This window comes from Streptomyces sp. NPDC045026 (genome assembly GCF_056432625.1).
On sequence record NZ_JBWKIS010000021.1, the window covers coordinates 54,977 to 111,586 of the forward strand.

Here is a 56,610-nt window from a genome sequence, read left to right on the forward strand (position 1 = left end):
GACAAGGAGGGCTACCCCTTCTACACGCTCACCTACGCGCAGCCGGTCGACCACCGCAACCCGAAGGCGGGCACGTTCACACAGCGCCTCACGCTCTGGCACAAGGCGGCCGCCAAGCCCACCGTCTTCTACACCGGCGGCTACACCCTCTCCTCCAGCACCCGCGAGATCACCAAGCTGCTCGACGCCAACCAGGTCTCGATCGAGCACCGCTACTTCGCCGAGTCCCGCCCCGGGGGCGCGGCGGGCGACGACTGGTCGAAGCTCACCGTCTGGCAGGAAGCCGGCGACGAGCACCGCGTCACGCAGGCCCTGCGCACCATCGAGAAGGGCAAGTGGCTCGGCACGGGAGGCAGCAAGGGCGGCATGACCGCCACGTTCCACGAGCGCTTCTACCCGAAGGACCTCGACGCCGTCGTCGCGTTCGTCGCCCCGAACGACGCGAACAACAAGGACGACAGCGGCTACGAGAACTTCTTCAGGACCGTCGGCACACCCGAGTGCCGCGCCGCCCTGAACGCCGTGCAGCGCGAGATGCTGGTGCGCCGCGACGCCCTCATCCCCAAGTTCGAGGCCGACGCGGCGGCGGCCGGTGACACCTTCGAGGAGACCCTCGGAACCACCGACAGGGCCTACGAGTTCGCCGTACTCGACCAGGTCTGGAACTTCTGGCAGAGCGGCACGATCGACGACTGCCCGACCGTGCCCGATGCCAGGAAGGCCACCGACGACGAGCTCTACACCTGGTCGAAGGGGCACGGCTTCAGCGTCTACCAGGACGAAACCCTCGGCACGAACGGCACCGGGCCCTACTACCGGCAGGCCGCCACCCAACTCGGCTGGGCCGACCTCAAGTTCAAGCACCTCAAGGACGTCCGCCACTACCCGGACATCTACCAGCCCAACTCCGTCCTGCCCGCCGCGATGCGCGGCACCTACGACGGCTCGGCGATCTCCGGCGTCGACAAGTGGGTGAAGACGCGCGGCGAGCGGATGATGTTCGTCTACGGGCAGAACGACCCGTGGAGCGCCGAGAAGTTCACCCCGAGCAAGCACGACTCGTACCGCTATGTCGTGCCCGGTTCCAACCACGGCGCGTCCATCGCCAAGCTGCCCGCGGACGAACAGGCCGAGGCCGTCGCCACGATCAAGCGCTGGGCCGGCGTGCAGTAGCGCACGCGAGCACGAGTCCGGCCGCGCCGAGCAGCGGCAGCAGGACGCGGTGGTCCACGACCGCGACGAGGCCCGCGCCCATCGCCAGGGCCACCGCGTTCGGCGCGAACATCAGCGTGTTCGCGGTCGCCACGGTGCGGCCGACGAGCGCGTCCGGGGTCTCGCGCTGGACCGCGGTGAGCGCCGCGATCAGGACGCACGGCAGGCCCATGCCGATCGCGGCGCTGCACCCGAGCGCCACCGCGTCGCAGGGGAGCGCGCGCAGGCCCGCGCCCGCCGCGAACAGGGCGATGCCCGCCGCCGCGAACCCGCGCTCGCCGAGCCGCCGCAGGAGCCCTCCCGCGGCGAGCCCGGCCACGACCGACCCGGCGCCCTGCACCGCGTACAGGACGCCCGCGTACGAGGGGGAGCGGCCGAGGCCGCCGTCGACGACCGCGTAGAGCGCGGCGCCGTTCAGGCCCGCCAGCAGCATGGTGACCGCGGCGGCCAGGACGAGGGGGCGCAGCTGCTCCTGCCGCCACAGCGCGCGTACGCCCGCCGAGGTGCGGGCCCACACGCTCGCGGCGGGGCGGGCCGGCGCGGGCTCCCGGACCCGGAGCCGCGCGTACACCCCGGCCGCGGCGGCGAAGGTCGCGGCGTCGAGGAGGGCCACGCCCGCACCCCCGTACACCGCGAAGAGGCCCGCGCCCGCGAGCGGGGCGACGAGTTTCATGCCCTCGTTGGCCGTCATCCGCAGCCCGTTGAAGCCGCCGAGCGACTCCCTGCCGACGACGGCCGGTACGAGGGCGGCCTCGGCCGCGTCGGTGACGACCCCGCACGCCCCGTACACCACGAGGACCGCGAACAGGATCCACAGCCGGCCCGCCGAGTCGACGGCGAGCAGCGACAGGAGCAGCAGTCCGAGGCCCAGGTTCGCGGCGACGAGGAGCGGCCGTCGGCGGGTGCGGTCGGCGACCGTGCCGAGCAGGGGACCGGCGAGCGTGGGCGCCCACAGTGCGAAGGCGCACAGCGCGGCGAGGCTGTCCGAGCCGGTCAGATCCTTCACCCAGATCCCGGCGGCCAGCCACATGGCGGACGTCCCGAATCCGGAGACGACGATGCCGGCGAGGAGCAGCCGAGAGGCGCCCCGTGTAGTGGTAGGAGAGGACGTCATGCCAGGTCATCGTGGTGCTAAGGCCCCCGGCGGTGGATCGGGAGGATGCCTTATGCGGGTGCGGCGATGAGTTTCGGGCGGCGCCGGGGTCTACAGGTAAGTACGCAATGCAAGTCCTGTGAGTACGCAATGCGAGTCCTGACATTGCGAGTCCTGAATCAAGGAGCCGGCATGACCGACGCGACCGACCGGACGGCGCAGCAGATGGTGGACTTCGGCCCGCAGACACGGATCGTGGCGCGCCTCGCGGACGGAGTGGGCGAGGACCAGCTGGGCCTGGCCACCCCGTGTCCGGAGTACCAGGTGCACAACCTGCTCGGGCACATCCTCGGACTGACCGTCGCCTTCAGCGACGCCGGACGCAAGAACCTGGGACCGACGACGGACACGAGCCCCACGGCGTACCTGCCCGACATCACGGACGGCTGGCGCGACGCCCTGGCCAAGGCGCTCGACGAACTCGCGGAGACCTGGCGCGACCCGGAGGCCTGGCAGGGGATGACCCGGGCCGGCGGGGTCGACCTGCCCGGCGCGGTGGCGGCGCTCGTAGCCCTGGACGAACTCGTCGTGCACTCCTGGGACCTGGCGAAGGCCACGGGGCAAGAGTACGCACCTGACGAGGCGGCGCTGCAGGCGGCTCACGCGTTCCTCGTCCAGTCCGCCGAAGGTCCCCGCCCCGCCATCTTCGGCCCGGTGGTCCAGGTGGACGACGCCGCGACTCCGCTCGACCGGGTGGTGGGCCTGAGCGGCCGCGATCCGGGGTGGAAGCCTGCCGCCTGACGTCAGGGGAGTTGTGTCCGGCCCAGTTGGCCGGGGCTTGGCCGGATCAGATATCGATCGGGCAAAGTGTCTCGCGTTCGTGCGTGTGACGCGCGTAGAAACCTGTCATGCATAAGACCACACGCATCTCCGCCGCCGTCGCGGCCTCCGTGGCTCTCGCGGGTATTGCCCTCTACGGGACAGGGGTCGCCACCGCCGGGTCGGCCTCGCAGCACGCCACCGCCGAGCCCAAGAACATCGGGCAGCTCGTGAAGGAGATCGACTCCTACTACGGCACCTCCCTCGACGGGGACGGCGTCTACCAGGCCTCTCCGTCCAGCCAGTACGCCCAGGACCTCGGTCGCATCGAGGCCGGGGCCAAGAAGCAGATCGCCAAGGCCGCCGCTCGGCACCACCACAAGGGCGACAGGGCCGCCGTCGTCTTCGACATCGACGACACCCTTCTCCTCAGTCTCGACTACGAGAAGAAGACCAACTACGTCTACAACGACGCCACTTGGAAGGAGTACGTCGCCAAGGCGGACCGGCCCGCCGTGTTCGGGACGCCCGGACTCATCGCGTACGCGCAGTCCAAGGGCGTCGAGGTCTTCTACAACTCCGGGCTGAGCGAGGACCAGCGCGCCGCCGCCGTGGAGAACCTCAAGAAGGTCGGCATCGACGTCAACCTCGACGCCGCCCACATGTTCCTGAAGGACAAGGCCAACCCGCCCGCGTACCTGAACGGTTGCGCCACCGCGGGCGCCTGGAACTGCACGACCGTGCAGTACAAGTCCGGCACCCGCAAGCACATCGAGTCGCTCGGCTACGACGTCGTCGCCAACTTCGGCGACCAGTACTCCGACCTCGAGGGCGGCTACGCCGACAAGACGTACAAGTTCCCGAACCCGACGTACTACGTCAGCTAGTCGCACAGCAGCGAGCGTCGGCGGTGCACCGTGTCGGCTACCGGTACGCGCCGCCGGCGCTCCTGTGGGTCGCGGCAGCTACGCGGTCGGGACCCTGTGCCAGAAGTGGTCCACGATGTCGTCGAGATAGCGCTGGCCCGCCTCGCCCGAGGCGACCGAGCCGCCTGCCCGGCTCAGCGTCGCCGTCATCAGGGTCTGGTACTCCTGGTGCATCTCGCGCAACGCGCCGTCGAGGTCACGGCGCTCCATCGAGAGCAGCTTGGCGATCGCGCGGACGTGTGCCTGCCAGCGGGTGCTGACGGCGTCCCGCAGCAGCCGCGCCAGGTCGTCCTCGCGGCCCGTGACGGTGATCAGGTCCCTTGGGGCCAGGGAGAGTACAGAGGCCAGCGCCGCGGACTGGCGGTTGTTGCCACCCCACTGACCGGTCGCCTCCATCTGCTGGTACGCGCCGACGTCGAGGCCGACGCCGCGGGCCACGTCCTCGACGGCCAGACCGCGGGCAAGACGATGCTCCCGCAAGGTCCGCGGGGCGCCGATGAGCTGGTTGGGCGCGCACCACAACGCACCCGCCAGCGCGGTGAGTTCGGTCGAGGTGGGCAGCGCGGTGCCGCGCTCCCAGGCGGTGATGTGGTCCGCGGTGACGTGACTCATTCCGTACGACGCGCGCATGCCGTACGCCACGTGACCTGGAGCCATCCCAAGGCTCTCCCGCATGGTGCGTGCGGCTCGGGCGTTGAAGGGGGGTGTCGGATCCGCTGTCGGGTGACGATGCACCAGCACAGAGTAAGGAGTGTTCTCTTGGCCGGTTTTCGACTGTTCCACTGCAATCACGACTTAGGCGGACAGCGGAAACAGGATTTCGTAGGAACCGACAGGAGATGGGGGCGGCTCGGGGGATCCCAGGGAGTTCTTTTGGCGGAATGTGATGCTCCGTTGTCGGTAAATACCCTGAACAAGTGCCCCTTCGGCGGGAATTCGGTCCCCGTAAGCGCGCGTATGATCCGGTCTCGCCCGTGTGGGTGTTCACCCATGGCTCACACGGTGCGGTGATGGGTGAATCCCACGAGCGAGTTGTCCCTGGCGTGCGGTACGGCACGCCGGATCCCTGGATCTCTGGATCCTCAGATCGCTGTAGAGCCTGGAGAAGTCATGCAGACCAGCGCGACCGGCCCGGTGAATTCCGCCACCGCGCCCCCCGCGGGATCGGGCAGTGCCGTCAACCGCTACTTCCGTATATCGGAGCGCGGTTCGACGTTCGGCAGGGAGATACGCGGCGGATTCGCCACGTTCTTCACGATGGCGTACATCCTCGTCCTCAACCCGATCATCCTCGGCAGCACCAAGGACAAGTTCGGCGACCAGCTCGATCCGGTCCAACTCGTCACCGCCACGGCCCTCGTGGCCGCGGTGATGACCGTGATCATGGGCGTCGGCGGCAATCTGCCGCTGGCCCTCGCGGCAGGCCTCGGGCTCAACGCCGTCGTCGCCTTCCAGCTCGCGCCCCAGATGTCCTGGGACGACGCGATGGGGCTCATCGTGCTCGAGGGCCTGCTGATCTGTGTCCTGGTCCTGACGGGCCTGCGCGAGGCGGTCATGCACGCCATTCCGCAGCCGCTCAAGCAGGCCATCAGTGTCGGCATCGGCCTGTTCATCGCCTTCATCGGTTTCGTCGACTCCGGTTTCGTCACCCGCATTCCGGACGTCGCGAACACCACCGTGCCGGTACAGCTCGGCACCGGCACCCTGACCGGCTGGCCCATGCTGGTGTTCTGCGCCGGGGTGCTCCTGACGATCGTGCTGCTCGCCCGCAAGGTGAAGGGCGCCATCCTCATCAGCATCGTGGCGATGACACTGGTCGCCATCGCGGTCAACGAGCTCGCCGACGTCAAGTCCTGGGGGCTCACCGTGCCCCAGGTGCCGGACAAGCTCGTCGCCACTCCGGACTTCGGCCTCCTCGGTCACTTCGATCTGTTCGGTGCCTTCGACCAGGTGGGCGCGCTCACGGTCGTGCTGTTCGTCTTCACCCTGATCCTGTCCGACTTCTTCGACACCATGGGCACCGTCGTCGGCATCACGGCCGAGGCCGGACTGCTCGACGAGCGCGGCCAGGTGCCGAACGTCGGCCGGGTGCTGTTCATCGACAGCGTGGCCGCCGTCGCGGGCGGCGCCGCCTCCGCCTCCTCGGCGACCACGTACGTCGAGTCGGCCGCGGGTGTCGGAGAGGGCGCGCGCACCGGCTTCGCGAACCTGGTCACCGGCGGCCTGTTCGCCCTCGCCCTGTTCCTCACCCCGGTCCTGACGATCGTGCCGATGCAGGCCGCGGCGCCCGCCCTGATCGCGGTCGGCTTCCTGATGATGACGCAGGTCAAGCACATCGACTGGGAGCGGTTCGAGATCGCCATCCCGGCGTTCCTGACCATCGCCGTCATGCCGTTCACGTACTCCATCACCAACGGCATCGGCGCGGGCTTCGTCTCGTACGTCGTCATCAAGGCGTCCCTCGGCAAGGCGCGCGAGGTGCACTGGCTGCTGTGGGGCGCGGCCGCGCTCTTCCTCGTGTACTTCGCGATCGACCCCGTGGAGCAGCTGCTCGGCGTCAAGTGAAGCCAAGTGCAGCCAAGTGCAGCCAAGTGAAGGTGTAGGGCCGTGATCTAGGCTCGTGTGTCGTGACCGGCTATCTCGACCGCCTCGCGGAGCTGCTGCGCGAGGCGCACGGGCTTGCACCGGACCATGTCGCGGCTGTCGTCGCCGATCTCGCGGCGTATCTGGCGCGGTCCGGGGGAGCGGACCCGGAGATGGCGTTCGGCCCGGTCGACGCGTTCGCCCGGCGCCTCGCCCCGTCCGGGTCCGCCGTCCTCGCCGACGAGCACCTGGAGACCTGGCGCTGGCTCGCCGACACCTACGCCGACGAGGACCTGCTCAACCGCTTCGGCGAGGAGGGCTGGGAGGTCGAGCGGGTCGACCCGCTCGGCCGTTTCGTCAGTCATCGCGACCCGGAGCGGCCGCGGCGCTGGGAGTACCGGCGCGAGCTGGTCACCCGCGAGCTGGTCACCGGGGTCGGCGAGCGGCTCGCGCCCGACGGCTGGGAGCCGTGCGGCAGCTGGGTCGTGTACGCGTGGTTCAAGCGTGAGAAGGCGGTCGGCGCCGGCCCGGAGCCCGCGCCGACCGAACCGCCACCGGCCCCGCGGCGCCCCACGTTCCCGGGGCGCCGGCGCGGCTACGTACTCCTGGGCGGCGCCCTGGCCCTCGTCGCCGCTGCCGTGGTGGCGGCGAGCACCGGCACAGGCTTCGGCGTCGGTCTCGCGGTGGGTCTGCTGGTGGGAGCGCTGGTGCCGCCGGTGACGGCCTGGGCGGTACGGGGCCGGCGCCGTTAGCCGACACGGCGGTGGGCCGGAACACGTGTTCCGGCCCACCGCCAAGCCCCCGTCTACCCCTTGAGCGCCGCCGACATCATCGCCTTCGCGATCGGCGCCGCCAGGCCGTTGCCGCTCACCTCCGAGCGGGCCGCGTTCGACTGCTCCACCACGACCGCCACCGCGACCTCCTTGCCGGTGGAGTCGTCTTTCGCGTACGACGTGAACCAGGCGTACGGCGTCTTGCTGTTGTTCTCGCCGTGCTGGGCCGTACCCGTCTTGCCGCCCACCGTGGCGCCCGCGATCTGCGCGTTCGTACCGGTGCCCTGCGTGACGACCGTCTCCATCGCGGACTGGAGCTGCGAGGCCGTGGACGTGCTGACCACGCGCGTGTTGTCACCGTCGGCGAAGCTCTTGATCGCGTTGCCGTCGGCGTCCGTGACCTGCGAGACCATGTGCGGCGAGGCCTGCTCGCCGCCGTTGGCGATCGTCGCCGAGACCATCGCCATCTGGAGCGGAGTCGCCGTCACGTCGAACTGGCCGATGCCCGACAGGCCTGTCTGCGCCTTGTCCATGTCCTTCGGGTACACGCTCTGCGAGGCCCTGACCGGCATGTCTTGCTCGGCGTCGTTGAAGCCGAACTTCTCCGCCATCGCCCTGACCTTGTCCTGGCCCAGGTCGACGGCGATCTTCCCGAAGACGTTGTTGCAGGAGTACTTCAGCGCCGTGCGGATCGAGGCGTCCTCGCAGGGCGCGGACGCGCTCTCGTTCCTCAGGTCGGTGGTCGTGCCCGGCAGCCGGAACGGATTCGGGCTGTCGGTCTTCGCGTCCACCGACGAGTAGAGCCCGTCCTCCAGCGCGGCCGCCGCGACGACCAGCTTGAACGTGGACCCGGGCGGCAGCGCCTGCTTGATCGCGCGGTTCAGCGTCGGCTGGTCCTTGTCCTTCGACAGCGCCGTCCACGCCTTGCCGTCCGTGGACGAGTCCGAGCCGCTGATCTTCGACGGGTCGAACGACGGCGTCGAGACGAGACCGAGCACCTTCCCGGACTTCGGGTCGATCGCGACGGCCGCGCCCTTCTTGTCGCCGAGCGCGCGGTACGCGGCCTTCTGCACCGCCGGGTCGATGGTCGTGACCACGTCACCCGGCTCGGTGTGCTTGCCGGTGACCGCGTCGACGGGGTTCTTCAGCCGGGTGTCCGTCCCGTCGAGGATGTCCTTGTAGATGCCCTCGAGCTGCGTCTGCCCGTACACCTGCGAACTGAAGCCGGTCACACCCGCATAGAGATCGCCGTCCTTGTACGTGCGCTTGTACGCGAGGTCGCTGCCGCCGCCCGTTCTCTTCGAACCGGTGACCGCCTCGCCGCCCACGATGATGTCGCCCAGGGGATACGCGTACTGCTCCATCACGTTCCGCCGGTTGTCCTTGTTGTCCGCGAGGGCCCGGCCGTCGTAGAACTGCACCCACGTCGCCCTCACCAGCAGAGCGAGCACGAGGAGCAGACAGAAGACCGAGGCGCGTCTGATCGTCTTGTTCATCCCGCACAGAAGACGAGCGAGCGAGAGCGAATCGTTCCGTTCCGGACCGGTTTCTCAGTGAATCCTCATCAAGAGATCCGTGTCACGCCGGCCCGGACGCGGCCGCCGCCGCGAGGCTCACGCCTTCATGAAGCCGCCCTCGTAGGCCGCGATCACCGCCTGCGTACGGTCCCGGGCTCCGGTCTTCGCCAGGACCGCCGCCACATGCGTCTTCACCGTGGCGGGGCCCACCTCCATCCGCCGCGCGATCTCCGCGTTCGTCAGCCCCGCCGCCATGTGCCGCAGCACCTGGCTCTCGCGGCCCGTGAGTCGCGCCACCCACGCCGGTGCCGCGGGCTCGGCGCGCCCGTACTCCGCGGCGAGGGCACGCACCGCCGCGGGGAACAGCAGCGAGTCGGTCCGCGCGACGAGGCGCACCGCCTGCACGAGCGCGTCCGCCTCGGCCCGCTTGAGGAGGAACCCGGAGGCCCCGGCGCGCAGCGCCTCGTACACGTACGCGTCGTTCTCGAAGGTCGTGACCACGACGATCCGCGGGGGCTCGGCCATCGACCTGAGGATTTGTTCCGTGGCGCGGATGCCGTCGACCCCCGGCATCCGTACGTCCATGAGGACCACGTCCGGCGCCAGCTCGCGCACCACGGACACCGCCTCGGCGCCGGTCGCGGCCTCGCCCACGACCTCGATGCCGTCCTCGGCGGACAGGATGGCGCGCAGGGCGCTGCGCACCATGCGCTCGTCGTCGGCGAGGACGACACGGATCGCGGTGATCCCGGTGGTCGCGGTCATGGGGTGGTTCCTCTCCCTCTCATGCGTTCGCCTTCAGGGGCAGCCGTACGGACACGCGCCACGCACCGTCCGCAGGGCCGGCCTCGGTGATGCCGCCCAGCAGCCGGGACCGGTCCGCGATGCCGCGCAGCCCGTGGCCGCCGCCGGGGCGGGCGTGCGGCGGGTGCGGCGGCAGCGGGTTCTCGGCGGTGATCAGCAGGTCGTCGCCGTCGCGCGCGAGGCGCAGCGTGAGCGGCGTGCCCGCGTGCCGCAGCGCGTTGCTCAGCACCTCCTGCACGATCCGGTACGCCTCGCGGGACACCAGGGGCGGCAGCGCGGCCGGGTCGAGGGCCGCGACATCCGTCTGTACGCGCAGGCCGCCGGCCCTCGTGCGGCTCAGCAGCCCGTCCAGGTCGGCGGCGAGGGTCGGCGCGGGCTCCGTGGACGCGGGGTCGCCCGCCTCCCTCAACACGCCCAGTACGGCGTCGAGTTCGCCCACGGTGCGCCGTGCGGTGTCCTCGATCGCCGCGAGGGCCTCGCGCACGAACTCCACGTCGTGGCCGAGGACGCGGCGGGCCGCGCTCGCCTGGAGGGTGACCGCGCTCAGGGCGTGGCCCACCGAGTCGTGCAGCTCGCGGGCGAGCCGGTTGCGTACGGCGAGGTCGGCGGCGCGGCGCTCGGCCGCGGCGAGCCGGTCGGCCGGGGTCGGCCCGAGGAGCGCGGGCGCCCACCGCGCCAGCAGGCCGCCGGCCACCGCGGCGCAGCCCGCGAGCGCCACCAGCATCGCCACGCCCGCGACGGGAGCGAGCGCCAACGCCCAGGGGCGGTGCAGGACTTCGGGCAGTTCGAGGGCGGAGTCACGCAGCCCGGCGAACAGGGGAAGGGCGATCAGCGTCACCGCGAACGGGGGCACCGAGAGCGTCATCCCGCTGAGCACCCCGCCGACCCCGAGGTGCAGCGTGAACCAGGCGGCGGTCCGCCCCCGCGCGGCGCGACTGCGGGGCGGCCCGTCGGCGAGCGCGTCGGCCGGCACCCCGCACAGCGCGCGCACCGCCGCCACCGAGATCGGCCGGGTCAGCGGGAACAGCGCCGTGACCGCGGCGAGCGGTAACCCCACGGCGAATGAGCCGAGTTGGAGCGTCAGTGAGGTGAAGACGTCGCTCACGCCGGTGAGCGGCCCGATGATGACGGAACCCACCAGAACGTAGGGCATGGCCAGCGCGCCGCCGAGGATCAGATGGATCCACCGCCGGCGCGCCCGCCGCCCCGACAGGGCGTTCCAGAAGGCCCTCATGGCGCCGTACGTCGCTCCGCGCGGCCCGCGAGGAAGCGGATGCCGACGGCGACGACGAGGATCCCCGCGATCATCTGCACAGCGTAGGTGAGGTTCATGACCGGCGTCGGCCGCCGGGTGAGGTCGTCGACGCCGGTGAGGGAGGCGAGCGCGAGCCAGCCGCCCCAGCAGGTCACGGCCCCGGAGCCGAGCCACGCGAGGGCCAGCGGCAGCTTCACCGGCAGGCCGCCGCCGCGCCGGAAGGTGAGGGACAGCGCGCCGAGCACAGCGGCGGCGAGGAAGGCCACGTCCGTGGCCTCGAGGACGTAGAAGTCACTTGAACGGTCCGCGATCCGGGCGGAGTTGAGGCCGGTGGTCGCGCCGCACGCCCACAGCAGGTGCAGGGTCACGGGGAACAGGGCGAGCACGGCCGCGGCGACCGCGAGAATCCGCCGGGCGGCGTCGGCCGGGGGGCGCGGCAGCTCCCGGACGGGGCCGCGCCATGTGTGGCCCCAGCGGTCACGCGCGTACAGGGCGAACAGGGTGCCGAGGGCGAGCCCCTGGAGGATGAAGCCGGTGTAGACGACCCCGAACACCCACTCGTCGAGGAAGGGCGCGCCCGTGGACCCGCCGTGGTTCACGGAGCCGCCGAACGCCCTGACGAGCAGCTGGAGCGGGTACCCGGTCATGATCGGGGTGAGCAGCCCGGTCGCCACCCACATCGGGACGACGAGGAGCCAGGCCGGGACGCGCCGCCCCCACGGCCGGGTCAGCAGCAGCGCGAGGACGATCACGAAGCTGTCGAGCAGCACGCTGAGGCTGTTGGCCACGATCATCGACGCGCGGTGGTCGAGGAGGGAGCTGCCGTCGGGGATCCCGAGGTGACTGCCCGCGATCCAGGCGGCCTTGAGGCCGAGATAGGGCAGACAGGACACGACGGCGACCGCCCGAAGTACGCGTCGGAGCCGGTCGATGCGGGGTGCGGAGGCGGGAGCGGGACGGGGCGCGGAAGCGATCGTGTGCGTCATACGTCCACGCTCCCGCCCCGGCCCCCGCCGCACGTCGTGCCCACAGCCGATCCGCCTCCGCCGCACGGGGGAGACCACGGCCGCCGCAGGCGCACGGGGCACCCGCCGTGTACCGCTTACGCGTCGAGCACCAGCACGTACTCGGGAATTTCCTTGCCGCGCGCGTGGGCGAAGCCCGAATCCTGGCCGGTGACACGGAAACCGCACTTCTCCAGGACGCGCAGCGAGCCGATGTTGTCGGTCGCGGCGCGAGCGTGCAGCGGGCGCTCCGGGACCTCGGCGAGCAGCGCGCGGAGCGCCGCCGTGGCGAGCCCGCGCCCCCAGTGCGGGCGGTCGATCCAGTACGTGACCTGGAGATCGCCCGGCTCCCCGTACACGGCCGCGCTCCCCACGAGTTCGCCGTCGGCGACGACGGCGCGTACCACGTCGGACGACGAACAGATCCGCTTCCAGTGCGCCTCGAAGTGGCCCCAGTCGGACCCCCTGGGGGAGACGAACGCGGCGACGCGGGCCGCCTCCGGGTCGTTCATGTGCCGGAAGAAGGCGCGGACGTCACTGTCCTCGACGGCCCGCAGCGCGACCTCCATCAGAGCCTCCGCGTCGCCAGGGTCAGCCGGTCGCGGGCGTCGAACAATGCGTCCTTCACCATCTGCTCGTGCGCGGGAGTCAGGCGCGCCACCGGCACCGAGCAGCTGATCGCGTCGCGCGCAGGAGTGCGGTACGGGATCGCGACGCCGAAGCAGCGAAGGCCCAGCGTGTTCTCCTCGCGGTCCACCGCGATGCCCTGCTCGCGCACCGCGTGCAGCTCCTCGATGAGCTTCTCGCGGTCGGTGATGGTGTGCTCGGTGAGCGCCGGGAGCGTCTCGGGGAGCATCTTGCGGACCTGCTCGTCGGTGTGGGTCGCGAGCAGCGCCTTGCCGAGGGACGTGGAGTGCGCGGGCAGCCGGCGGCCGACGCGGGTGAAGGGCCGCAGGTAGTGCTGCGACTGGCGCGTGGCGAGATAGACGACGTTCGTGCCGTCGAGGCGCGCCAGGTGGATCGTCTCCGTGGTGTCGTCGGAGAGCCGGTCGAGGGTGGGGCGGGCCGCGGCCACCACCTCGTCGCCGTCGATGTACGACGTGCCGACGAGCAGGGCGCGCACCCCGATCCCGTACCGCGTGCCCGTCGCGTCCGTCTCCACCCAGCCGAGCTCGACGAGCGTGCGAAGGAGCATGTACAGGCTCGACTTGGGGTAACCGACCGCTTCCTGGACGGCCGCCAGGGAGTGCATTCCGGGCCGGCCCGCGAAGTATTCGAGCAATTCCACGGTCCGTACCGCGGACTTGACCTGAGCCCCGCCGCTCGTCTCACCTGCCGACATTCCCTTGACCCCTTCGTTCGACCAGAATTAGTGTCCTGAGTCCGTAGCGTATTCATCATCAGGAACAGCGTTCAGCATATCGAACAGCTGCTGTTCGTCGTCAGGTGAGCGGCACAGATCTGGAGGAACCCGCGGTGGCAGCAGCACCAGTCTGGAGTGTCGACCCCCGAACCGGGAAGCAGCGGGAGCAGGTTGCGGTGGAAGCCACAGCCCAGGAGGTGGACCAGGCGGTCCGCGCCGCGCGCGCCGCGACAGGAGCCCTCGCGGACCGCACCGTGCGCGCCGCCTTCCTGCGCAGCGCCGCCGAACTCCTCGACGCCTCCAAGGACCATCTGGTGGAGGCCGCGGACGCGGAGACCGCGCTCGGTCCCGTCCGCCTCACCGGTGAACTCGCCCGCACCAGCTACCAGTTGCGCGCCTTCGCGGACATCGTCGACGAGGGCGCCTTCCTGGGCGTCGTCATCGACCACCCCGACGACTCGGCGACCCCGCCGATCCCGGACCTGCGCCGCTACAAGGTGCCGCTGGGCGTCGTCGCCGTCTACTCGGCGTCGAACTTCCCGTTCGCCTTCTCCGTGCCCGGCGGCGACACCGCGAGCGCGCTCGCCGCGGGCTGCCCCGTCGTCGTCAAGGCGCACCCGGATCACCCGGCCACCTCCGAACTGGTCGCCTCCGTGCTGCGCCGGGCCGCCGACCGGCACGGCATCCCGGAGGGCGTGCTCGGCCTGGTCCACGGCTTCGAGGCGGGCGTCGAGCTCGTGAAGCACCCGCTGGTCTCGGCCGCCGGATTCACCGGTTCCGTACGGGGCGGACGCGCCCTGTTCGACGCGGCGGCCGCCCGCCCCGTGCCGATCCCCTTCCACGGTGAACTCGGCTCCCTCAACCCCGTGGTCATCACGGCGGAGGCCGTGGCCGAGCGCGCCGAGCAGATCGGCGCCGGACTCGCGGGCTCGATGACGCTCGGTGTCGGCCAGTTCTGCGTGAAGCCCGGCCTCGTCTTCGCGCCCGTGGGCGCCGACGGCGACCGCCTCGTCAAGTCCCTCACCGACGCCGTCAGCGACACCGACGCGGGCGTACTCCTCGACCACCGCATGCGCGACAACTTCGTCGCGGGCGTCGCCGAGCGCGCGGCGCTGCCCGACGTGGACGCCCCCGTGACCCCGGGTGCGGGCAGCGAGCACACCGTCAGCCCCGGCTTCCTCACGGTCCCCGCCCAGCGCCTGGCGACCGACGGCGGCCACGACCTCCTCCTGGAGGAGTGCTTCGGTCCGGTCACCGTCGTCGCCCGCTACGAGGACGACGCCGAGGTCACCGCCGTGCTCTCGCGGTTGCCCGGCAACCTCTCGGCCACCGTCCACCTGTCCGCGGGCGAGGCCGCGGGCGAGGGGCGCGGCGCCGAGATCCTCGCCGAGCTCACCCCGCTCGCGGGCCGCGTCCTGGTCAACGGCTGGCCCACCGGCGTCGCCGTCGCCCCCGCCCAGCACCACGGCGGCCCGTACCCGGCCACGACGTCCACGTCGACGTCCGTGGGCGGCACCGCCGTCGAGCGCTGGCTGCGGCCGGTCGCGTACCAGAACACCCCCGAGGCGCTTCTGCCGCCTGAGCTGCGCGACGACAACCCGCTGGGCCTGCCGCGCCGCTACGAGGGCCGTCAGGAACTCTGAACCCGACCGCCCCTCACAGGGAAGTCGGCCCCTCACAGGGGAGCCCGTCCCTCACGGGGAAGCCCGCCCCACACCTGGAAAACTGACCCGATGGACATCGAACTCCCCGAACTCCCGTTCCCGCTGCGCACCTACGGCCCCGATGGGCACTGGTCGTACGAGGACGGGGTGCTCACCGGCCGGGCCGGACCCCGCCAGGACCGCTTCGTGCCGCCCACCGGCACGGCCCTGGACCCGGCGTCCGACGCGCCCCGCCTGCTCGGGGCGCCCGAGGGCGACTTCCAGCTGCTCGCCCGGGTCACGGTCGGCTTCACCGCCGCCGCCGACGCGGGCGTGCTCTATCTGCACGTCGGCGAGCGCGAGTGGGCCAAGCTCTGCCTGGAGCGCTCGCCCGACGAGCCGACGGTCTGCACCGTCGTCACGCGCGGCCGCTCCGACGACGCGAACGCGTTCGTCGTGGGCGGCAGCACGGTGTGGCTGCGCATCAGCCGCACCGGTTCGGCGTTCGCCTTCCACGCCTCTCCGGACGGCGAGAAGTGGATCTTCGTCCGGATCTTCTCGCTGGGCGACGAGGAGTCCGCGGGCGCGGCCCTGGTCGGCTTCATGGCGCAGGCCCCGCTCGGCGACGGCTGCGTCGTCCGTTACGAGGACATCGAGTTCCGCCCGAGCTGGCCGCAGGGCCTGCGGGACGGTTCCTGACACCCCGGGAACCGGGCCGGCGGGGGAACCCGGGAGCCGGCGGGGACGTCTTTTCCGGCGTGATCAGAACAGCCGTCCCCGCCGACGCCCCCGCACTCGCCGCGCTGCACCTGCGCGCGCGGGCCACCTACTATCCGGAAGGGTTCCCCGACGACGGCACCGACTGGGTGCAGGCGTGGGGGGAGGCGATCGCCCGCCCCCGCTCCCACATCCTGGTCTCCGTGCGGGACGGCGCCGTCGTCGGCCTCGCCTCCTTCCGCACGCCGGAGGGCGAGCCGAAAGACGTGGTCAAGCTCTTCCAGTTCCACGTCAGCCCCGACCACTGGCGCCAGGGCGTCGGCTCCGGGCTGCACGCGGCCTGCGTCGAGGAATGGCACGCGGACGGGGTCACCCAGGCCTGGCTGGACGTCCACGGAGACAATCAGCGCGCCCAGGCCTTCTACGCCCGCCAGGGCTGGATCGACGAGGGATACGGGGACTTCGGCGGCAGCCATCGGCGGATGCGGCTGCGCCTGACCGCCCGGCCCGGGGAATGAGCCGCCGGAGGCGGGCGTTGAAAGGGGTCGCAGGGCGCACCCTGCGCCGTACGAATCTGGAGTGACCCCCATGCGCGTCGAGATCTGGTCCGACATTGCCTGCCCCTGGTGCTACGTCGGCAAGGCCCGCTTCGAGAAGGCCCTGGCCGCCTTCCCGCACCGTGACGGCGTCGAGGTGGTCCACCGCTCCTTCGAGCTCGACCCGACGCGCGCCAAGGGCGACAGCGGACTCGTCATCCCGATGCTCGCGCAGAAGTACGGCATGACCGAGGACCAGGCGCGGGCCGCCGAGAGCAACCTCGGCGAGAACGCCGCCTCCGAAGGCCTCGACTACCTCACCGAGGGCCGCGACCACGGCAACACCTTCGACATGCACCGCCTCCTTCACTTCGCGAAGGAGCAGGGCCGCCAGGACGAGCTCATCGGCCTGCTGTACCGGGCGAACTTCGCCGACGAGCGGTCCGTCTTCGCCGACGCCGACGAGTATCTGATCGGCCTCGCCGCCGAGGCCGGACTCGACGCCGACGAGGCCCGCGCCGTCCTCGCCGACCCCGCCCGGTACGCCGACGACGTGCGCGCCGACGAGCGTGAGGCCGCCGAGCTCGGCGCGAACGGCGTGCCCTTCTTCGTCCTCGACCGCAAGTACGGCGTCTCCGGAGCCCAGCCCGCCGAGGTCTTCGCCCAGGCGCTGGAACAGGCGTGGGACAGCCGCTCGCCGCTCCAGGTCATCGACAGCGGCGACGCCGAGGCCTGCGGCCCGGACGGATGCGCGGTCCCGCAGAACTGACACACGCCGCGGGAGCAGCACTTATCAGAACCGCTGAAGCAGCACTTATAAGAGACGCTTAGGGGTACTGCTCAACAACTCGCAATGGACCGATAGTTGGCGAGGCGGCACAGTGGACTCATGGAGACTCTCGATCACGCGCTCGTGCGCGCCGAGTTCGCACCCGTCACGACCTATCTGAACACCGCGAGCACCGGGCTGCTCCCGTCCCGCACGGTGGCGGCCATGCGGGACGCGGTCGACTCCGTCGCGGCCGGCCGCCCCACCGACATGTTCGCGGACGTCGAGGCCGCCCGCGCCTCCTTCGCCCGGATCGCCGGAGTCCCGGCCGACCGGGTGGCGGCCGGCGCCTCGGTGGCCGTCTACACGGGCGTCATCGCCGCCTCGCTCCCGGCGGGCGCCGAAGTCCTCACCGCGGAGGACGACTTCAGCTCCACCGTGAACCCCTTCCACGTACGCGGCGACCTCAAGGTCCGCACCGCGCCCCTGGAGCGGATCGCCGACGCCGTGCGGCCCGGCACCGCGCTGGTCGCCGTCAGCGCGGCCCAGTCCGCCGACGGACGCGTCGCCGATCTGCCCGCCGTCCGCGAGGCGGCCCGCGCCCACGGCGCCCGCACCTACATCGACTGCTCCCAGGCGGCGGGCTGGTTCCCCGTCGACGCGGACGCGCAGGACTACACGTCCGCCGTCGCCTTCAAGTGGCTCCTGTGCCCGCGCGGCGTGACCTTCTTCGTCGTACCGCAGGACCTGGGCTCACTCACCGCGGTCTTCGCGGGCTGGGTCGCGGGGGAGCGTCCGTGGGACAGCTGCTACGGACCCGTCCAGGAGCTCGCCCACTCTGCGCGGCGGTTCGACGAGAGCCCGAGCCTCTTCTCGTACGCGGGCGCGCGGCACTCCCTGGCGCTCATCGAGGAACTCGGCGTCGACGCGATCCGCGCCCATGACCTCGCCCTGGCCGACCGCTTCCGTGCGGGCCTGGCCACGCTCGGCCACGCACCCGTGCCCGCGCCCGGTTCGCCCGTGGTCTCCGTCCCGGGCCTCGGCGTACGGCAGCCGGAACTCAGCCGCGCCGGCATCGAGGTCTCCGACCGCGCGGGCAACCTGCGGGCGGCCTTCCACCTGTACAACACGGAGTCCGACGTCGACCGGCTCCTCGAGGCGCTTTCGGGCTGAACCTCCCGGGCCCGACCGGCCGACCCGGCCTGTCCGTCGGGCCCGCTCCGGCCTCCGCCCGTCCGGGGCGGGGCACGGGGCGGGCTCGCCCGCTATGGCGAGGTCACCCGTCGGTCGGCCCCGCCTCCGGGCAGCCCGCCGGATCCGCGCACAGGTTCGCCTCGACCTTGGCGAGCAGCCGCAGGAGTTCGGTCTGCTCCTCCTTGTCGAGGCCGCGCAGCGTGTGGTCCTCCAGCTCGCCCCATTGGTGCTGCACGTCGCCGAGCAGGCCGCAGCTGGCGTCCGTGGTCTCCACGAGCACGGCCCGCCGGTCGCGCGGGTCGGGACTGCGCCGCACATGGCCGGCCTGTTCGAGCCGCTGGAGCATCTTCGTCACCGTGGACGGGTCCAGGTCGACCGCCTTGATGAGCTCCGACTGACGCACGGGCCCCTTGTCCCACAGGTGCATCATCAGGAACTCCTGGCCCGGATAGAGGCCGAGCCCGCGCAGCAGCTTGCCCGCGGCGGTCCGGTGCAGGCGGGCGACGCGGGAGAGCGCATGGCTGACGGGGCCGCAGCGGGCGGCCTCGGGCAGGTGCTCACTACAAGGTGGCTCGTCCGTCATGGCGACTCCTGATCGGTTCGGCCTCGCCGTGGAGTCCGGTCTCTCCACGGGTTCGGTCTCTTCACACAGAGATTACCTTGGTCGGCCAATGAATCGGCTACAGTGACACACGGCTCGATTACTTGGCCGACCACATATTGGTCGGCGCTGCCTTGCCTGCCCTTGGATGGAGTAGCCATGACCACCGCCTTCGACCCGATCGACCTCTCCGGCGTCCAGCTCGCCAACCGCATCGCCATGGCCCCGATAACCCGCAGCCGGGCCGGCGAGGGCGGCACCGCCACCGACCTGACCGCCGAGTATTACGCGCAGCGCGCCTCGGCCGGCCTGATCATCACCGAGGGCATCCAGCCGTCCGCCGCCGGGCAGGGCTACGCATGGACCCCGGGCCTGCACAGCGACGAGCAGATCGACTCCTGGCGCAAGGTCACCGACGCCGTGCACGCCAAGGGCGGCACGATCTACGCGCAGATCATGCACGCGGGCCGGATCAGCCACCCGGTGCTGCTGCCCGAGGGCCGGACCCCGGTCGCCCCGTCGCCGGTCGCCCCGGCCGGCCAGGGCTTCACCCATGAGGGCATGAAGGACTTCGTCACCCCGCGCGCGCTGACCGGCGACGAGATCCGCGCGACCATCGCCGACTACGCCACCGCCGCCCGCAACGCGATCGAGGCAGGCTTCGACGGCGTGGAGCTGCACGGCGCCAACGGCTACCTCATCCACCAGTTCCTCGCGCCCAACACCAACCTGCGTGACGACGAGTGGGGCGGCAGCGTGGAGAACCGCATCCGCTTCGCCGTCGAAGTCGTCAAGGCCGTCGCCGCCGAGATCGGTGCCGAGCGGACCGGTCTGCGGATCTCGCCCGCGAACGCGTACAACTCCATCGAGGAGAGCGACCCGGCGCCGACGTACACCGCGCTGGTCACGGAGATCGAGCCGCTCGGCATCTCCTACCTGCACGTCCTGGAGAGTTCGGACATCCGAGAGCTGACGCTGGCGCTGCGCAAGCAGTTCTCGGGCACGTTCGTCATCAACGTCCTCAGCGACGGGCCCACGGGGCACGGCGACCTCTCCGTGATCGAGGACGGCATCGCCGACATCATCACGTTCGGCGCGCTCTTCCTCGCCAACCCCGACCTGCCCGCCCGCCTGAAGACGCAGGGCCCGTACAACACCCCGGACCCGGCGACGTTCTTCGGCGGCGACGCGAAGGGCTACACGGACTACCCGGCGCTGTAGCCGCACATGTGAGTCGGTGCGGGACCGTTTCCGGTCCCGCACCGTAATTGACCTGCGATCACAGGTCACTTCACCGGAGTCACCTTGGCCGCCGCGAACAGCCGAGCTGCGGCTCGGCGACTCGCACGGCGTCGCGCTCCCGACTGCCCCCTACGACGGGACGGTCACGGGTCGCATCCGGCACACCGGGGTGTGCCGCGGGACGGATGACAGAGCCCCACGCGCGGACATTGCTGCCCGGCGACCCCAGCCCGGTCGATGGCCTGCGTAAACCGGGTCCACCAGCAGAAGCTGGATCTGTGCCTTGAAGCCTCGCGTGCTGGCGTCAGCACGTTACGGGCTTGCTTGCGCACGAGGGGCCGATTTCACTGAAAGTCACACGATAGGCGTGAAGTCCCGCGCCCCAATGAACTCGGGCCGTCGCACCGGAGCCGCGAACGGCTCCACCGCCGCGTTCTCCACGCTGTTGAACACGATGAAGACGTTCGAGCGCGGGTACGGGGTGATGTTGTCCCCGGAGCCGTGCATGGCGTTGCAGTCGAACCACGTCGCCGAACCCGCGCTGCCGGTGAACAGGCGGATGCCGTGCCGGTCCGCGAACGCGGTCAGCGCCTCGTCCGAGGGTGTGCCCGCGTCCTGCATCTGGAGGGACTTCTTGTAGTTGTCCCTCGGCGTCTCGCCCGCGCAGCCCAGGAACGTCCTGTGCGACCCCGGCATGATCATCAAGCCGCCGTTGGTGTCGTAGTTCTCGGTCAGCGCGATCGAGACGGACACGGTCCGCATGTTCGGCAGGCCGTCCTCCGCGTGCCAGGTCTCGAAGTCCGAGTGCCAGTAGAAGCCACTCGCCCCGAAACCGGGCTTGACGTTGATCCGCGACTGGTGGACGTAGACGTCCGAGCCGAGGATCTGGCGGGCCCGGTCCACGACACGCTCGTCGCGCACCAGATTCGCGAACACCTCGCTGAGCCTGTGCACCTCGAAGACGGACCGCACGTCCTGCGACGTCGGCTCGACGATCGAGCGCTTGTCGGCCTTGATCGCCGGGTCGGTGATCAGCCGGTTCAACTCGGCCTGGTACACGCCGATCTCGTCCGGGCCGATCAGTTCCTCGATCGCGAGGAAGCCGTCCCGTTCGAAGCCCGCGAGGTCCGACTGACGGATCGGACCCCGCGCCCCCGGCGGCGACCAGACGACCGGGTCGACGCGCGGGGTGGCCACCTCAACAGCGCCGCGGGTCGGGTACAGGTCTGTGACGTCAGGGTCCGCAGAAAGGGCGGTCATGGGGGATCAGGCCTCCTCGGGCTCGGTCAGCAGCGGGTAGACGCCGTTCTCGTCGTGGTCCTCCCGCCCGGTGACGGGCGGGTTGAACACGCACACGCAGCGGAAGTCCGTCTTGGGCCGCAGCGTGTGGTGCTCGTGGCCGTTCAGGAGGTACATGGTGCCCGGCTCGATCCAGTGCTTCTCGCCGGTCTCCTCGTTGGTGAGCTCGGCCTCGCCCTCGACGCACAGCACGGCCTCGATGTGGTTCGCGTACCACATCCTCGTCTCCGTACCCGCGTAGAGGATCGTCTCGTGCAGGGAGAAGCCGACCCTCTCCTTGGCGAGCACGATGCGCTTGCTCTCCCACGTGCCGGACGCGGCTTTCACGTGCCGGTCGGTGTTCTCGATCTCCTTGAACGAACGGACAATCACGGTGAGTTGCTGCCTCTCTCTTCTGCGTTCCTGAGGGGTGTCAGGCGGTCTCGCGCACGGCCCTGGTGAGTGTGCGCAGCCCCTCTTCCAGCTCCTCGGGCGTGATCGTCAGCGCCGGAAGCAGCTTGACGACCTCGCTCTCGGGGCCGGAGGTCTCGATGAGCAGACCGAGCTCGAAGGCGCGCTTGGCCACCTTGCCCGCCCGCTCCTTGTCGCGGAACTCGATGCCCCACACCAGGCCGCGGCCGCGGTACTCGACGGTGTCGTGCGGGTACTCGGCGCGCAGCGCGCTCAGGGTCTCCTCGATCTGCTGGCCGCGCGCCAGGGTCTGCTTCTCCATGGCGGCGCCGTCGGTCCAGTACGTCTCCAGGGCGGCGGCGGCCGTCACGAACGCGGGGTTGTTGCCGCGGAACGTGCCGTTGTGCTCGCCCGGCTCCCAGATGTCGAGCTCCGGCTTGAACAGGCACAGGGACATGGGGAGTCCGTACCCGCTGATGGACTTCGAAACGGTCACGATGTCCGGCGTGATGCCCGCCTCCTCGAAGGAGAAGAAGGCGCCGGTGCGGCCGCAGCCCATCTGGATGTCGTCGACGATCAGAAGCATGTCCCAGCGCTTGCACACGTCGGCGAGCTTGCGCAGCCACTCGGCGCGGGCCACGTTGATGCCGCCCTCGCCCTGCACCGTCTCGACGATCACGGCGGCGGGCGTGTTCAGGCCCGAGCCGGAGTCCTCGAGGAGGCGCTCGAACCAGATGAAGTCCGGCGTCTGCCCGTCGAGGTAGTTGTCGAACGGCATCGGGGTGCCGTGCACCAGCGGGATGCCGGCGCCCGCGCGCTTGAAGGCGTTGCCGGTCACCGCGAGGGAGCCGAGCGACATGCCGTGGAAGGCGTTCGTGAACGACACGATCGACTCGCGGCCCTTGACCTTGCGGGCCAGCTTCAGCGCCGACTCGACGGCGTTGGTGCCCGTCGGGCCCGGGAACATGACCTTGTACGGCAGGTCACGCGGGCGCAGGATGATGTTCTGGAACGACTCCAGGAAGGCGCGCTTCGCCGTCGTCGACATGTCGAGCCCGTGCGCGACGCCGTCGCGCTCCAGGTAGTCGATCAGGGCGCGTTTGAGGACCGGGTTGTTGTGCCCGTAGTTGAGCGATCCCGCGCCTGCGAAGAAGTCGAGGTAGTCGTGGCCGTCCTCGTCGAACATGCGGCTGCCCTGCGCCCGGTCGAAGACGACGGGCCAACCGCGGCAGTAGCTGCGCACCTCCGACTCAAGGGTCTCGAAGACGCTCAGGTCCGGCTGGGTGATGGTCACAGCGAATCTCCTGGGAGATGGAAGTGGGGGATGGCTTGGAACAGGTCGGGCGATGGAGCAGTCACCGTCACGCGGTCTCGCGGTGACGCGGTCTCGCGGTGACGAGAAGTGATGGGGGGCGGGGCCGGTCGTGGGTCAGACGATCGGCCCGATGCGGTGGAGGACCTCGGGCTCGTGCCCGTCGTCCGGGAAGAGGCCCGCGTCGAACAGCACCGTCTGCGCGACCTCCGCGCCGTTGCGCCGCGCGAACGAGGCGAACAGCCGCTGCGAGGCGGTGTTGTCGGGCGAGATGGTCGTCTCGAGCACGGTCGTCGCGCGGTCGGCGGCGACCTTCGCCCAGAGCCCGTCGAGCAGCGCCCCGGCCAGACCGCGCCCCCGGTGCGCATGGTCGACGGCCACCTGCCACACCACGAGGGTGCGCGGGTTCTCCGGCCGGATGTACCCGGTGATGAACCCGGCGACGGAGCCGGCGGCGTCGCGTGCCACGACGGACGTGGCGGCGAAGTCCCGGCACCACAGCAGATAGCTGTACGAGGAGTTGAGATCGAGCACCTTCGAGTCGCGGGCGATGCGCCAGATAGCGGCTCCGTCGGCCACCTCGGGCCGGTCGATCCGCAGGCTCTCGGGCATTTCCAGGAATTGCGCGGTCATGTGAATTCAATTTACCGAGCAATTTCTGGGATTGCATCGGGGGAGAGGGTTACGTAAATGCTCGTCCTGTGTTATCGCGCGGGGGTGGGCGCGCACGCGAAATCTCGGCGGTATGCGTAGATTTGCCTGGGGCGAAGTACGCAAAACGACTTCGGTGTGGAGTGCGTCACAGGCGCGTAACCCGCGCGAGACGCGTCCGAATTACGCCGTTTCCCGTTGTTGAAATCTTAGTGTTTACGTCCCCGGAAAGCGGGCAGAAGAATATGGGAAGCTGCGCTGAGAAATGCGTGAGAATTGGCCCGGAAAATAAAAGAAGGGCGCCACCCCCATTGAAGGGGCGGCGCCCGCCTTTGTGAAGTCGCGGGACCGCGCGGGTTACCCCCAGGCCGCCGCGACGGCCCGGCGCGCACCCTCGAGGTCCACCGGCGCGCCGGACCCCTCCAGCTCGGCGAGCGCGCCGCCGAGCGCGGCGAGCGAGGACTGCACGACGCCCCGGGTGGCCTGCGGGCCGTAGTGGTTGACGCGGATCATCTCCTTGGCGAGCGCCCCGCCGCCGGCCACCAGCGGCAGGACCGGGTCCACCGCCAGCGCTCGCGCGACCAGCTCCGAGGCGTCGATCCCCGCCGGGGCGCGCAGTGTCGTCGCCACCGGCGCCGCGTCCCGCGCCTCGTACACGTACGGCTCGATGCCGCCGCCCAGGGCGAGCGCGCCCGCCCGGGTGGCCGCGGCCGCGCCGGCGTGACGGGCCATCAGCGCGTCGAGGCCCTCCGCCTCGATGCGCTCGGTGCACGCCTCCAGGGCCAGCATCTCCAGCTGCGCCGGCGCGTGCAGCAGCGCCTTGCGCCCGCCGTCGATCCAGCGGTGCTTCCAGTCGAGCAGCGACAGGTAGGAGTGGCGCGGCGCCTGCGGGTTGGACTCCATCCGCTCCCACGCCCGCGCGCTGACGGACACCGCGGAGACGCCCGCGGGGCCGCCCATGGCCTTCTGCGCGCCGATCACGCACAGGTCCACGCCCCACGCGTCGGGCAGGACCGGCTCGGCGGCGATCGACGCGACCGCGTCCAGGTAGAACAGCGCGCCGTGCTCCCGCACCACCTCGCCGATCTCGGCGACCGGGTTCGTGTTGCCGGTCGCCGCCTCCGCGTGGACGAGCGAGACGAAGTCGGTCTCGGGGTGCTCGGCGAGCGCGGCACGCACCTGTTCGGCCGTCACGGCGGTGTGGAACGGGACCGCCAGGTCGTAGACCGTCGCGCCGCTGTCCCGCAGCCAGTCGCCGAAGGTCTGGCCGTAGGGGCCCGTGATGATGTTCAGGGCCACGGTGCCCGGACGCGCGGTGCCGCGGATCGCGCCTTCGAGGGGCAGCAGCGCCTCGCCCTGCATGATCACGACGTCCTGCGAGGTGTCGAGCAGCCCGGCCACGCGCCGCTCGATCGAGGCGAAGTGCTCGGCGCTCAGGGGGGCCAGGTCAAGAAAGGGGTGGGTCACGATCGTGCTCTCTTCGCTCTCTGGGCTCACGTCGCCCGTGATCTTCGTTCACGAGTTCGTACGGCGGGCTGCCGTTCCGAGCGTACCCACCGGCCTCATAGGCTTCTGACATGAGTGAGCGCACGGTGCTGCACGTGAAGGGGCGGGTCCTGGTCGGGCCCGACGACGTCCGGGACGAGCTGTGGGTCGTGGGCGGGCGGGTGACGTACGACCGTCCGGCCGGGCCCGGCCTCGACATCACAACCGTCGACGGGTGGGCCATGCCCGGCCTCGTCGACGCGCACTGCCATGTCGGCCTGGACACACACGGCCCGGTGGCCGCCGACGTCGCCGAGAAGCAGGCCCTCACCGACCGCGAGGCCGGCACGCTCCTGATCCGCGACGCGGGCTCCCCCTCCGACACCCGCTGGATCGACGACCGCGAGGACCTGCCCAGGATCATCAGGGCCGGGCAGCACATCGCCCGCACCCGCCGCTACATCCGCAACTACGCGCACGAGATCGAGCCGCCCGAGCTGGTCGCCTACGTGGCGCGGGAGGCGAAGCGCGGCGACGGCTGGGTGAAGCTGGTCGGCGACTGGATCGACCGCGACGCGGGCGACCTGACCGCGTGCTGGCCCCGCGAGGAGGTCGAGGCCGCGATCACGGAGGCGCACCGGCTCGGCGCCCGCGTCACGGCCCACTGCTTCGCCGAGGACTCGCTGCGCGACCTCGTCGAGGCAGGCATCGACTGCATCGAGCACGCGACGGGCCTCACCGAGGACACCGTCCCGCTGTTCGCCGAGCGCGGCGTCGCGATCGTCCCGACCCTCGTCAACATCGCCACGTTCCCGCAGATCGCGGCGGCCGGCGAGGCCAAGTTCCCCCGCTGGTCGGCCCATCTGACCCGCCTGTGGGAGCGCCGCTACGACACGGTGCGCGCGGCGTACGACGCCGGGGTGCCGGTCTACGTCGGCACCGACGCCGGCGGTTCGCTCGCGCACGGCCTCGTGGCCGCTGAGGTCGCCGAGCTACTCAAGGCGGGACTCCCGGCCGTGGACGCGCTCTCCGCGACGGCGTGGGGAGCCCGCGCCTGGCTCGGCCGCCCCGGCCTGGACGAGGGCGCTCCGGCCGACCTCGTGGTCTACGAGTCGGACCCCCGCGCCGACGTACGGGTCCTCGCCTCGCCCCGGCGCGTGGTGCTGCGCGGCCGCATCGTGGGCTGAACCGGCCGCAGGCGGACGCGGGTTGACGGAACGTGACGCCGCGGCCCGTGCGCTCGTTGCACACCATCTGTGTGCGCCCGCGCGGCCGACCGGCGCGTTCGACGCGCACCGGTCGGCCGCGTGACAACAGAGGGGCAGCAGAGGGAAAACAGAGGAACAGGCGAACAATCGAGCCCGGAGATTCGAAGACCAGCTCGGAAACCTCACTTTGGAGTGAACTCGCGTCAGGTTGCCGCCCGTTCACTCTCAGTGCGTAAAGATTCCCTCCATCGAGGCCGACGGCGCGCCCCAGCGATGTCCCCCATGGCGGGGCGGGGCCGACGGCTCCATTTCTCTCGTGGGGGTCCCATCAGCATGCCCAGCACCACCTTCCGCACGCCCGCACGCCGCCTCGCCGCGTCGGCCGCTGCCACGGCCCTGGCCGTCGCCCCGGCGCTGCTCGCCACCGCGGGCACCGCGCACGCGACGGGCGGTCACGGCGGCAAGTCGAGCGCTGTCGTCCTGCGCACCGGCCTGAATGTCTCCCTGCTCAACAAGACCGTGAACGTCCCGCTCACGGCCACGCTCAACGAGGTGCAGGCCCCCGCCAGTGCCGAGAAGACCGCTCTCACGGTCAAGCTGGACGGCGTCGACGGCGGGCGGCCGTTCAGCGTCCTGCGGGCGGACGTGGCGACCGCGAAGGCCACCGTCGACGACCACAAGGCGCAGGGGTACAGCAACCTCGCCCACGCCAAGGTCCACATCCCGGGCCTGCCGCTGCTCTCGCTCATCGAGGTCGGCCAGGTCACATCGAAGGCGGTCTGCGAGACGGGGAAGCGGCCCGTCGCCGAGTCGAACGTCCTGGGCGCGGTCACGGTCCTCGGCAAGAAGGTGACCCTGTCGGCGGGCGGTACCACCGAGGTGAAGGTCCCGGGCGTGGGCGAGGTCCGGCTCGACCTTTCGAAGACGCACACCACGTCCCGTACGGCGGCCGCCTCCGCGCTCGAACTGAAGGTGTCCGTCAACCCGCTCAAGCTGAACGTGGCGGAGGTGGAGGGCACGGTGACCCTCGCCGGCGCGACCTGCGAGACGCCCAAGGCGGCGCCCGCGCAGAAGCCCCCGGCCAAGCCTGCCGACGACGTGAAGCCGCAGGGCGGCGCCGCCGAGCCGATCGCCAAGCCCGCCGCCAAGGCGGACCTCGCGGAGACCGGGGGGAGCTCGATGACGCCGTACATCGCGGGCGGCGCCGTCGTGCTGCTGGTCGCGGGCGGCGGGGCCGTCGCCGTCGCGCGGCGCGCGCGTTCCTGACCCGAGGGGCCAGGACCCGAGGGCCCGAGGGGGGACCGGAGGGGAGCGGGTGGGCGGGAGTGCAGGGGACACTCCCGCCCACCCGCATGTGTCCGTCAGTCGCTGATCAGCGCCTGGTCGAGCGCCTGGAGGAACCGGCCCGTCGTCGCCCTGTCCCGTACCGCGAGACGCAGCCACTCCGTGCCGAGGCCCGGGAACGTGTCGCCGCGCCGCACCGCGAACCCCCGCTCCCGCAGCCGCGCGCGCAGCGCCGCCGCCCCCGGGACCCGTATCAGCACGAACGGACCTTCCGCGGGACCCGCCACCGACACGCCCTCCGCGGCGAACTCCGCGAGCCCCGCGACCAGATGGGTCCGGTCCGCCGCGATGCGGTGCGCCGCGTGCGCCGCCTCCGCGAGGGCGCGCGGCGACACACACGCCTCGGCCGCGGCCAGCGCCGGCGTGGACACCGGCCACAGCGGCTGCGCCCGCTCCAGCTCCGCGACGGTGTCCGGATCCGCCAGTACGTAGCCGATCCGCAGCCCCGCGAGCCCCCACGTCTTCGTCAGGCTGCGCAGCACCACGAGCCCCGGCACGTCGCTCCGGCCCGCGAGGGCCTCCCGCTCGCCGGGGACCGCGTCCATGAACGCCTCGTCCACCACCAACACCCGCCCGGGGCGGGCCAGTTCAGCGATGAGGGCGGCCGGGTGCAGAACCGACGTCGGGTTCGTCGGATTGCCGATCACGACCAGGTCCGCGTCCTCGGGCACGGCCGCCGGGTCGAGCCGGAAGCCGTCCTCCTCGCGCAGCAGGACCCGGTCCACGGCATGCCCCGCGTCCCGCAGCGCCGCCTCCGGCTCCGTGAACTGCGGGTGCACGACCACCGGGTGACGGACCTTCAGAGCGCGCGCGAGCAGCACGAACGCCTCCGCCGCCCCCGCCGTGAGCAGCACCCGCTCCACGGGAAGCCCGTGCCGGCGGGCCACCGCCTCGCGGGCCGCCCGCCCGTCCGGATACGCGGCGAGCCCGCCGAGCGAGTCCGCGATGTGCTCGCGCAGCCACACCGGCGGAGTGTCCGAGCGGACGTTCACCGCGAGATCCGTCAGGTCCGCGCCCGTGCCGCGGACCTCCGCGTCACCGTGGTGGCGCAGATCGTGACCGTCGTCAGTGCGCATGCGAGTGGGAGTGCCCGTGGCCGTGCGAGTGCCCGTGACCGTGGTGGTCGCCGTCGTCGTCCGGGTGGAAGTGCGGCTGCTGCGGAAGCCCCACCTTGTCCTCGAACCCCGGCAGCGCGATCCGGTACACGCAGGTGTCGCAGTTCATCCGCAGATCGCCGCGGACGGCCTCCTCGTACCGCTCCATGACCAGGTCGATCAGCTCCGGCTCCGGGCCGATCACCGCGGCGGAGAGCACCTCGACGTCCGGGTGGGCAGACGCCCAGCCCTCCGTCTGCTGCCGCACCCGGTCCGGCAGGATCCCCGTGAACAGGAAGTACGGCAGGACGACGATGCGCCGCGCGCCGAGCTTCACGCACCGGTCGAGGCCCGACGGCACGTCCGGCGCGGCCAGCGACACGAACGCCGTCTCCACGCCCGCGTAGCCGCGGCCCTCCCACAAAAGCCGCGCCGCCTTGTGCACCTCGGCGTTGGCGTCCGGGTCCGTCGAACCACGGCCCACGAGCAGGACCGTCACATCGGCCCGGTCCTCCGGCGTGCGGACCCCGCCGCCCAGCGCCTCGTCGAGACGCCGCTCAAGGACCTGGAGCAGCGACGGGTGCGGACCCAGCGGACGCCCGTACGTGTAAGAGATCCCCGGGTGCCGCTCCTTCTCGCGGGCGAGCGCGGCCGGGATGTCGCCCTTGGCGTGCCCCGCCGACACCAGCATCAGCGGCACCGCCGCGAACCGGCGCACCCCGCGCTCCACGAGCTCGCCCACCGCCTCCGTCAGGGGCGGCGGCGACAGCTCGATGAAGCCGCCCGCCACGGGCAGGTCGGGACGGCGGCGGCCGAGCTCCCTGACGAAGTCGCGGAAGGCTTCGGCACCGGCCTCGTCGCGGGTGCCGTGTCCGGCGATGAGCAGAGCGGGCGGGGTGGTCACGAGGACTCCTTACGGGTGGTGCTGTTGCTGGTGGTGTTGGCGGTAGCGGGACTGGCAGGGGTGTCGGAGGGCCGGTGCTGCCAGCGGTAGCCGCGCGGGGTGACCATACGGCCCGCGATCCGCCGGGTGGCCGTGTTGCCGACGGTCACGACGGTCATCATGTCGACCCAGGCCGGGTCGAGTTCGCCCAGGGTGGTCAGTCGGCTCGACTCGTCGGCGCGGGACGCGTTGCGCACCACGCCCACGGGCGTGCCCGGCTCGCGGTGCTCGGCGAGGATGCCGAGGGCCTTCGGCAGCTGCCAGTCACGGCCCCGGCTGCGCGGGTTGTAGAACGTGACCACGATGTCCGCCTCCGCGGCGGCCCGTACCCGGCGCTCGATGACCTCCCACGGTGTGTGCAGGTCGGACAGGCTGATCGAGACATGGTCGTGGCCGAGCGGCGCGCCCAGGATCGCGGCCGCCGCGAGCGCGGCCGTCACTCCCGGTACGCCCACCACGTCGATGTCGTCGGACGCCTCGGCGAGCGCGGGCGACGCCATCGCGTACACGCCCGCGTCGCCGCTGCCGATCAGCGCGACGGCCTGCCCCTTGCGGGCCTCCGCGACCGCCGTGCGGGCCCGCTCCTCCTCGGCGCCGAGCCCGGACTCCAGGATCCGGGTACCGGGCCGGAGCAGGTCCCTGATCTGGTCGACGTACTGGTCGAGGCCCACGAGGACGGACGCGGCGCGCAGTTCGTCGCGGGCGCGCGGAGTCACGAGGTCACGGGCGCCGGGGCCGAGCCCGACGACGGCGAGCCGGCCGCGTGGCGCGGTGCGCACGACGGCACACGTCGCCATCGCGGGCTTCCCGTCGGCACGCACCGACTTCCGCTTGGGGGCGAGGAGTTCACCGCCTCCGGCCAGCGCGGCGGCCTCCGCCACCGACGGCGTACCGACGGCGTCGAGCGGCGCGTCGGACGGGTTCGGCACGGCGACTGCGGCGAGCGTCTCGGCGCCGTACGTCACGACGGGCACGCCCAACTGCTCGGCGGCCTCGACGATGCCCGGCTCACCGGCCTTCGCATCGACGGTCGCGAGGCGCGCCACGGACAGCGGCGAAAGACCCGCGTCCCGCAGCGTGTCGCGCACGAGCCCCAGCACCTCGTCCACGGGCGCGCCCTTGCTGGCGCCGACCCCCACGACGAGCGACGGGGGCCGCAGGACGACCTCGTGGCCGGCGGGCTCCACGGCGCGGTCGGTGACGCGGATCGCGTGATCGGCCACCTGGTCCGGCGCGACATTGTCCGGCAGCGCCGGCAGCGGGTGGGTCAACTCGGCGTGCAGGGCGACCGGTTCACCGTCGAGGAGCGCACGGGTCACCCCGGCGACGTCCCCCTCGGCGGGCAGGCCGAGCGTGTCGAGCCCGGGTACGCCCACCGCGTCCGTCGCCGTCGTCACCACCGGCTCGGCCTCCAGCACGGCGGCCACCTCACGCGCGAGCGCGTTCGCCCCGCCCTCGTGACCCCCGAGCAGCGACACCGCGAACCGCCCGGCCTCGTCGACGCACACCACACCCGGGTCCACATGCTTGTCCCGCAGCAGCGGAGCCACGAGCCGGACCACGGCCCCCGTCGCCAGGAAGCACACCACCTGCTCGCACTCCGTGAACGCGCGCCGCACGGCGTCCCCCACGGAACCCTCGTACACCCGCGTACGCGACGGCCACGCCGACGCGAGCCGGTCGCGGGACACCGCCCCAGCCGCCGTGGCGGAAATCAGGCCGATCACTCAACTACTCCTTCGTTCAAGGAAGTCCACGGACGTTCGGGGAAGTCCACGGAAGTGGCGCTCTGCGCATCTGCATCGGGGCGTACGCCCCACACCAGGAACACCGGGTTGGCCGCGGCGAGCCGCGACACCTTGCCCGGCAGCGGCGCGAGCCGGGACGACTGGAGCAGCACCCCGTCGCTGACGAACCCGGCCGCGCCCAGTGCGTCCCGCACCGCGCCCACCCGGTCCACCGCCGCTACCGCGACCACGACGGACCGTCGCGCTCGCCGCGCGCTCGCCGTCACGATCGCGGCCAGCTCACGCCCGCCCCCGCCGATGAACACGGCGTCGGGGTCGGCGAGATCGGACAGGACGGTCGGCGCCGCGCCGTGCACGACGCGTACGTCGACACCGTGGGCGGCGGCGTTGTCCCGGATCCGGGCCACGCCGTCCGCGGTCTTCTCGACGGCCACGGCCGCGGCGCCGAACCGCGCGCACTCCACGGCGACCGAGCCGGACCCGGCCCCGATGTCCCACACCAGGTCACCCGGGCGCGGCCCGAGCCGCGCGAGCGCGAGCGCCCGCACCTCGAACTTCGTGATCATCGAGTCGCGGTGCGCGAACTCGCCCTCGTCCAGGGCCCATCGGGCCGGTGGACGGCCGGGACCGGCGAGGGTGCGCACCGGGGCGAGCACCCGCTTCTCGTCCAGGCAGAGCACCACGCTCACCGCGTCGCCCCAGTCACGGGCGGCGGCCTCCGACGGCGTGACCCGCTCAAGGCCCTCGTGCTCGGGGTCGCCGAGGCGGGACGCGACGACGAGGAGGCGGTCGGCGCTGTAGTGCGCGAGTTCGGCGCCCAGCTCGGCGGGGCCCGCGCCAGGACCCGTCAGCACGGCGGTCTTCGGGTACGCGCGGCACACGTTGACCGCGGTCCGCAGGTCACGGCCGTGCGCGCTGACCACCGCCGCGTCGTCCCACGGAAGGCCGACGCGCGCGAACGCCGTCGCCACCGACGACACCCCCGGTCGCACGTCGAGCGCCGCGGGCCCGAACCGCTCGGCGAGCGCCCGCACGATCCCGAAGAACCCGGGATCGCCGGAGGCGAGCACCACGACGCCCTGACCCTTCTCCTTCTCGATGGATCGCTCGACCGCGTCCAGCGCCGGAGCCAGCGGCCCGAGCACGACCCGCTCCGCCCCGGGAGCCAGCAGGGCCTCGGCCGCGTCGAGATGACGCCGCCCGCCGACCACCACGGCGGCGGACGACAGGGCCGGATCCGGGGACAGCGGCGCCCCCGTCCCCGTACCGAAGACCGTGATCACGACTGGGCCTGCGCGGATTTCCCGGCCCGCAGCGCCGCCCGCGCCTCGGGGTCGGCCTTGCGGAAACCGTGGAAGTGGCCCGGGTGGTAGAGGTGCGAACGCGTGCCCTCCGCGTCCAGGGCGGGGCCGACCAGGAACAGCGTGTGCTTCCACAGCTTGTGCTGCTTCACGGTCTCCTCCAGCGTGCTGATCGTGCACTTCACGATCAGCTCCTCCGGCCAGGTCGCCTGGTACGCGACGACGACCGGCGTCGACGTCGGGTAGCCGCCCTCCAGAAGCTCACGCACCAACTGCCCGCTGCGCGCCGCCGAAAGGAACAGCGCCATCGTCGTGCCGTGCCGCGCGAACTCCCGGACCTCCTCGCCCGGAGGCATCGGCGTCTTGCCGCCGCCGAGCCGCGTCAGGATCACGGACTGGGCGACCTCGGGGATCGTCAGCTCGCGCTGAACGAGCGCGGCCACCGCTGAGAATGACGAGACACCCGGGATCACCTCCGTCGCGATGCCGAGCCGCGCGCACCGGTCGACCTGCTCCTGCGTGCCGCCCCACAGCGCCGGGTCCCCGGAGTGGATGCGCGCGACCCGCAGCCCGTCGCGGTGCGCCCGCTCGTACACGGCGACGACGTCCTCCAGCGACATCGTCGCCGAGTCCAGGATCTCGGCGCCCTCGCGCGCGTGGTCGAGGACCTCCTCCTGCACCAGGCTGGCCGCCCAGATGACGACATCGGCGTCGGCGATGGCGCGCGCGGCGCGGAACGTGAGCAGATCGGCGGCGCCGGGCCCGGCACCGACGAAGGTCACCTTGCCGGTGGTTGCTTCGGGCATGACTGGGGTCCTCTCGGGGATGGACGTCGTACGCGTGAGGATCACGCGGTCGTACACGGATCGGTCGTACGGAGGTACGGGAGCGGTATCGGACGGGTCGGAACGTGTGGTTCAGCCGGTCCCGGGCGTGCGCGGGGTGTGCCGATCCGCTAGCAAGGGACCATGGCCGTCCTCGTCGCACTTGGCTCGTTCGTGATGACACTCGTCGGCGGCTGGACCGCCCACCACGTCACCGACCGGCGTCACTTGGTGCTCGGATTCGCCGGCGGCCTGATGCTCGGCGTGGTCGGCTTCGACCTGCTGCCGGAGGCCCTGCACGGCGCGGGCAACGAGATCTACGGAGTGCCCGCCGCGCTGCTCCTCTTCGTCGCGGGCTTCCTCGCCGCGCACATCGTCGAGCGGCTGCTCGCGATGCGCCAGGCCGCGCACGGGGCGCAGGAGGGCGAGGAGCAGGTGCCCCAGGTCGGCCTCGGCGCCGCCTCCGCGATGGTCGGGCACAGCGTCGCGGACGGCGTCGCGATCGGCGCCTCGTTCCAGGTGAGCACGACCATGGGTTACACGGTCGCGCTCGCCGTGATCACGCACGACTTCGCGGACGGCTTCAACACGTACACGATCACGCGCGCCTACGGGAACGCCCGCCGCAAGGCACTCGCGATGGTGGGCGCGGACGCGCTCGCCCCCGTGGTGGGCGCCGCGTCGACCCTGCTCTTCACCATTCCGCCGCAGGCCCTCGCCTGCTACCTCGGGTTCTTCGGCGGCGTTCTGCTGTACATCGCGGCCGCGGAGATCCTGCCGGAGGCCGGCCACCACCACCCGGCGCGCTCCACGCTCCTGTGCACGATCGCGGGCGCCGCCCTGATGTGGCTGGTGATCGGCGCGGCGGGGGACCAGGGCCCGTTCCGCCCCCCGGCGGGTCACAGTTTCCCGCCCCGTCCGCCGTCGCGCCGCGCGGGCGCGATCAGCGTCGACAGGTACGGCAGCGCGGCGTCGGTGCCCAGTTCGGAGGCGGGCCTGATGGACTCCTCGGGCAGCCCGAGCGCGGACCCCCACACGGCGTCCTGCGTCCGCCCCGTCTCGCGCAGCGCCGCGGCGACCTCGCCCGCCAGCCGCCCGAACTTGTACGCGACGACGGTGCCGGGCCCCGCGAGCGCCTCCTTGAGCACGGCCGAACTGGCGGTCACCGGCACGAGCGTCAGCGGCTCGGTGCCCTCCGTGAGCACGGCGCCGGAGCGCGCGGCGAGGTCCTGCATGGCGGTGATGCCCGGCACGGTCTCGACGACGGTCCCCGCCACGAGCTCCCCGACGGTCAGGGCGAGATACGTGAACGTGGAGTACACGTTCGGGTCGCCGATCGTGGCGAACGCGACCGAGCCGTGCTCCCGCAGCAGCGCCGCGACGCGCTCACCGGCCGCGTCCCAGGCGGCCTCGCGCCGGGCCCGGTCCGAGCGCTCGTTGAGCGCGAAGACGACGCGGACGACGTTGTCGGCGGGCACGTAGTGCAGGACGGTCGCCTCGGCGCGGCCGGGCTCGCCGCCGTCGGTCCCGTCGGCCGCGGCCATCACCGGTACGACGACGACGGCGGCTTCGCGCAGGGCGTTCACGCCCTTCACGGTCACGAGCTCGGGGTCACCGGGACCCACGCCGACGCCGGTCAGCCGGTGCGTGGTGTTGCTGGTCATGACGGGGTGACTCCTTCGGTTGCCCGCGCGACTTCGGTTGCCTGCGCGACGATGCGCCGCGCCGCCTGGGGCACGGCGGCCCAGTGCACATGCAGGTACGAGGCGTGCACCCCGCCCTGCACAAACCCTTCGACGCGCCGGTCGGGACGCGTGATGCCCCATGCGGGGGAGGCGCCGGCCCCGGGGTCGACGACGGTGCGATGGAACTCGTGGCCGCGCACCCGCGTACCGTTCACGGCCAGCACGCTGTCGGACACGGCCACCGCGTCCCGGTACCCGAGCGTCAGCCGCTCCGACATCCGCGCGTCGGCGTCGAGCACTCCGCACATCGGCTGCCCGTCGAGGGACCGCGCGAGGTACAGCAGCCCGGCACATTCGGCGACGACGGGCGCCCCGGACCGCGCGAGCTCACCGACGGCCTTGCGCAGCGGTTCGTTGGCGGACAGCTCGGAGGCATACACCTCGGGGAACCCCCCGCCGACGACCAACGCCCGTGTTCCGTCCGGGAGTTGTTCGTCACGGAGAGGATCGAAGGGCACGACCTCGGCTCCGGCGGCGGTCAGCAGCTCGGAGTGCTCGGCATAGGAGAAGGTGAAGGCCGGGCCGCCGGCAAGGGCGACGACCGGTGATTTCAGCCCGTCCGGCGTTTGAGGACCGGGGTCCGGGGCACAGCCCCGGTTCCGGGAAGGGGCGGGCTGGGGGAGAGACCCCAAAACCTCAGCCGCATCCCAAGCCGCACCCCCCAACGACGGAGCACTGCGCGCCACCGCATACAGCGCGTCGAGGTCACACCCACTCCGCACCAGCTCAGCCATGGCGGCAACAGCCGCAACCGCCTCGGCCCCCCGCTCGGCCACCGGCACGAGCCCCAAGTGCCGCGAGGGAGTCACCACTTCCCCGCCCCGGCGCAACGCGCCGAACACCGGCACCCCCGACTCGTCCAGCGCCTCGCGCAGGATCGCCTCGTGCCGGTCGGACCCGACCTTGTTGAGGATCACCCCGGCGAGCCGCACTTCAGGATCGAACGAGGCGAACCCATGCACCAGAGCGGCGACGGACCGCGCCTGCGACGAAGCATCCACCACAAGAACCACCGGCGCCCGCAGCAGCTTCGCGACATGCGCGGTCGAGGCCAGCTCCCCCTGACCGGACGCCCCGTCGAAAAGCCCCATCACGCCCTCGACGACGGCGAGATCACACCCCCGCGCCCCGTGCGCGAAGAGCGGGGCCACCAGCTCGGGCCCGCACAGGTACGCGTCGAGGTTGCGCCCGGCGCGCCCCGTGGCGAGCGCGTGGTACCCGGGGTCGATGTAGTCGGGCCCGACCTTGTGCGGCGACACGGCGAGCCCGCGTCCGGCGAACGCCGCCATCAGACCCGTCGCGACGGTCGTCTTGCCGCTGCCCGACGAGGGCGCGGCAATGACGAGCCGAGGCACGGACGTACTCACCACTCGATGCCCCTCTGGCCCTTCTGGCCCGCGTCCATCGGGTGCTTGACCTTGGACATGTCGGTGACCAGGTCGGCGAAGTCCACGAGCTTCTCCGGCGCGTTGCGCCCGGTGATCACGACGTGCTGGGTACCGGGCCGGTCCTGCAGCACGGAGATGACCTCGTCGGTGTCGATCCAGCCCCAGTGCATCGGGTAGGCGAACTCGTCGAGCACGTACAGCTGATACGTCTCGGCGGCCAGATCGCGCTTGACCTGCTCCCAGCCCTCGCGGGCCTTCTCCTCGTTGTCCATCTGCGCGTCGCGCTGGACCCAGGACCAGCCCTCGCCCATCTTGTGCCAGTCGACGCTCCCGCCCTCGCCGCTCGCGCCGAGGACGCGCAGCGCGTTCTCCTCGCCGACCTTCCACTTCGCCGACTTGACGAACTGGAACACCCCGATGGGCCAGCCCTGGTTCCAGGCGCGCAGGGCGAGCCCGAAGGCCGCCGTCGACTTGCCCTTGCCGATGCCGGTGTGGACGACGACGAGCGGCCGGTTGCGCCGCTGCCGCGTCGTGAGCCCGTCGTCCGGCACGACGCTCGGCTGTCCCTGAGGCATTACGCGACCCTCCTGCTGTTCGACTGCAGACCACCCTGTACGTCCTTCACGAGCCCGGCGATGGAATCGGCCCGCAACTCCTCGAGCGTCACCGCCGTCCCGCCCAGTTCGCCCGCCAGCCGACCGGCGAGCCCGAGCCGCACGGGACCCGACTCGCAGTCCACGACGACCGACGCCGTTCCCTCGGCGGCGAGCAGCCGCGCCGCACGCCCCGCGAGCGCCACCGGCTCAGGACCGCCCGTCGCCCGCCCGTCGGTCACCACGACGACGAGCGGCCGGCGCGCCGGGTCCCGCAGCCGCTCCACACGCAGCACGTCGTGCGCCTTCAGGAGCCCCGCGGACAGCGGCGTACGCCCACCGGTGGGCAGCGACTCGAGCCGTACGGCTGCCGCGTCCACCGAGGACGTCGGCGGCAGTGCCACGTCGGCCGAGGAGCCGCGGAACGTCACGAGCCCCACCTTGTCCCGCCGCTGGTACGCGTCGAGGAGCAGCGACAGGACAGCGCCCTTCACGGCGCTCATCCGCTGCCGCGCCGCCATCGACCCGGAGGCGTCGACCACGAAGAGCACGAGGTTGCCCTCGCGGCCTTCCCGGGTCGCCTGCCGCAGATCGTCACGCCGCACCACGAGCCCAGGGCCGGAACGCCCCCGCGCCCGCTGGTGCGGGGCCGCGGCCTGCACGGTCGCCGCGAGGTGCAGTTTGGTGAGCGCGCCACGCGGGCGCCGCGCGCCCGTCGTACGCCCGTGTTCCGTGCGGGCCCGCGAGCGCCGCCCGGCGGCACCCTCACCGAGTCCGGGCACGCTCAGCATCTTCGTACGGAAGGGCTCGGCGGCCCGTGCGGCCGCCTGTTCGCCGCCGCCCGCGGGGGCATTCTGCTCGCCGCTCTCGGCGGGCTCGCCCTGCGCGGGGATGTCGGCGGCCTGGTCGCCGCCCGTGTCCGGGCCCTCGCCCTCGGGGGCATCCGGCGTGGGTTGTCCGCCGCCACCGGGACCGTCGCCGTCCGGGTCGGGCTCGTCGTCGCCGTCACCCTCCGGGCCGTCCTGCCCGCCGAACTCCTCCAGGGTGTCGTCGAGCTTGTCCTCGTCGAGCCCCGGCGCGTCGAACGGGTTGCGGCGCCTGCGGTGCGGCAGCGCGAGGAGCGCGGCCTGCCGCACGTCCTCGGCCAGCACATCCGTGCGGCCCGCCCATGCGGCGAGCGCCGTCGCGGTACGCGCCATCACGATGTCCGCGCGCATCCCGTCGACCTCGAACGCGGCGCACGTCGCGGCGATCTGCCGCAGCGCGCCGTCGCCGAGCCGCACCGAAGGCAGCAGGTCACGGGCCGCGACGATCCGCGCCCGTACGGCGGACTCCTCCTGCTCCCACTTCCCGGCGAAGCCCTCGGGGTCGTCGTCGTAGGCGAGGCGCCGCTTGACGACCTCGACACGCTGGTCGGGCTCGCGGGAGGCGGCGACTTCCACGGTGAGGCCGAACCGGTCGAGCAACTGCGGCCGCAGCTCGCCCTCTTCGGGGTTCATGGTGCCGACGAGCAGGAAGCGCGCGGCATGCCGCACGGACACGCCCTCGCGCTCCACGTACGAGGCGCCCATCGCTGCCGCGTCCAGCAGCAGGTCCACCAAGTGGTCGTGCAGCAGGTTCACTTCGTCGACGTACAGGATCCCGCGGTGCGCGTCGGCGAGGAGCCCCGGCTCGAAGGCCTTGACGCCCTCGGCGAGCGCCCGCTCGATGTCGAGCGCGCCGACGAGCCGGTCCTCGGACGCGCCGACGGGCAGCTCGACCATGCGCGCGGCACGCGAGGTGCCGGGCCCGGTCTCGTGCGGGCCGTCCGGGCACGCCGGGTCCGGGGCGCCGGGCGCACACGAGAAGCGGCACCCGGCAACGACCTCGACCTCGGGAATGAGGGCCGAGAGGGCGCGTACGGCCGTGGACTTGGCCGTGCCCTTCTCGCCGCGCACGAGCACCCCGCCGACGGCGGGGCTGACCGCGTTCAGCAGCAGCGCGAGCCGCAGGTCGTCCTGCCCGACGAGCGCGGTGAACGGATAGGGGGTACTCACTGGTCGTCGCCCTCCAAGTCGCCCTCAAGTTCCAGATACGTGGCCCGCAGCCGCTCCAGCGTCTGCGCGTCCGGCTCGGCCCACAGGCCGCGCTCGGCCGCTTCCAGCAGCCGCTCGGTGATGCCCCGCAGGGCCCACGGGTTGGACTTCTTCATGAAGTCCTGGTTCTCCGCGTCGAAGACGTACTCGGCCGACAGCTTCTCGTACATCCAGTCGTCGACCACGCCGGCCGTCGCGTCGTACCCGAAGAGGTAGTCGACGGTGGCGGCCATCTCGAAGGCGCCCTTGTAGCCGTGGCGGCGCATGGCCGCCATCCAGCGCGGGTTGACCACACGGGCGCGGAACACCCGGTGGGTCTCCTCGCCGAGCGTGCGGGTCTTCACCTGGTCGGGCACGGCGGAGTCGCCGACGTACGCCTCGGGGGAGGCCCCCGTCAGATGCCGCACCATGGCGACCATGCCGCCGTGGTACTGGAAGTAGTCGTCGGCGTCGACGAGGTCGTGCTCGCGGGTGTCGACGTTCTTCGCCGCCACGTTGATGCGGCGGAACGCCGTCTCCATGTCGCCGCGGGCCGCACGCCCGTCGAGCCCGCGCCCGTACGCGTAGCCGCCCCACACCGCGTACACCTCGGCGAGGTCGGCGTCGGACTGCCAGTTGCGGGCGTCGATCAGCGGCAGGAGACCCGCCCCGTAAGCGCCCGGCTTCGAGCCGAAGATCCGGGCCGTGGCCCGCCGCCGGTCGCCGTGCTCGACGGTGTCCTGTTCGACATGGGCGCGTACGTAGTTCTGCTCCGCGCTCTCGTCCAGCGCGGCGACGGCCTGCACGGCGTTGTCGATCAGGCCCACGACGTGCGGGAAGGCGTCGCGGAAGAAGCCCGAGATACGGACCGTCACATCGATGCGCGGGCGGCCGAGTTCGGCGGCCGGCACGATCTCGAAGCCGGTGACACGGCGCGAGGCGTCGTCCCACACCGGGCGGCAGCCGAGCAGCGCGAGGATCTCCGCGATGTCGTCGCCCTGCGTACGCATCGCGGAGGTGCCCCACACCGTGAGGCCCACGGACTTGGGGTACTCGCCGGTGTCGGCCAGATAGCGTGCGACGAGCGAGTCGGCGAGCGCCTGCCCGACCTCCCAGCTCAGCCGCGAGGGGATCGCCTTCGGGTCGACGGAGTAGAAGTTGCGGCCCGTCGGCAGCACGTTGACCAGACCGCGCGTCGGCGACCCGGACGGTCCCGCGGGCACGTATCCGCCGTCGAGCGCGCGCAGGATGTGCCCGATCTCGTCCGTCGTACGGGCGAGCCGGGGCACGACCTCACGGCACGCGAACCCCAACACCGCGACAGCGTCCGGGAGTTCGGTCCCGAGGATGTCCCGGACGAGCGCGGGGACGGCCGCGGCGTCCCAGCCGCGCTCCTCCATGCCCTCGGCCGCGCGCCGGCACAGCTGCTCCAGGAGGTCGATCGCGTCGGCGGCGCTGCGGGCGGGACCGCTGACGAGGTCCGTCAGTTCGGCCGGCACCTTCACCGGGGCGCCCGGCTCGCCGAGCAGCTCCTTCTCGACCAGGCCGAAGTGCTCGGCCAGGCAGGCCCGCAGGCCGGGCAGCGCGTTCGCGGTGCCGCCCCACACCTGCGAGGCGCGCAGCACGGCGAGCACGAGGTTCACGCGCGGCTCGCCGACCGGGCCGCCGCCCAGGATGTGCAGACCGTCGCGGATCTGTACGTCCTTGATCTCGCACAGATAGCCGTCGATGTGCATCACGAACTCGTCGAAGTCGCCGTCGTCCGGCTGCTCGTCGACATGCAGGTCGTGGTGCAGCTCGGCGGCCTTGACCAGCGTCCAGATCTGGGCACGCACGGCCGGGGCCTTCGTCGGGTCCAGGTCCGAGACGAGCGCGTACTCGTCGAGGAGCTGCTCCAGCTTCGCGAGATCGCCGTACGTGTCGGCGCGGGCCATCGGCGGGACCAGGTGGTCGACGACCGTGGCGTGCCCGCGGCGCTTGGCCTGCGTGCCCTCGCCCGGGTCGTTCACGATGAACGGGTAGATCAGCGGCAGCTCGCCGAGGACCGCGTCGGGCGCACAACTCCCGCTCAGACCAAGACCCTTGCCGGGCAGCCACTCCATGGTGCCGTGCTTGCCCATGTGGATGACGGCGTCCGCGCCGAAAGAGTTCTCCAGCCAGCGGTACGCGGCCATGTAGTGGTGCGACGGCGGCATGTCCGGGTCGTGGTAGATCGCGATGGGGTTCTCGCCGAAGCCGCGCGGCGGCTGGATCATCACGACGACGTTGCCGAACTGGAGCGACGCGAGCACGATGTCGTCGCCGTCGACGTAGAGGGAGCCCGGCGGCTCGCCCCACGCCTCCAGCATCCCGTCGCGCAGCTCGGGCGCCAGCTTGTCGAACCAGGCGCGGTAGTCGGCGAGCGGCACCCGCGCGGGCGCCGACGCCAGCTGGTCCTCGGTGAGCCACTCGACGTCGTGGCCGCCCGCCTCGATCAGCCGGTGGATCAGCTCGTCACCGTTGTCCGGGTAGCCGTGGACGCCGTAACCGGCCTCGCGCAGCGCGTCCAGGACGCGGACGGCGGAGGCGGGGGTGTCGAGGCCCACCGCGTTGCCGACCCGCGAGTGCTTGGTCGGGTAGGCCGTGAAGACGACGGCGAGCTTCTTCTCGCCGTTCGGCTTGTGGCCGAGACGCGCGTGACGCACGGCGATTCCGGCGACGCGCGCGGCCCGCTCGGGGTCGGCCGCGTACACCGGAACGCCGTCGGGGCCCTCCTCCTTGAAGGAGAACGGCACGGTGACGATCCGGCCGTCGAACTCCGGGATCGCGACCTGCATCGCCGCGTCCATCGGCGACAGCGCGGCGTCCGACGCCTCCCACGCAGCCTTCGACGACGTCAGGCAAAGACCCTGGAGGACGGGAATATCGAGGTCGGCCAGTGCGCCGATGTCCCAGGCCTCCTCGTCGCCGCCCGCGGACGCCTGCGAGGCGTGCGTGCCGCCCGCCGCGAGCACGGTCGCCACCAGGGTGTCGGCCCCGCCGAGCAGCTCGTACAGGCCGGGGTCGGCGCCGCGCAGCGAACCGCAGTACACCGGAAGGGAGTTGACGCCGCGCGCCTCGATCGCGTCGCACAGCGTGTCCACGAACGCGGTGTTCCCGGACAGCTCGTGGGCGCGGTAGAACAGCACGCCGACGGTCGGACGGCCCTCGACGCGGGCACGGCGGCCGTGCACCCCGTACTCGGGCATCTTCTGCGGCTCGGCGCTGTGCCGCTCCTGCGTGCTCCCGGCCCGGCCGTGCCCGTGGAGTAGCACGTCCTGGACGAGGAATCGGGCCAGCTCGACGAGGTTGCCGGGACCGCCCTCGACGAGATAGCGCAGCGCCTCGGCCACGGCGCCCGCGTGCACGGTGGACTCGGCCATCAGCTCCGCGTCCGGGACGCTCTCGCCGCCGAGCAGGACCGTCGGCACGCCGGACGCCTTCAGCGCCGCGAGCCCGTCCTCCCAGGCGCGCTTGCCGCCGAGGAGCCGTACGACGGCGATGTCCACGCCGGCGAGCAGCTCCGGCAGCTCGCTCTCGACGTCGACGCGGGTCGGGTTCCCGATCCGGTAGGGGGCGCCGGAGGCCCGGGCCGCCAGCAGATCGGTGTCTGCGGTCGACAACAACAACACTGTGCTCATGCGGGCGCTCCCGGTGGAATGAATGGCAGTCCTGACGGAGCGCCGGACTCGATGAGCCGCCACAGCGCGTCCGTGTCCGCGTGTTCTTCGATCAGATCGCCGAGCCGGTCGAGCTGCTCCTCGCGCAGCGCGCCGAACGACGTGTCGGGCGCCGGTACGAAACGGCGGCCCGCGGCGGCCGCGACCTCGCGCAGGAACGCCCGGCGGAAGCCGTCCGCCTCCAGCGAGCCGTGCCAGTGCGTGCCCCAGACGGAGCCGACGCGGCATCCGTCCAAGAAGGCTTCTCCGCCGGTGATTTCGGCGACCCCGTGATGGATCTCGTAACCCTCGACGCGCTCGCCGAGTGCCTCGCCGACGGGCCGGGCGAGGGTCTTCTCGCGCTCGAACCGCACCCGTACGGGCAGCAGTCCGAGCCCGTCCACGGCGCCCGCGCGCGACTCGACGTCGTCCTCGATCCGCTCGCCGAGCACCTGGAAACCGCCGCAGATCCCCAGGACCGGGCGGCCCTCGGCGGCCCGGCGCGCGAGGGCGTCGGCGAGGCCGCGCTCGCGCAGCCACTGAAGTGCCTTGACGGTGCCGCGCGTTCCCGGCACGACGACCAGGTCCGCGTCGACGAGCTCCTCGGCTCGGTCGACGAACCGCACGACGACGCCCGGCTCGGCGGCCAGTGCGTCCACGTCGGTGAAGTTCGACATCAGCGGCACGGCGCAGACGGCGACGCGCAGCACGTCCTCGCCGACCGGGGCCGCGGTCTGTGACTCGCGCACGGAACCGCGCAGCGACACGCGCAGCCCGTCCTCCTCGTCGATGCCGAGGCCGTGCTGGAAGGGGAGCACGCCGTACGTGGCGCGCCCGGTCAGGTCCTTGAGCATGTCGAGGCCGGGTTCGAGCAGGGAGACGTCCCCGCGGAACTTGTTCACCAGATAGCCGGCCAGCAGCTCCTGGTCCTCGGGCGCGAGCAGCGCCGTCGTGCCGAAGAACGACGCGAAGACGCCGCCGCGGTCGATGTCGCCGACCACGAGCACGGGCAGCCGCGCGGCCCGCGCGATCCCCATGTTGACGATGTCGGTGCGACGCAGGTTGATCTCGGCGGGAGAGCCCGCCCCTTCACAGATCACGGCGTCATAGCTGCCCCGGAGTTCCTCCAGGCATCCCACGACGGTGTCCAGAAGTGCCGCCTGCCGTCCCCCGTGCAGCGCCTTCCCGGGGGACACAGCACCTGACAGCGGTTTCGCCGCGGGCCCGGACCCCCCGAAGAACCCCCGGGCACTCAACTCGCCCACCGGCTTGCCCATGAGCACCACCTGACTGCTCCGGTCGCTGCCCGGCTTCAGCAGTACGGGGTTCATCAGGGCGCTCGGCTCGACGCGGGCGGCCTGCGCCTGCATGGCCTGCGCCCGTCCGATCTCGGCGCCCTCGCGGGTCACGAAGGAGTTGAGGGACATGTTCTGTCCCTTGAACGGGGCGACCTTCACCCCCTGCCGCACCAGCCACCGGCAGATCCCCGCCGTGACGACGCTCTTCCCGGCATCGGACGTGGTCCCTGCCACCAGCAGTCCGCCACCACTCACGACTTCCCCCTCTGCAACAGTGCCCGCCCGGCGACGCACACGCCGAGGGCCAGCCAGCTCACGCGCCGCGAGAGCCGCGCCGCCCGCTCGACGTCGGCGGTCCCCACGGACCGGCCCGACGCGTTCAGCACGGGCCGATGCTCGACCCGCCCGCCGTACGACAACGTCCCCCCGAGCCGCACCCCGAGCGCCCCCGCGAACGAGGCCTCGACGACACCGGCGTTGGGGCTCGGGTGCAGCCGCGCGTCCTCGCGCCACGCTCTGAGCGCGCCGCGCGGACGCCCGCCCGCGACCGCGGCGAGCACGCCGGTCAGCCGCGCGCCCGGCCATCCGGCCACGTCGTCGAGGCGCGCGGAGGCCCAGCCGTAGCGGCGGTACCTGGCCGACTTGTGCCCGACCATGGCGTCCAGCGTGTTCACGGCACGGAACGCGACGAGCCCGGGGACCCCGGCGACGGCGCCCCACACGAGCGCGCCCACGACGGCGTCGGAGGTGTTCTCGGCGACGGACTCGACGACGGCCCGCGCGATCCCGTCCGCGTCCAGGGCCTGCGGGTCACGCCCGCACAGATGAGGGAGCCGCTCGCGCGCCGCGTCCACGTCACCGGCGGCCAGTGCGCCCCCGATGGCGCGCGCCTCGCGCCCCAGCGACGTACCGCCGACGACCGCCCAAGTGGCGGCGGCGGTGAGGGCGATGGAGGCGGTGGGGGAGTGGCGCACGGCGCGCGAGGCGAGGCCACCGGCGACGGCGGCGCCCCCGGCGCACACGGCGGTGTGCAGTGCGCCCCACCCGCGGTGGTCGCGCCACAGCACGCGCTCGACGGCGCCCGCGGCCCGCCCGAACGCGGCGACCGGATGCCCGCGGCGCGGATCGCCGAACAGGAGGTCACCGAGGAGCCCGGCGGCGCTGCCGTACGCGAAGACGCGCTCGGCCCGCACGGTCAGCTCGCCGCTACGGCGAACGGAACCCTTGTACTCGTTCTCGGCGGGAGCACCCGCAACTGGCAGCCGCGCATGGCGATATGTCCTCACTCAGGGTGTCCACGCCCTGGTTGGAAGAGACCGGCAGCGAGAGTTCCTGGCTCGCGGGGATCACTCCCCGGTGACAGTGGCGGGACCGCGCCGGATTCGCACCGGCTTCCTCTCCTGCTGCCGTAGATGGCCCCGGAAGTCCACCACGCCCCGCGAACGCCCGTCAACTTGCCGTTGACCTGCGAAGGGAGAGTGTGCTGAGGCACACACGAAGCGGGGTGCGGGACGCCCTCGCGTCCCGCACCCCGCACTCCTGCCGGTTACCTCCGGTCAGGCGACGATCAGGAAGATCCCGTAGCCGACGGCCGCCGCGCACAGGGCGAAGCAGGCGTAGGCGCCGGAGACGGCGAGCGTCGCCGAACCGCCCTGGGCCGCCGCCGACTCCCGCTTGGTGAGGCCGACGATGCCGAGGGTGAACAGGCCCACGAGGGCCACCGTGATCACGAGGCTGACTCCGAACACGGAGCCGAGTGCTGCCCAGTCGATGTGCATAGCGCTGCTGCTTCCTTAGACCGTGGCCGGTCGCGCGGGCTCCGCCGAGGGCGGGGCGGGCGAGGCGGGGATGGTGGTCTTCACGTCGGCCAGGTCGGCGACCGTGCCGGCGGGCGGCGGGGTGACGGCCGCGATCGCGGTGGTCACGACGCCGGCGGGCTCGGCCGGGACCTCGGTGTCGTCGTCGTCCGTGACGTTCGTGTGGTCGACCGAGTTGCGGCGGGACAGCGCCCAGATGGTGCCCGCGCCGGCGATCAGGAGCAGCGCGGTGACGGCGACGCCCCACGAGCCCTGCTTGGTGAGGAACTCGGCGCCCGCGCCGACCAGACCGGCGGCCGGCAGGGTCAGGCCCCAGGCGATGAACATGCGGGTCGCGGTCGACCAGCGGACGACGCCGCCCTTGCGGCCGAGGCCCGAGCCCATCACGGCGCCGGAGCAGACCTGCGTCGTGGAGAGCGAGAAGCCGATGTGCGAGGAGGCGAGGATCGCGGTCGCGGCGCTGGTCTGGGCGGCGAAGCCCTGCTGCGGCGCGAGGTCCGTGAGGCCCTTGCCCATGGTGCGGATGATGCGCCAGCCGCCGAGGTAGGTGCCGAGCGCGATGGCCGTACCGGCCGAGACGATGACCCACATCGGAGGGTTCGAGCCGGGGTTCAGGACGCCGCCCGTGATGAGGGCGAGCGTGATGATGCCCATCGTCTTCTGCGCGTCGTTCGTGCCGTGCGCCAGCGAGACCAGGCCCGCGGAGGCGATCTGCCCGGCGCGGTAGCCCTTGGCGGTCGCCTTCTGGTCGGTCTTACTGCCTATCCGGTACGTGAGCCGGGTGGCCAGCATCGCGGCGATGCCCGCCACGAGCGGCGCGGCGACGGCCGGGAGCAGGATCTTGGTGACGACGGTGCCGCCGTTGATCGACGACCAGCCCATCGACATCACGGCGGCGCCTATGAGGCCGCCGAAGAGCGCGTGGGAGGAGCTGGAGGGGAGCCCCACCAGCCACGTCAGCAGATTCCAGAGGATGGCGCCCACCAGCGCCGCGAAGATGACCTCGGTCTTGAGTCCGTCCTCGTTGATGATGCCGCCGGAGATCGTCTTGGCGACCTCCACGGAGAGGAAGGCTCCGACGAGGTTCAGCACGGCGGACATGGCCACCGCCGTCTTGGGCTTGAGAGCGCCGGTCGAGATGGTGGTGGCCATCGCGTTGGCAGTGTCGTGGAAACCGTTCGTGAAATCGAACACGAGAGCGGTGACGATCACGATCCCGAGGAGAAGCGTGATGTGTTCCATTTACCCAGGCTTCTGTTGGACGTCAGTGGCACGTGGACCGTAGGCAATCTGAGTGAACGGAAGATGAACTGGGGCGGGCGGTGTGGTGACCCGAAGCGGAGTGCCGCCACTCCGTTGGGAACGGGGTGGCGGCACGGGGCCGTCCGCGAAGCGGAACGGTGGCTCAATCAAGCGGAAGTGAGCCCTCCGCTAGCCGCGGGCGAACCTCCGTAACTGGGCCTGTGAACCGTTGAAGAGATTCTGGTCACCCGGCAGCCCGCCGCTGTTGTCGTACTGCCAGAACGTCCAGTACGACCAGCCCGAAGGCAGGGCCCCGGCGGACTCGTCGTAGCGGGCGAGCCAGAGCGCGTGGTTGCCCGCGAAGGCCGTGCTGTTGCCCGTGCAGTTCTTCCACCAGTGGTAATTGGTGTAGATCACCGGCCGGCGGCCCGTCCTGCGGCGCACCTCGTCGCTGAACGACCTGATCCAGGAGACCATCCTCCCCTTGGTCAGGCCGTAGCACTTCTTCGAGCTGTACGGGTTGTACTCGATGTCGAGCGCCGGCGGCAGCGTCCAGCCGTCCGCCCGCCACGCGCCCCCGTTGCTCACGAAGTACGAGGCCTGCGTCCGGCCGGACGACTTGTTCGGGAGCGCGAAGTGGTACGCGCCCCGGATGATGCCCGTGCTCCGCGCTCCGTTGTACTGCTGCTCGAAGTAGGGATTGCGGTAGGTGGTGGACTCGGTCGCCTTGACGTAGACGAACCGTGCGCCCTTGCTCTTGGCCTTCTGCCAGTTGACGTGCCTCTGGTGCGACGAGACGTCGTGCCCCAATGTGTCGCCCGCCGCGGACGCCGGAGCCTCGGCGAGGGCGGTCCCTCCGAGCGTCAGGGCGGCGAGTGATGTCGCGGTCGCGATGTGCGCACGGCGACGGGACGGTTTGTGATCACGAGCCATATTTCCCCCCGAAATGGCGACGTGCATGACAAATCCCGCCGGAGGCTACCGGAAGATCCCGCTATGCCCGTCGATCTCCAGCCAATCATTTCCAGGCGGGCATTCATGCCCATTCGTGAGCTTCCGGACTCCTGGACTCCGCACTAAAGTGCCCCGTCTCCGGATCTACGCGGCCCCGGCCGCCGACTGGCAGGATGCGGCGCATGACGCAGGCAGCGTGGGGATCGGGGCGGGCCGGGAGCGGGCTCGCCCGTGTGTGGGGCGAGCTCGTGGCGACGGCCCGGCGCACCGTCACCGACGGCCTCGTCGTCGGGACCTCGGGAAACGTCTCGGTCCGGATCGGCGACACCGTCCTCGCCACGCCGAGCGGCGTCCCCTACGACGAGCTCACCGCGCGGGATCTCGTCGCCGTGGGGCTCGACGGCCGGCAGCGCGCCGGAACCCTCGCCCCGACCAGCGAACTCCCGATGCATCTGGCGGTCTACCGCGCCACGTCCGCCCGCGCCGTCGTCCACACCCACGCGGTCCACGCCACCGCCGTCTCCACCCTCGTGCCCGAACTCCCGCTCATCCACTACATGGCGGCGGCCCTCGGCGGACCCGTCCGAGTTGCCCCGTATGCGACGTACGGCACCGAGCGGTTGGCCGAGAACGTGCTCGACGCTCTCAAGGGGCGGACAGGCTGCCTGCTCCAGAATCACGGCACCCTCACCTACGGCGACACCCTCGCCGCCGCCTACGACCGCACGGCCCAGCTCGAATGGCTGTGCCGCGTCTGGCTCACCGCGAGCGCCCATCCCCACCACACGCCGACGCTCCTCACCCGCGACCAGGTGCGCGAGGTGGAGGAGAAGCTGCGGGGGTACGGGCAGCGAGGCTGAACCGGCGCCCGGCGACCCTGCGGCCCCGCCCCGCTGGCCGGTCGGTGCGCGGGCGCGGACACTGGGACGGTGCGCACCGCCAGAGCGACGGCCGCTGCCGTCACCGCAGTCATCGGTGCCGGCGCAGCCGCGATCGCGGCCGGCCGGTTCGCCAGTGACGCCGCCCTCAAGGCGCCCGCGGGCCGGCCCCTGCCCACCGAGCCGCGCCTGACCGTCCACGCCACCGCCGCGGGCCGGCTCACTCTCACCCGCGACCTGGCCTCCCTGCGCCCGGGAACCTACGGCCTGAGCGGCGACGGATTCCACGCCGTGGTCGGGCCCGTCCTCGATTCCGAGCCGCGCGCGGCGGACGCCGTCGTACGGCGCCTGGAGCGCGTCACCCACGGCTCCCTCGAACCCGGCGCCAAGGCCTGGCTCACCCCCCAGGTGTACATCGGCGACCCCAAGGCGGCACTCGGCCTCGACCACGCCGACATCGACATCCCCGGCGAACTGGGCGCGCTCCCCGCCTGGTTCGTCCCCGGCGCCCGCGACACCTGGGTCATCACCGTCCACGGCCTGGGCACCACGCGCGAGCACCCCATGGTCCTCATGGATTTCCTGCACCGCCAGCGCTTCCCCGTGCTGGACCTCGCCTACCGCGGCGACCTCGGCGCCCCCCGCTCCCCGGACGGCCTCGGCCACCTCGGCGAGACGGAGTGGCGCGACCTGGACGCCGCGATCCGCTACGCCGTGCGCTACGGCGCGCAACGCGTCATCGTGCACGGCTGGTCGACCGGCGCCGCCATGGCCCTGCACGCGGCGGCGCATTCCGCTTTGCGGCACCGCATCTCCGGACTCGTCCTCGACTCACCCGTCCTCGCCTGGGACGTCACGCTGCGTGCCCTCGCCGAGGCCCGCCGCGTCCCCGGCCCCCTGCTGCCCCTCGCGGTCCGCGCCGCCCAGGGCCGCACCGGTCTGCACGGCGACCGCCTCGACACCGCCGCCCACCCCGACGCGCTGCGGGTCCCCACGCTCGTGATGCACGGCCCCGACGACGAGATCGCCCCCTGGGCCCTGTCCCGCGAACTGGCCGCCCGGCGCCCCGACTTGGTCACCCTCCACACCGTCGACAACGCGCCCCACGGAGCCATGTGGAACGCCGACCCGCAGACGTACGAGGAGACCCTCCGCCGCTTCCTCACCCCCCTCATGTAGCTCCGCCACAGCTCCGTCGGGCCCACGGGGACCGCCCGCCGGCCGCACGGGACAGATGCGCAGGAAGGCCCGCGTAGACCCCCGGCGCACGCCGGTCCGCGGACCCTCCCGCGACCCCCGCAACGAGCCCCGGAACGATTCCGTTTGGGTTTTCGGACCGTCAACCGGAAGACTGCCCCCGTGACGTCCCGTATCCCGCGCGACTCCAGGCTCCGACTCGTCCGCCCGCGCACCCTTGCCGCCGCCCCCGTGCGGACCGACGGAGTGGTGACCCAGACACGTCCGCCCCGCCCGGCGCCCCGCCCGCCGGAGGGCACCCCACCACCGGGGGAACTGGCCCGCATGGCCCGCCGCGGCCTCGCCGACGCCGCCCGCGTGGCCCGCTGGGCCGACGCCGCCCTCAGCCCGGGCAGCGGCCAGGGCGCCCCAGACGGCAGGGGCGCGCTCTCGGCGCCCACCGCCGAACGCGCTGCGGCCGACCTGGACCTGACCCCGCGACAGGTCCGCGCCGACTGGGATACCGCACGCCTCGCGGGCCTCGTCGAGGTGCACGGCGACAGCGCGCGCCCCGGCTGGCGCCTGCGCGCCTGGGACCGCGACGACACCGCCGTGCTCCGCGGCTGGGTCGCGCTGTTCGACGCCTGGTCCCTGGCCCACCCCGCCGACGAGAGCCTGGAGGCCGCCGCGGTCGCCGAGGTCGTCGAGGCGATGCCTCAGGTGCTCTCCCTCCTCCAGCTCTCGGCCGGCCCGGTCCCCGTACCGCAGCTCCTCGATCTCCTCGGCCAGCGCGTCGAGGAACTGCGCACGGAACGCTGCGAGATCCCCTACGGTCCGCAGCCCGAGCCCACCGGCGCAGCCATCGGCACCACCGGCACCACTGGCACCACCGGCACTGCCCTCCTCCCGCTCCTCGACTGGGCCCTGCACGGCCTCGCCGCCGTCGGCGCCCTCACCTATGCCGACGGCCAGGCCACCCTCACGCCGCTCGGCAGCTGGGCGGTCTGGGTCAAGCTGGAGCAGATCTGCGTGGCCGCCCAGTCCCCGGCGGGCAACATCGAGCAGTCCGCCGACGCCATGCTCAGAGGCTGCGCACGGCTGCGCCCGAACGCGGCCCGCGCCGAGTACCGCGCCTGGCTCGCCGCCCGCCCCGTCGGCAGCGCCGTCACCGAGCTGATCGCCGCCGCCCGCGGCGAGGACGCCCTGCTGCGCGGCCTCGCCTTCGAGGCGCTGCGCGTCGTCGGAGCCCCCGCCGAGCCCGTCGTCAGATCCGTCGCCGACGAGCCGCCCCTGCGCCCCTACGCGCTGCTGTGGCTCGCCGAGTACGAAGGCGCCGATCCCGAGGACGTCCACCTGGTGCTGACCCGCGAGGAGACGACCTGGCTGTGGGTGGACACCGCGGCGGCCGTCGCGGACCACGGCGAGGCCCAGCTCCTCGTACGCCATCTGGAGTCCGCCGTGCAGCCCACCGTGCCGGCCCTCCTCGACGAGGTCCGCGCGGCCGGGCATCCACGCACCGTCCAGGTCCTTGTCGCGCTGGCCGCGGCGCACCCGGACCCGGCGCTCGCCAAGGCCGTCCGCCGGGCCGCCTTCCAGGTGCACACCGGAGGCGTGTGACGCCGCGCCCCCGCGATCAGGCCGGTATCTCCGGCGCGTACGTCCCGAAGCTCCACACATTGCCCTCGGCGTCCTTGGCCATGTAGTCCCGGGAGCCGTAGTCCTGGTCCGTCGGGGGCATCAGGATCTCCACGCCGTGCTCGACGGCCCGGCGGTGATGGGCGTCGACGTCGTCCACGACGACATAGATCCCGGTCGGGCCCGCGCCCTTCATGGCCTCGTCGAAGCGGCCTCCGCGGCCCTTCGAGCCGAGCATCACCGCGCCGTTCCCGTACGTCAGCTCGGCGTGCATCACCGAGCCGCCCTCGCCCTCGTGCACGGCCGCGGCGGTGAAGCCGAACGCCGAGGTCAGCTGCTCGATCGCGGCCTTCGCGTCGGCGTACAGCAAGGACGGGTAGAAGCTCGCGCGCCCCTCGCCCTTCGTACCGCTCACCGTGCTCACTCCTTCTTCGCCGGTCCGGAATGTGCTGCCCGATCCAGACTGGCACCCGGCACTGACAATTCGCCCCGCGAGCCCGTCCCGCTCACCGGAACGTGTTGCACTGCGCCATGTCGCCGGTGCGGTAGCCCTCGTAGAACCACTGCTGCCGCTGCTGGGCCGAGCCGTGAGTCCAGGTCTCGGGCGTCACCCGGCCCTGGAACTTCTCCTGGATCCGGTCGTCGCCGACGGCGGCCGCGGCGTCCAGGCCGTCGCGGATGTCCGCGTCGCTGAGGTTCGTGATCAGCGGCTTGCCCGTCTTGTCGTCGGGCGTCGTCGTCGCGTGGTGCGCCCACACCCCGGCGTAGCAGTCCGCCTGGAGCTCGACCCGCACCGCGTTGCTGTTCTGGCCCGTACGGCCGTCCTGGGAGCGCTGGAGCGTCCCCATCAGGTTCTGTACGTGATGCCCGTACTCGTGCGCCACCACGTACGCCTGCGCGAAGGGGCCGCCGCTGGAGCCGAACTTGGTGCGCAGATCGTCGAAGAATCCCAGGTCCAGATAGACCCTGCGGTCGCTCGGGCAGTAGAACGGCCCGACCGCCGAGGTCGCCGTGCCGCACGCCGTCTGGACCTGGCCGGTGAAGAACACCGTCTGCGCGGGGGAGTAGGTGCCCCTGCGGTCGCGGAACTCCTGACGCCAGTAGTCCTGGACGCTGTTGACGACCGCCACGATGCGGCAGTCCTCCTTGCTGTTCGCGTCCTGGCCCGTACGGCAGTCCTGGCTGACCTGGGCAGCGGACGAGACGGTCGAGTCGGGTACGCCGCCGCCGGAGGAGAGGCCGAATTCGTCCGTGCCGAAGAAGAGGCCGATCAGAAGGGCGAGCAGGCCCGCGAGGCCACCGCCGATGGTCCGCCGGCCGCCGGGGACCCGGCGCCTGTCCTGGACCTCGGAGGTGTCCAGGTCGGCGTCGTCGTCGAACTGCATGGCCGCACCGCCCTCTGCCGCACGTCAGGGGCGGCGGCCCGCCGCCCAACGCCCACTATCGGACAGTTCATGGCGGTCTGCCCCTCGGCCCCGGAACAGCACGGCGGAAATCTGTTTGCATCGTCCCGTTAGACTTGGCCCATGGCCATTCTCCGCACGCACTAGACGGCTCACCGCCCTCAGTAGCCCTTCCGCCGTCCATTCCCTGCTCAGGAGTCTGTCCGTGATCACCGCTTCGGCCATCGAGTTGCGCGCCGGCGCCCGCATCCTCATCGAGAACGCCACCTTCCGTATCGCCAAGGGCGACCGCATCGGCCTGGTCGGACGCAACGGCGCGGGCAAGACGACCCTCACCAAGTGCCTCGCCGGTGAAGGCACCCCGGCCGGCGGCCAGATCGCCCGCTCCGGAGAGGTCGGCTACCTCCCGCAGGACCCCCGCACCGGGGACCTCGACGTCCTGGCCCGCGACCGCATCCTGTCCGCGCGCGGCCTCGACACCCTGATCCAGAAGATGCGGGACAACGAGCAGCGCATCGCCAGCGGCACGGGAGCCACGCGCGCGAAGGCGCTCAAGCAGTACGAGCGCCAGGAGACGGAGTTCCTCACCAAGGGCGGATACGCCGCCGAGGCCGAGGCCGCCACCATCGCCGCCGCGCTCAACCTGCCCGACCGCGTACTCGGCCAGCCCCTGCACACGCTCTCCGGCGGTCAGCGCCGCCGTATCGAGCTGGCTCGCATCCTCTTCTCGGACGCGGACACCCTGCTCCTCGACGAGCCCACGAACCACCTCGACGCCGACTCCATCGTCTGGCTGCGCGACTACCTCAAGACGTACCGCGGCGGTTTCATCGTGATCTCCCACGACGTCGACCTCGTCGAGACGGTCGTCAACAAGGTGTTCTACCTGGACGCGAACCGCTCGCAGATCGACGTCTACAACATGGGCTGGAAGCTCTACCAGCAGCAGCGCGAGGCCGACGAGAAGCGCCGCAAGCGTGAGCGCCAGAACGCCGAGAAGAAAGCCGCGGCCCTCAACTCCCAGGCCGACAAGATGCGCGCCAAGGCGACCAAGACCGTCGCCGCGCAGAACATGGCCAAGCGCGCCGACCGGCTGCTCGCCGGGCTCGACGCGGTCCGCGTCTCCGACAAGGTCGCCAAGCTGCGCTTCCCCGAGCCCTCCCCGTGCGGCAAGACGCCGCTGATGGCCGAGGGCCTGTCGAAGTCGTACGGCTCCCTGGAGATCTTCACCGACGTCGACCTGGCCATCGACAAGGGCTCGCGCGTCGTCATCCTCGGCCTCAACGGCGCGGGCAAGACCACCCTGCTCAAGCTGCTCGGCGGCGCCGAGAAGCCCGACACCGGCGAGATCATCGAGGGCCACGGCCTCAAGCTCGGCTACTACGCGCAGGAGCACGAGACCCTCGACCCCGAGCGCACGGTCCTGGAGAACATGCGCTCCGCCGCCCCCGACCTGGACCTGGTCGAGGTGCGCAAGACGCTGGGCTCGTTCCTGTTCTCCGGGGACGACGTCGACAAGCCGGCCGGTGTCCTGTCCGGCGGTGAGAAGACGCGCCTCGCGCTCGCCACGCTCGTCGTGTCGTCCGCGAACGTCCTGCTCCTCGACGAGCCCACCAACAACCTCGACCCGGCCAGCCGCGAGGAGATCCTCGGCGCGCTGCGCACCTACAAGGGCGCCGTCGTCCTCGTCACCCACGACGAGGGCGCCGTGGAGGCGCTCCAGCCGGAGCGGATCATCCTGCTGCCCGACGGCGTCGAGGACCTGTGGGGCCAGGACTACGCGGATCTGGTCAGCCTCGCCTGACCCTTCCGCGGCCGCGTTTCGCGCCCGCACGATCACGGTCGGCCGTCAGCACGGCTTGATCGAAGGCCTGATCCACTCGGTATGGATCATTCGGCCGATCCGTGATCCATCATCTGAGTGAGATCTCCTCGTATCGCGGTGTGTCCTACACGGATTTCGTCGCCGCGCCTGCGCCGGGGCCTTTGTGCCGCCTGGCGAGGCGCTGACCTGGCCCTTCGCGGGGAACCCCGTTTCAGGCCCTGCCCGGGCACGCCCGGAACCCTCCGTTCCACTCGTGTCGACCGCTTCCCGACCGCACAAGCTCGTCGTATGGACCTTGCCGAATGGGTGGCCAGGAAGCCCGGGAGGGGTGATCATGAGAAGTCCAGAGCGCACTTCCCATGAGGAGGCACGGGTGGCCGAGACTCTGAAGAAGGGCAGCCGGGTAACCGGCGCCGCGCGCGACAAGCTCGCGGCAGACCTGAAGAAGAAGTACGACTCCGGTGCGAGCATCCGAGCGCTGGCCGAGGAAACCGGCCGCTCGTATGGGTTCGTGCACCGGATGCTCAGTGAGTCGGGAGTCACGCTGCGAGGTCGCGGCGGGGCTACACGCGGCAAGAAGGCGACCGCGGCCGGCTGACCGGGCAGTGCACAGGCTTCGATGGTGACCACCCGGTCGGTCCGCCGACCGGCCGGTTGGTTACTGTGCAGTAGTTTCAGGGCGTCGACACGTCCTCGACCGACTGCGCACACCATCGGAGGCACACATGGCTTCGCCCGACAGCGGATCCGGCTCGCTCGCGCCGGTACTCGACAAGGACGGGGTCCGCCTCACCGTCGACGGCTCCATCGCCACGGTGACGCTGACCAACCCGGACAAGCGCAACGCCCAAAGTCCCGCTCTGTGGCGGGCGTTGGCGAACGCCGGGAAGTCCCTGCCGGGCAGCGTGCGCGTCGTCGTACTGCGCGCGGAAGGACTCTCGTTCTCCGCGGGCCTCGACCGTCAGGCGTTCACGCCCGAGGGTTTCGACGGCGAGCCGTCCTTCATCGACCTGGCGCGCGGCTCCGACGACGTGCTCGACGACACCATCGCCGAGTACCAGGAGGCGTTCACCTGGTGGCGGCGCAGCGACCTCATCACGGTCGCCGCGGTGCAGGGACACGCGATCGGTGCCGGCTTCCAGCTCGCCCTCGCCTGCGATCTGCGGATCGCCGCCGAGGACGTGCAGTTCTCCATGCGCGAGACCAGCCTCGGTCTGGTGCCCGACCTCACCGGCACGCATCCGCTCGTCTCCCTCGTGGGTTACGCGCGCGCTC

50 protein-coding genes, 1 pseudogene and 1 riboswitch (2 of these 52 only partly in view) are annotated in these 56,610 nt (G+C 71.9%); of the genes and pseudogenes, 20 read left to right on the forward strand and 31 right to left on the reverse strand.

Features of this window, described 5'->3' with window-relative positions:
* Positions 1-1,173, forward strand: partial view of a S28 family serine protease gene (locus AC07EJ_RS32880; protein ID WP_389475441.1) — the 3' portion only. Its footprint begins 180 nt before the window's first position; 1,173 of the gene's 1,353 nt are visible here — the last part of the coding sequence; the start codon falls outside the window, past its left edge; the stop codon is at positions 1,171-1,173.
* Here AC07EJ_RS32880 and AC07EJ_RS32885 read toward each other — a convergent pair.
* Positions 1,148-2,326 (reverse strand): MFS transporter, encoded by a 1,179-nt coding sequence (locus AC07EJ_RS32885; RefSeq protein WP_478885635.1) that lies wholly within the window; start codon positions 2,324-2,326, stop codon positions 1,148-1,150. The two genes, AC07EJ_RS32880 and AC07EJ_RS32885, sit on opposite strands and share 26 nt — an antisense overlap.
* Before the next feature lie 171 nt (positions 2,327-2,497).
* Here AC07EJ_RS32885 and AC07EJ_RS32890 point away from each other — a divergent pair, with 171 nt between their 5' ends.
* Positions 2,498-3,106, forward strand: a complete 609-nt coding sequence (locus AC07EJ_RS32890; RefSeq protein ID WP_478885636.1) for a TIGR03086 family metal-binding protein — start codon at positions 2,498-2,500, stop codon at positions 3,104-3,106.
* 107 nt (positions 3,107-3,213) lie between these two features.
* Complete coding sequence (locus AC07EJ_RS32895; protein ID WP_478885637.1) at positions 3,214-4,011, forward strand: HAD family acid phosphatase; 798 nt, start codon at positions 3,214-3,216, stop codon at positions 4,009-4,011.
* A gap of 78 nt (positions 4,012-4,089) precedes the next feature.
* On the opposite strand, the gene AC07EJ_RS32900 is transcribed toward AC07EJ_RS32895, so the two are convergent.
* Positions 4,090-4,707: a helix-turn-helix domain-containing protein gene (locus AC07EJ_RS32900; protein ID WP_478885638.1), complete on the reverse strand. Its 618-nt coding sequence runs from the start codon at positions 4,705-4,707 to the stop codon at positions 4,090-4,092.
* A 453-nt stretch (positions 4,708-5,160) separates the two neighbouring features.
* Here AC07EJ_RS32900 and AC07EJ_RS32905 point away from each other — a divergent pair, with 453 nt between their 5' ends.
* Both AC07EJ_RS32905 and AC07EJ_RS32910 read left to right on the forward strand, forming a co-directional pair.
* Entirely contained in the window at positions 5,161-6,615 is a 1,455-nt protein-coding gene (locus AC07EJ_RS32905) for an NCS2 family permease (RefSeq protein WP_389475451.1), read from the forward strand.
* 62 nt (positions 6,616-6,677) lie between these two features.
* Positions 6,678-7,385 carry a hypothetical protein gene (locus tag AC07EJ_RS32910; protein WP_389475453.1) on the forward strand — a complete coding sequence of 236 codons (708 nt, stop codon included), beginning with the start codon at positions 6,678-6,680 and terminating at the stop codon, positions 7,383-7,385.
* 53 nt (positions 7,386-7,438) lie between these two features.
* Here AC07EJ_RS32910 and AC07EJ_RS32915 read toward each other — a convergent pair whose 3' ends face one another.
* The 6 genes from AC07EJ_RS32915 to AC07EJ_RS32940 all read right to left on the reverse strand — a co-directional run bounded on the left by AC07EJ_RS32915 (position 7,439) and on the right by AC07EJ_RS32940 (position 13,328).
* Complete coding sequence (locus AC07EJ_RS32915; protein WP_389475455.1) at positions 7,439-8,902, reverse strand: penicillin-binding transpeptidase domain-containing protein; 1,464 nt, start codon at positions 8,900-8,902, stop codon at positions 7,439-7,441.
* Positions 8,903-9,019: 117 nt separating this feature from the next.
* Positions 9,020-9,688, reverse strand: coding sequence for a response regulator transcription factor (locus AC07EJ_RS32920; protein WP_389475457.1), 669 nt, complete (start codon positions 9,686-9,688; stop codon positions 9,020-9,022).
* 19 nt (positions 9,689-9,707) lie between these two features.
* Positions 9,708-10,961 carry a sensor histidine kinase gene (locus AC07EJ_RS32925; RefSeq protein WP_478885639.1) on the reverse strand — a complete coding sequence of 418 codons (1,254 nt, stop codon included), beginning with the start codon at positions 10,959-10,961 and terminating at the stop codon, positions 9,708-9,710.
* Complete coding sequence (locus AC07EJ_RS32930) at positions 10,958-11,968, reverse strand: hypothetical protein (RefSeq protein WP_478885640.1); 1,011 nt, start codon at positions 11,966-11,968, stop codon at positions 10,958-10,960. The genes AC07EJ_RS32925 and AC07EJ_RS32930 overlap by 4 nt, the downstream gene beginning before the upstream one ends.
* A gap of 116 nt (positions 11,969-12,084) precedes the next feature.
* Positions 12,085-12,555, reverse strand: a complete 471-nt coding sequence (locus AC07EJ_RS32935) for a GNAT family N-acetyltransferase (protein ID WP_478885641.1) — start codon at positions 12,553-12,555, stop codon at positions 12,085-12,087.
* The gene (locus AC07EJ_RS32940; RefSeq protein WP_362908063.1) at positions 12,555-13,328 is read right to left on the reverse strand and encodes an IclR family transcriptional regulator; all 774 of its coding nucleotides are present in this window, start codon (positions 13,326-13,328) and stop codon (positions 12,555-12,557) included. Before AC07EJ_RS32940 ends, AC07EJ_RS32935 begins: the two co-directional genes overlap by 1 nt.
* Positions 13,329-13,462: 134 nt before the next feature.
* Between AC07EJ_RS32940 and AC07EJ_RS32945 the strand changes: the two genes are divergently transcribed.
* The 5 genes from AC07EJ_RS32945 (at position 13,463) to AC07EJ_RS32965 (ending at position 18,187) form a co-directional block, all read left to right on the forward strand.
* Positions 13,463-14,992: an aldehyde dehydrogenase (NADP(+)) gene (locus AC07EJ_RS32945; RefSeq protein WP_389475465.1), complete on the forward strand. Its 1,530-nt coding sequence runs from the start codon at positions 13,463-13,465 to the stop codon at positions 14,990-14,992.
* A gap of 90 nt (positions 14,993-15,082) precedes the next feature.
* Entirely contained in the window at positions 15,083-15,691 is a 609-nt protein-coding gene (locus tag AC07EJ_RS32950) for a DUF1349 domain-containing protein (protein WP_389475467.1), read from the forward strand.
* Between the two features lie 59 nt (positions 15,692-15,750).
* A complete protein-coding gene (locus AC07EJ_RS32955; protein ID WP_389475469.1) occupies positions 15,751-16,227 on the forward strand; it encodes a GNAT family N-acetyltransferase in 477 nt (158 codons plus the stop codon).
* Between the two features lie 70 nt (positions 16,228-16,297).
* Positions 16,298-17,014, forward strand: coding sequence for a DsbA family oxidoreductase (locus tag AC07EJ_RS32960; protein WP_393585826.1), 717 nt, complete (start codon positions 16,298-16,300; stop codon positions 17,012-17,014).
* A gap of 120 nt (positions 17,015-17,134) precedes the next feature.
* The gene (locus AC07EJ_RS32965; protein WP_478885642.1) at positions 17,135-18,187 is read left to right on the forward strand and encodes an aminotransferase class V-fold PLP-dependent enzyme; all 1,053 of its coding nucleotides are present in this window, start codon (positions 17,135-17,137) and stop codon (positions 18,185-18,187) included.
* A gap of 103 nt (positions 18,188-18,290) precedes the next feature.
* Here AC07EJ_RS32965 and AC07EJ_RS32970 read toward each other — a convergent pair whose 3' ends face one another.
* Complete coding sequence (locus tag AC07EJ_RS32970) at positions 18,291-18,791, reverse strand: MarR family winged helix-turn-helix transcriptional regulator (protein ID WP_389475475.1); 501 nt, start codon at positions 18,789-18,791, stop codon at positions 18,291-18,293.
* 177 nt (positions 18,792-18,968) lie between these two features.
* Here AC07EJ_RS32970 and AC07EJ_RS32975 point away from each other — a divergent pair, with 177 nt between their 5' ends.
* Complete coding sequence (locus AC07EJ_RS32975; protein WP_478885643.1) at positions 18,969-20,030, forward strand: alkene reductase; 1,062 nt, start codon at positions 18,969-18,971, stop codon at positions 20,028-20,030.
* Between the two features lie 375 nt (positions 20,031-20,405).
* Here the strand turns inward: AC07EJ_RS32975 and thpD are convergent, their stop codons facing one another.
* The 5 genes from thpD to AC07EJ_RS33000 all read right to left on the reverse strand — a co-directional run bounded on the left by thpD (position 20,406) and on the right by AC07EJ_RS33000 (position 25,170).
* On the reverse strand, positions 20,406-21,311 hold the full coding sequence (thpD, locus tag AC07EJ_RS32980) for an ectoine hydroxylase (RefSeq protein WP_389475479.1): 906 nt from the start codon (positions 21,309-21,311) through the stop codon (positions 20,406-20,408).
* A gap of 6 nt (positions 21,312-21,317) precedes the next feature.
* Positions 21,318-21,722, reverse strand: a complete 405-nt coding sequence (locus AC07EJ_RS32985) for an ectoine synthase (protein ID WP_389475481.1) — start codon at positions 21,720-21,722, stop codon at positions 21,318-21,320.
* A gap of 40 nt (positions 21,723-21,762) precedes the next feature.
* Positions 21,763-23,034 (reverse strand): diaminobutyrate--2-oxoglutarate transaminase, encoded by a 1,272-nt coding sequence (ectB, locus tag AC07EJ_RS32990; protein ID WP_389475483.1) that lies wholly within the window; start codon positions 23,032-23,034, stop codon positions 21,763-21,765.
* A 135-nt stretch (positions 23,035-23,169) separates the two neighbouring features.
* On the reverse strand, positions 23,170-23,664 hold the full coding sequence (gene ectA / locus AC07EJ_RS32995; protein ID WP_362908149.1) for a diaminobutyrate acetyltransferase: 495 nt from the start codon (positions 23,662-23,664) through the stop codon (positions 23,170-23,172).
* A 396-nt stretch (positions 23,665-24,060) separates the two neighbouring features.
* Positions 24,061-25,170, reverse strand: a complete 1,110-nt coding sequence (locus tag AC07EJ_RS33000; protein WP_389475662.1) for a pyridoxal-phosphate-dependent aminotransferase family protein — start codon at positions 25,168-25,170, stop codon at positions 24,061-24,063.
* Positions 25,171-25,280: 110 nt separating this feature from the next.
* On the opposite strand from AC07EJ_RS33000, the gene AC07EJ_RS33005 reads away from it, so the two are divergent.
* Positions 25,281-26,375 (forward strand): amidohydrolase family protein, encoded by a 1,095-nt coding sequence (locus AC07EJ_RS33005; RefSeq protein ID WP_393585819.1) that lies wholly within the window; start codon positions 25,281-25,283, stop codon positions 26,373-26,375.
* A 354-nt stretch (positions 26,376-26,729) separates the two neighbouring features.
* Positions 26,730-27,662, forward strand: coding sequence for an SCO1860 family LAETG-anchored protein (locus AC07EJ_RS33010; RefSeq protein ID WP_389475485.1), 933 nt, complete (start codon positions 26,730-26,732; stop codon positions 27,660-27,662).
* Between the two features lie 95 nt (positions 27,663-27,757).
* Here the strand turns inward: AC07EJ_RS33010 and cobC are convergent, their stop codons facing one another.
* Genes cobC through cobM form a run of 5 tightly spaced genes read right to left on the reverse strand, consistent with a single transcriptional unit; the run spans position 27,758 to position 33,632 of the window.
* On the reverse strand, positions 27,758-28,816 hold the full coding sequence (gene cobC / locus AC07EJ_RS33015; RefSeq protein ID WP_389475487.1) for an Rv2231c family histidinol phosphate aminotransferase CobC: 1,059 nt from the start codon (positions 28,814-28,816) through the stop codon (positions 27,758-27,760).
* Positions 28,806-29,738, reverse strand: coding sequence for a sirohydrochlorin chelatase (locus AC07EJ_RS33020; protein ID WP_389475489.1), 933 nt, complete (start codon positions 29,736-29,738; stop codon positions 28,806-28,808). The genes cobC and AC07EJ_RS33020 overlap by 11 nt, the downstream gene beginning before the upstream one ends.
* Positions 29,735-31,504, reverse strand: coding sequence for a precorrin-3B C(17)-methyltransferase (cobJ, locus tag AC07EJ_RS33025; RefSeq protein WP_389475491.1), 1,770 nt, complete (start codon positions 31,502-31,504; stop codon positions 29,735-29,737). The genes AC07EJ_RS33020 and cobJ overlap by 4 nt, the downstream gene beginning before the upstream one ends.
* Positions 31,501-32,808 (reverse strand): precorrin-6y C5,15-methyltransferase (decarboxylating) subunit CbiE, encoded by a 1,308-nt coding sequence (gene cbiE / locus AC07EJ_RS33030; RefSeq protein ID WP_389475493.1) that lies wholly within the window; start codon positions 32,806-32,808, stop codon positions 31,501-31,503. The genes cobJ and cbiE overlap by 4 nt, the downstream gene beginning before the upstream one ends.
* Entirely contained in the window at positions 32,805-33,632 is an 828-nt protein-coding gene (cobM, locus tag AC07EJ_RS33035; protein ID WP_326776391.1) for a precorrin-4 C(11)-methyltransferase, read from the reverse strand. Before cobM ends, cbiE begins: the two co-directional genes overlap by 4 nt.
* Before the next feature lie 162 nt (positions 33,633-33,794).
* On the opposite strand from cobM, the pseudogene AC07EJ_RS33040 reads away from it, so the two are divergent.
* Positions 33,795-34,517 (forward strand): annotated as a pseudogene (locus AC07EJ_RS33040) (ZIP family metal transporter); the annotation flags it as partial.
* Between the two features lie 32 nt (positions 34,518-34,549).
* Here AC07EJ_RS33040 and cobI read toward each other — a convergent pair.
* From cobI to AC07EJ_RS33090, 10 genes are all read right to left on the reverse strand, one after another.
* Positions 34,550-35,314, reverse strand: coding sequence for a precorrin-2 C(20)-methyltransferase (gene cobI, locus AC07EJ_RS33045; RefSeq protein ID WP_389475495.1), 765 nt, complete (start codon positions 35,312-35,314; stop codon positions 34,550-34,552).
* Positions 35,311-36,762 (reverse strand): cobyrinic acid a,c-diamide synthase CobB, encoded by a 1,452-nt coding sequence (locus AC07EJ_RS33050; protein WP_389475497.1) that lies wholly within the window; start codon positions 36,760-36,762, stop codon positions 35,311-35,313. The genes cobI and AC07EJ_RS33050 overlap by 4 nt, the downstream gene beginning before the upstream one ends.
* A complete protein-coding gene (cobO, locus tag AC07EJ_RS33055) occupies positions 36,759-37,358 on the reverse strand; it encodes a cob(I)yrinic acid a,c-diamide adenosyltransferase (RefSeq protein WP_389475499.1) in 600 nt (199 codons plus the stop codon). The genes AC07EJ_RS33050 and cobO overlap by 4 nt, the downstream gene beginning before the upstream one ends.
* A complete protein-coding gene (locus tag AC07EJ_RS33060; RefSeq protein ID WP_478885644.1) occupies positions 37,358-39,412 on the reverse strand; it encodes a putative cobaltochelatase in 2,055 nt (684 codons plus the stop codon). Before AC07EJ_RS33060 ends, cobO begins: the two co-directional genes overlap by 1 nt.
* Positions 39,409-43,089 (reverse strand): cobaltochelatase subunit CobN, encoded by a 3,681-nt coding sequence (cobN, locus tag AC07EJ_RS33065; RefSeq protein WP_478885645.1) that lies wholly within the window; start codon positions 43,087-43,089, stop codon positions 39,409-39,411. Before cobN ends, AC07EJ_RS33060 begins: the two co-directional genes overlap by 4 nt.
* On the reverse strand, positions 43,086-44,660 hold the full coding sequence (locus AC07EJ_RS33070; RefSeq protein ID WP_478885646.1) for a cobyric acid synthase: 1,575 nt from the start codon (positions 44,658-44,660) through the stop codon (positions 43,086-43,088). The genes cobN and AC07EJ_RS33070 overlap by 4 nt, the downstream gene beginning before the upstream one ends.
* Positions 44,657-45,598: a cobalamin biosynthesis protein gene (locus tag AC07EJ_RS33075; RefSeq protein WP_389475664.1), complete on the reverse strand. Its 942-nt coding sequence runs from the start codon at positions 45,596-45,598 to the stop codon at positions 44,657-44,659. The genes AC07EJ_RS33070 and AC07EJ_RS33075 overlap by 4 nt, the downstream gene beginning before the upstream one ends.
* 133 nt (positions 45,599-45,731) lie before the next feature.
* Positions 45,732-45,803: riboswitch (cobalamin riboswitch) on the reverse strand.
* A gap of 158 nt (positions 45,804-45,961) precedes the next feature.
* Entirely contained in the window at positions 45,962-46,183 is a 222-nt protein-coding gene (locus AC07EJ_RS33080) for a hypothetical protein (RefSeq protein WP_362908088.1), read from the reverse strand.
* 15 nt (positions 46,184-46,198) lie between these two features.
* Positions 46,199-47,464: an inorganic phosphate transporter gene (locus AC07EJ_RS33085; RefSeq protein WP_389475507.1), complete on the reverse strand. Its 1,266-nt coding sequence runs from the start codon at positions 47,462-47,464 to the stop codon at positions 46,199-46,201.
* Positions 47,465-47,653: 189 nt separating this feature from the next.
* Positions 47,654-48,397: a lysozyme gene (locus AC07EJ_RS33090; protein ID WP_389475509.1), complete on the reverse strand. Its 744-nt coding sequence runs from the start codon at positions 48,395-48,397 to the stop codon at positions 47,654-47,656.
* Positions 48,398-48,600: 203 nt separating this feature from the next.
* On the opposite strand from AC07EJ_RS33090, the gene AC07EJ_RS33095 reads away from it, so the two are divergent.
* The 3 genes from AC07EJ_RS33095 to AC07EJ_RS33105 all read left to right on the forward strand — a co-directional run bounded on the left by AC07EJ_RS33095 (position 48,601) and on the right by AC07EJ_RS33105 (position 52,089).
* A complete protein-coding gene (locus tag AC07EJ_RS33095; protein WP_389475511.1) occupies positions 48,601-49,278 on the forward strand; it encodes a class II aldolase/adducin family protein in 678 nt (225 codons plus the stop codon).
* A gap of 69 nt (positions 49,279-49,347) precedes the next feature.
* Positions 49,348-50,475: an alpha/beta hydrolase gene (locus tag AC07EJ_RS33100; protein ID WP_389475513.1), complete on the forward strand. Its 1,128-nt coding sequence runs from the start codon at positions 49,348-49,350 to the stop codon at positions 50,473-50,475.
* A 180-nt stretch (positions 50,476-50,655) separates the two neighbouring features.
* Complete coding sequence (locus AC07EJ_RS33105; protein WP_389475515.1) at positions 50,656-52,089, forward strand: hypothetical protein; 1,434 nt, start codon at positions 50,656-50,658, stop codon at positions 52,087-52,089.
* Positions 52,090-52,105: 16 nt separating this feature from the next.
* On the opposite strand, the gene AC07EJ_RS33110 is transcribed toward AC07EJ_RS33105, so the two are convergent.
* Positions 52,106-52,522 (reverse strand): VOC family protein, encoded by a 417-nt coding sequence (locus tag AC07EJ_RS33110; RefSeq protein WP_389475517.1) that lies wholly within the window; start codon positions 52,520-52,522, stop codon positions 52,106-52,108.
* Positions 52,523-52,613: 91 nt separating this feature from the next.
* Positions 52,614-53,492 carry a KPN_02809 family neutral zinc metallopeptidase gene (gene ypfJ / locus AC07EJ_RS33115; RefSeq protein WP_389475519.1) on the reverse strand — a complete coding sequence of 293 codons (879 nt, stop codon included), beginning with the start codon at positions 53,490-53,492 and terminating at the stop codon, positions 52,614-52,616.
* A gap of 223 nt (positions 53,493-53,715) precedes the next feature.
* On the opposite strand from ypfJ, the gene AC07EJ_RS33120 reads away from it, so the two are divergent.
* The 3 genes from AC07EJ_RS33120 to AC07EJ_RS33130 form a co-directional block, all read left to right on the forward strand.
* A complete protein-coding gene (locus AC07EJ_RS33120) occupies positions 53,716-55,314 on the forward strand; it encodes an ABC-F family ATP-binding cassette domain-containing protein (protein ID WP_389475521.1) in 1,599 nt (532 codons plus the stop codon).
* 394 nt (positions 55,315-55,708) lie between these two features.
* Positions 55,709-55,933 carry a helix-turn-helix domain-containing protein gene (locus tag AC07EJ_RS33125; RefSeq protein WP_189492003.1) on the forward strand — a complete coding sequence of 75 codons (225 nt, stop codon included), beginning with the start codon at positions 55,709-55,711 and terminating at the stop codon, positions 55,931-55,933.
* A 127-nt stretch (positions 55,934-56,060) separates the two neighbouring features.
* Positions 56,061-56,610 carry the 5' portion of an enoyl-CoA hydratase/isomerase family protein gene (locus tag AC07EJ_RS33130; RefSeq protein ID WP_389475523.1) on the forward strand. Its footprint extends 263 nt past the window's final position, so 550 of the gene's 813 nt are visible here — the first part of the coding sequence; the start codon lies at positions 56,061-56,063; the stop codon falls past the right edge of the window.

What these genes read in the sequence shown, in the direction of transcription:
- AC07EJ_RS33080 (WP_362908088.1), bottom strand. Translation starts at nt 46,183, where the DNA reads ATGCACATCGACTGGGCAGCACTCGGCTCCGTGTTCGGAGTCAGCCTC.
- AC07EJ_RS33005 (WP_393585819.1), top strand. Translation starts at nt 25,281, where the DNA reads ATGAGTGAGCGCACGGTGCTGCACGTGAAGGGGCGGGTCCTGGTCGGG.
- cobC (WP_389475487.1), bottom strand. Translation starts at nt 28,816, where the DNA reads ATGCGCACTGACGACGGTCACGATCTGCGCCACCACGGTGACGCGGAG.
- ectA (WP_362908149.1), bottom strand. Translation starts at nt 23,664, where the DNA reads ATGCCCGAGAGCCTGCGGATCGACCGGCCCGAGGTGGCCGACGGAGCC.
- AC07EJ_RS32935 (WP_478885641.1), bottom strand. Translation starts at nt 12,555, where the DNA reads ATGGAGGTCGCGCTGCGGGCCGTCGAGGACAGTGACGTCCGCGCCTTC.
- AC07EJ_RS32895 (WP_478885637.1), top strand. Translation starts at nt 3,214, where the DNA reads ATGCATAAGACCACACGCATCTCCGCCGCCGTCGCGGCCTCCGTGGCT.
- AC07EJ_RS32920 (WP_389475457.1), bottom strand. Translation starts at nt 9,688, where the DNA reads ATGACCGCGACCACCGGGATCACCGCGATCCGTGTCGTCCTCGCCGAC.
- AC07EJ_RS33010 (WP_389475485.1), top strand. Translation starts at nt 26,730, where the DNA reads ATGCCCAGCACCACCTTCCGCACGCCCGCACGCCGCCTCGCCGCGTCG.
- AC07EJ_RS33085 (WP_389475507.1), bottom strand. Translation starts at nt 47,464, where the DNA reads ATGGAACACATCACGCTTCTCCTCGGGATCGTGATCGTCACCGCTCTC.
- AC07EJ_RS32950 (WP_389475467.1), top strand. Translation starts at nt 15,083, where the DNA reads ATGGACATCGAACTCCCCGAACTCCCGTTCCCGCTGCGCACCTACGGC.
- AC07EJ_RS32965 (WP_478885642.1), top strand. Translation starts at nt 17,135, where the DNA reads ATGGAGACTCTCGATCACGCGCTCGTGCGCGCCGAGTTCGCACCCGTC.
- AC07EJ_RS32915 (WP_389475455.1), bottom strand. Translation starts at nt 8,902, where the DNA reads ATGAACAAGACGATCAGACGCGCCTCGGTCTTCTGTCTGCTCCTCGTG.
- cobI (WP_389475495.1), bottom strand. Translation starts at nt 35,314, where the DNA reads ATGACCAGCAACACCACGCACCGGCTGACCGGCGTCGGCGTGGGTCCC.
- AC07EJ_RS32905 (WP_389475451.1), top strand. Translation starts at nt 5,161, where the DNA reads ATGCAGACCAGCGCGACCGGCCCGGTGAATTCCGCCACCGCGCCCCCC.
- AC07EJ_RS33095 (WP_389475511.1), top strand. Translation starts at nt 48,601, where the DNA reads ATGACGCAGGCAGCGTGGGGATCGGGGCGGGCCGGGAGCGGGCTCGCC.
- AC07EJ_RS32940 (WP_362908063.1), bottom strand. Translation starts at nt 13,328, where the DNA reads ATGTCGGCAGGTGAGACGAGCGGCGGGGCTCAGGTCAAGTCCGCGGTA.
- cobN (WP_478885645.1), bottom strand. Translation starts at nt 43,089, where the DNA reads ATGAGCACAGTGTTGTTGTTGTCGACCGCAGACACCGATCTGCTGGCG.
- AC07EJ_RS32975 (WP_478885643.1), top strand. Translation starts at nt 18,969, where the DNA reads ATGACCACCGCCTTCGACCCGATCGACCTCTCCGGCGTCCAGCTCGCC.
- AC07EJ_RS32970 (WP_389475475.1), bottom strand. Translation starts at nt 18,791, where the DNA reads ATGACGGACGAGCCACCTTGTAGTGAGCACCTGCCCGAGGCCGCCCGC.
- AC07EJ_RS32930 (WP_478885640.1), bottom strand. Translation starts at nt 11,968, where the DNA reads ATGACGCACACGATCGCTTCCGCGCCCCGTCCCGCTCCCGCCTCCGCA.
- AC07EJ_RS32890 (WP_478885636.1), top strand. Translation starts at nt 2,498, where the DNA reads ATGACCGACGCGACCGACCGGACGGCGCAGCAGATGGTGGACTTCGGC.
- AC07EJ_RS32960 (WP_393585826.1), top strand. Translation starts at nt 16,298, where the DNA reads ATGCGCGTCGAGATCTGGTCCGACATTGCCTGCCCCTGGTGCTACGTC.
- ypfJ (WP_389475519.1), bottom strand. Translation starts at nt 53,492, where the DNA reads ATGCAGTTCGACGACGACGCCGACCTGGACACCTCCGAGGTCCAGGAC.
- thpD (WP_389475479.1), bottom strand. Translation starts at nt 21,311, where the DNA reads ATGACCGCCCTTTCTGCGGACCCTGACGTCACAGACCTGTACCCGACC.
- cobM (WP_326776391.1), bottom strand. Translation starts at nt 33,632, where the DNA reads ATGCCCGAAGCAACCACCGGCAAGGTGACCTTCGTCGGTGCCGGGCCC.
- AC07EJ_RS32900 (WP_478885638.1), bottom strand. Translation starts at nt 4,707, where the DNA reads ATGGCTCCAGGTCACGTGGCGTACGGCATGCGCGCGTCGTACGGAATG.
- cobO (WP_389475499.1), bottom strand. Translation starts at nt 37,358, where the DNA reads ATGCCTCAGGGACAGCCGAGCGTCGTGCCGGACGACGGGCTCACGACG.
- AC07EJ_RS32925 (WP_478885639.1), bottom strand. Translation starts at nt 10,961, where the DNA reads ATGAGGGCCTTCTGGAACGCCCTGTCGGGGCGGCGGGCGCGCCGGCGG.
- AC07EJ_RS32885 (WP_478885635.1), bottom strand. Translation starts at nt 2,326, where the DNA reads ATGACGTCCTCTCCTACCACTACACGGGGCGCCTCTCGGCTGCTCCTC.
- AC07EJ_RS33090 (WP_389475509.1), bottom strand. Translation starts at nt 48,397, where the DNA reads ATGGCTCGTGATCACAAACCGTCCCGTCGCCGTGCGCACATCGCGACC.